The sequence below is a fragment of the Flavobacterium aquariorum genome, assembly GCF_003254745.1.
In the GTDB taxonomy this organism is placed as follows: Bacteria; Bacteroidota; Bacteroidia; order Flavobacteriales; family Flavobacteriaceae; genus Flavobacterium; species Flavobacterium aquariorum.
On record NZ_QKXH01000004.1, the window covers coordinates 230687 to 288357 of the forward strand.

Here is a 57671-nt window from a genome sequence, read left to right on the forward strand (position 1 = left end):
AAAAACGGTTTGGAGGTTAATCTTGGGAACTATAAAACATTGGTAAAAAGATATATCAATGCAGAGTTTGCGAGACAGTTATTTGGTGATACTTACTACTATGAAATGGTTTTGAAAGACGACGCCATGATAAAAGCCGTGTTGAAGGAAAAACAATAATGCTAAATCTTTGCTTTAAATGTAAAAATGGTAGCTATGTAGTGCTATTAAATAGAAATTAAAAAATGATATGAAAAATACAATTCGATTTTCGGCAGTTTTGATGCTTTTGTTTTTTGTGATTTCCTGTGCCTGTATGAAAGGTAAAAATGAAATTTCTGGTAAAGTTGTAGCTGTTGAGTTTGGAAAAGACGGATACACAGCTAAAATTAGCACTGATAAAAATGAAATTTATTTTGCTGTAATTAGTATCGTAAATGTTGGTGGGCCACAAAATTACAAACTGCTTAAAGAGGGAGAAGAAGTTTCGTTAAAAGGAGAAATTTGGAAAACCGAAACTGAAAAGCACATGAAAGTAAAAGAGATTATTTCTGTTAAGTAAATGGAATTTAATGATTTTCTTAGATTACTCTAATTTGTGAGATTTAAGAAATTGTTTTTAATTAAAGTAAAATATCATTTGAAAGCATTCGATATATTTTCTGTTGTGATTATATTGGAATAACTGCTTTTTTTAGTGTTTTTATTTAGGAAGCCATTAACAGCATAAGCAATTAATTAATCAGCTTCCTTTTTCGTTTATTAGTCGTGTAATTGGAGTGTCGACAATAGGTTTAATAGGATTGAGTGTTTTAATTGCGGTTAATTTTATTTTTGATAAAATTTTTCTCGAGAAAGTAGATTTTGAGGTCTTAAAACAATTAGCTTATACAGGACTTCTTTAGATATTTTCGATTACTTTTCTTGGATGTATTTTGTTTTTCTTTGGTTAAAAGTTACCTAATACTATCGTGGGAATGAGTCTGAATGCCTTCGTTCCATAAAGTAAGTAAATCTGTAGCGACAGCGGCACCACTTCCTGCGGCAATAGCCAATTGACTTCTCCAGCCTGCAAGTGTTCCTATAACATAAATACCATCGGCCACTTTATGGTCAATATTCTTAAGCTGAATCCTTTGTTTTTCGGGTAGTGCTTTTTTGTGAGGTTCCACAAACTGCATTAAACCTTCGATAGCAAATGTGTTTGCTGAGCCAATGCCAATTACAATGTTAACAGTTTTGTAAGTATTTTTGTTTGTAATAACCGTAAATTCGGGATAGTAGCCCTCGATTTTCAATACTTTTTCTTCAGGGATTTGAATAATATGGGGATAAATATTGGATAAATGATCGATGCTCTCAATTAGTAATTCCGAACCTAATTTTCCAGGAGGAATTCCGTAAGCATTGTTGAAAAGGGCCTCTTGAAGAGATGAAGTCTTTTGATGCGTGAGAATTCCGATCTTCTTAGACGAAACAAAAGCTTTCTTTTTAGCAGAACCCAATACCATTGCGCATGATATTCCGGAAACGCCACCGCCTATAATTAATACGTCAAACACAGTTATGCGTTGTCGTTCATTTTTTCAACTATTTTTTTAGACATTCTAAAAATAAGAAGAATTAATACTGCACAAAATGAAGCGACTACACCAACGAACGCCACTACGCTATCTCCTTTGAATGGATTTTGAAAATCAATTAAAGTAATGTTGAAAATAAGAAGCGCAACTGCCAAAAGCACTAAGATGTTAGTGAAAATTTTCATAGGTTTAATTTTTTTTAGAAAAAAATGCCAAAGTATTTTTGAGTCTAATTTTGAAATAAAAATTGCTTAAAATGGGCTGTAATCTTTGGCGAATAAAATATTTAGGGGGTAAATTTATAATTTTTTTTTTTAGACAAACAAACCTTTAACATTAGCGGCGAATAATTTAACAGCTATTGCTAAAAGTACTACACCAAAAGTCTTACGAATTACGCCAAGTCCATTTTGTCCTAGCATTTTTTCAATTTTTCCGGATGATTTCAGGACTATATAAACCAATATAATGTTTAATATAATTGCCAGGACAATATTCAGGGTATGAAATTGGGAACGCAAAGAAAGTAAAGTGGTCATTGTTCCTGCACCTGCAATCAATGGAAATGCCAATGGTACAATTGATGCAGAACTAGCTTCTTCATCTCGATAAATACGAATACCTAAAATCATTTCTAAGGCCAAAAAGAATAATACAAAAGAACCTGCCACTGCAAATGAATGGACATCAATTCCTATTAGACTTAAAAATTCCTCTCCAATAAATAGAAATAATATCATAATCAATCCAGCTACCAAAGCTGCTTTTTCTGATTCGATGTGGCCGTGTTTGGCTCTCAATCCTACTATTATTGGAATAGATCCTACTATATCAATTACGGCGAAAAGTACCATTCCTACAGTTATTATTTCCTTTAAATCAAAATCCATCATAAGTATTACTTTTTATGAAAAGTTAGGGTAAAGTTTTTTGTGTTTCAAAAATACGGTTATTTTTTTCATTTTGGGAATTCTATTATTAAATGATTTAGGCGTCAGTTTTTTTGCTTTTTATTGAATTATAAAAATAGGATAAATCAAACGTTAAAATATTTAACTTACTGAAAATCAATTAGTAAATTTGTTTGTAATTTTAAATATTGTAACTATGAAAAAGATGTGGTTTGTTATAGTATTCTTGGTTCTGTTGTTCTCATTTGATAGTTCACAGGCGCAGATTTGGAAACAAGTTCAAAAAGCGGCAGAGCAGCATGCGATGAATAAAGCTTCGCAAAAGGTAAATAAGGAAATGGACAAAGCGGTAGATTCAAGTGTAGATCAAAATGTAGATTCAAGTGCAAATCAAAATGTAAATATGAATGATGCCATTTTGGGTTACGGAAAAAACCGGGTGGATGCTTCTGTAGTTCCAAATTCGTATGTTTTTAGTTGGAAATACGTTATGGAAATTAAAAGTGATGAAAGCAAAGCTATGAATGCGGATTATTTACTTGAACCTAATGCGTCTTATTTTGGATTCAATGTTGGGCAAGATGAAGGGCAAAGTATGTTGATGATAATGGATACCAAAAACAGGATTACGGTAAGCTGTTTTGGCAGTGGCAAAGATAAGATGGCTTCGGCTTCTAAAATGGCGGATTATTCTGAAATGGCAAAAAGGGAGGGAGAGAAGTCGAAATTTACATATAAAGCATTGCCCAATAAAATATTTTTAGGGTACAATTGTAAAGGAATTCAGGCTACAAATGATGAATATGATATCGTTTTTTATTACACAAATGAGGCCAAAGTGAGTTTTGGGGATATGTTTAAAAATCAAAAAAAATGGAAAATGCCCGATGCTTTAGCAGGATATTTCAAACCAGATGAAAAAACCTTGTTGATGGATATGAGTATGAAAGATTTGAAAAACAAAGGAAAAGTGACGACTATGAAATGTGTTAGTTTGGAGAAAAACGCTTACGTGTTCAATAAAGCAGATTATAAATTTATGTAGGTAAAATAGTTGCAATGTGTTAATTTGTCTGATTTGGGAATATATGTTTGTGAGTGGGTTTTTTATTTCTTGAATCTTTGGTTACCTTTGCAAAATGTTTCAACTAGGAAAAACCATCGTCTCGGAGGATATACTCGAAAAAGAATTTGTTTGTAATTTGTCAGCGTGCAAAGGAGCTTGTTGTGTCGATGGCGATGCAGGGGCGCCATTGAGTTTGGCAGAAACAAAAATATTAGAAGAAATATATCCAAAAGTGAAACCATTTTTGAGAAAACAAGGAATTGAGGCTATAGAAGCCCAAGGAACTTGGGTAAATGGAGCTGATGGGGATCTTGAAACTCCGCTAATTGACAATAAAGATTGTGCCTACGTTATTTTTGACGGAAGAACTGCTCTTTGTGGAATTGAGCAAGCCTACAATCAAGGTATAATAGACTGGAAAAAACCTGTTTCCTGTCATTTGTATCCAATACGGGTTAAAGATTTTACTGAGTTTGCAGCTGTTAATTATGACAAATGGGACATTTGTGATGCAGCTTGTTCTTTAGGACAAGAACTCGAAGTTCCTGTGTATAAATTTGTCAAAGAAGCTCTTATTCGCCGCTTTGGTGAAGATTGGTATTTGGAACTTGAAAAAGTGGCCGAAGACTTAAAAAAAGGTTTGTAAAAATTAATGTTAAACTTCTATTCTTTTATTTTAAAATTCCTATATTTTACAGGTGTTTAAGGCTTTGTACTGCGCTTAATTCATTGGTATTCAATTAAATGCATTTTGTATGAAAAATATTCCCATTTTTATTTTTTGTTAAAAACTATGAGCTATTGTGAATAAGTTTGACTTTTAATAACGGCATTATTTCACAATCTTTGTAATTCGCTTTTCGCATCTATTTTCAGTATAAAAATCAAAATAAACAAACAAAATCTAATGTCTCAAATAGAACCAATTTTACAAGAAAACAAAAATCGTTTCGTGATTTTTCCAATTAAGCATCATGATATTTGGGAAAGATATAAAATGATGGAAGCCAGTTTCTGGACTGCTGAAGAAATTGATTTGTCACAAGATTTAAACGACTGGAATAATAAGTTGAGTGATGATGAGCGTTACTTTATAAAACACATTCTTGCTTTTTTTGCAGCTTCGGATGGAATTGTAAATGAAAATTTGGCTGAGAATTTTGTGAATGAAGTGCAATATGCAGAAGCTAAATTTTTCTATGGTTTCCAAATCATGATGGAAAATATTCATAGTGAAACCTATTCACTTTTGATAGATACTTATGTAAAGGACGAAGGCGAAAAATCTGATTTGTTTAATGCTTTAGATGTTTTTCCAGCTATTAAAAAGAAAGCAGACTGGGCTTTGAAATGGATTGAGTCTGATTCTTTTGCCGAAAGATTAATTGCTTTTGCAGCGGTAGAAGGGATTTTCTTTTCAGGAGCGTTTTGTTCTATTTATTGGTTGAAAAAACGTGGATTGATGCCAGGATTGACTTTCTCTAATGAGCTGATTTCTCGTGATGAAGGAGTTCACTGTGATTTTGCAGTGCATTTACACAATCACCATTTGATTAATAAAGTACCAAAAGAAAGAATAAGAAGCATTATCGTTGATGCTTTGAATATCGAAAGAGAATTTATTACCGAATCGCTTCCAGTAAGTTTGATCGGGATGAATGCGGGCTTAATGACTCAATACTTAGAATTTGTTGCCGATAGATTATTGGTAGAATTGGGTTGTGACAGAGAATACAATGTTGCCAATCCATTTGATTTCATGGATATGATTTCACTTCAAGGAAAAACTAATTTCTTTGAGAAAAAAGTTGCTGAATATCAAAAATCGGGAGTTAAAGTTACTGAAGGTGATTCCCAAAAAATTAGCTTTGACGCTGATTTTTAGATTGAAGTTTTGAATTTCAAATATTTCCTATAGTGCTTGATAGCGCTAAAAAAATAAAAAATAATTATAATTAAATAGTTTTTGTAAGATCCCCAAATCTAAAAACTAAGTTAATTCAGCCTGATTAATTTTGGGTCAAATGACGACGTTTTGTTTCATCTCATTTATGCGATGAAACAGAATATCTAATTGGTTTATGGATTGACTGTGAGTAAAAAATGATTTATGAATTCCTGCTATTTGTAAATCACAATTCATTAATTAAAAAATTGATAAAAGTATGTTTGTAGTAAAAAGAGACGGCCACAAGGAACCTGTAATGTTTGATAAAATTACAGAGAGAATCAAAAAGTTATGTTACGGCTTGAACGAATTGGTAGATCCAGTTAAAGTTGCTATGCGAGTTATTGAAGGTTTGTATGATGGAGTTTCCACATCAGAACTTGACAATCTTGCTGCTGAAACTGCTGCATCAATGACTATTGCTCATCCGGATTATGCACAATTGGCAGCTCGTATTGCGATATCAAACTTACATTCGAATACCAAAAAATCATTCTCGGAAACAATGAATGAGATGTTTCATTACATCAATCCAAGAACCAACCAAGAATCACCTTTATTGGCCGAAGAGGTTCATAGAGTGATTATGGAAAATGCGGAGTTTTTGGATTCGCATATCATTTATAACAGAGATTTTAACTACGATTATTTTGGTTTTAAAACACTGGAACGTTCGTATTTATTGAAAATAAACGGAAAAATAGTAGAGCGTCCGCAGCACATGTTGATGCGTGTTTCTGTTGGGATTCACTTAGACGATTTAAAATCGGTAATGGAGACGTATGACTTAATGTCTAAAAAATTCTTTACCCATGCAACACCAACATTATTCAACGCAGGTACACCAAAACCTCAAATGTCTTCTTGCTTTCTTTTGGCAATGCAGGATGATAGTATTGATGGTATTTACGATACTTTAAAACAAACTGCCAAAATCTCACAATCAGCGGGAGGAGTTGGGCTTTCTATCCATAATGTTCGTGCGACTGGTTCTTACATTCGCGGTACAAACGGTACTTCAAACGGAATTGTACCAATGTTGAGAGTGTTTAATGATACTGCTCGTTATGTGGATCAAGGTGGAGGAAAACGAAAAGGTAGTTTTGCTATTTATATTGAAACTTGGCATGCTGATATCTTTGATTTCTTGGATCTGAAAAAGAATACAGGAAAAGAAGAAATGCGCGCAAGAGATTTGTTCTTTGCGATGTGGACTTCGGATTTATTCATGAAGCGTGTACAGGAAGATTCTACTTGGACTTTGATGTGTCCTAATGAATGTCCAGGTTTGTATGATGTGTATGGGGAAGAATTCGAAGCTTTATATACTGATTACGAATTTAGAGGAAAAGGTAGAAAAACCATCAAAGCACGTGAATTGTGGGAGAAAATCCTTGAGTCACAAATCGAGACTGGAACTCCTTATATGTTGTATAAAGACGCTGCTAACAGAAAATCAAATCAAAAAAATCTAGGTACGATTCGTTCTTCGAATTTGTGTACCGAGATTATGGAATATACGTCAAGTGATGAGGTGGCGGTTTGTAATTTAGCTTCTATTTCTTTGCCAATGTTTGTAGAGAATGGAGCTTTCAATCACCAATTATTGTATGATGTAACCAAGCGTGTGACTCGTAACTTGAACAGAGTAATCGACAGAAATTACTATCCAGTAAAAGAAGCCGAAAATTCCAATATGCGTCACAGACCAATTGGGCTTGGAGTACAAGGTCTTGCCGATGCTTTTATTATGTTGCGTTTGCCTTTTACAAGTGATGAAGCTAAAATATTAAACCAAGAAATATTTGAAACCCTTTACTTTGCAGCTTGTACCGCCTCTATGGAAATGGCAATCGAAGAAGGTCCTTATTCTACTTTCAAAGGTTCTCCAATGTCAAATGGAGAATTCCAACACAATTTGTGGGGAATGAAAGACGAAGAATTATCAGGAAGATGGGACTGGGATTCACTTAGAAAAGAAGTGGTGAAAAACGGTGTTCGTAACTCATTGTTAGTTGCACCAATGCCAACGGCTTCGACTTCTCAAATTTTGGGTAACAACGAAGCATTTGAACCGTATACTTCTAATATTTATACAAGACGTGTATTGTCTGGTGAATTTATTGTGGTGAACAAGCATTTATTACACGATTTAGTAAAATTAGGATTGTGGAATGACAATTTGAAACAAGAAATCATGCGTCATAACGGATCGGTTCAAAACATCGACATCATTCCGCAAGACTTGAAAGAATTGTACAAAACCGTTTGGGAAATGTCTATGAAAGATATCATTGATATGTCTCGTCAAAGAGGGTATTTCGTAGATCAATCACAATCATTGAACTTGTTTATGCAAGATGCCAATTATTCAAAACTGACTTCAATGCACTTCTACGCTTGGCAATCTGGTTTGAAAACAGGTATGTATTATTTGAGAACCAAAGCGGCAGTTGACGCTATCAAGTTTACTTTGAACAATGATAAAAAACAAGAAGATCTTCCGGTAACAGAAGCAATCGATGTTGAAGATTTCAAAGCAATGTTGCTTAAAGCACAAGCTGCTGATCCTGAAGATTGCGAAATGTGTGGGTCGTAATCAGAAAATAGATTAAAGAACAAAGAATAAAGAAAAGCAGCCGTCGTAATGATGGCTGTTTTTTTTAGGAGCTAATCCCGCTTTCCGTTTCAAACGAAGTTCACTGAATTCCTATGAAAATAAATATTAAGTGAAGTAATCTTTTTATATCGTCCCAAAAGACGATATAAAAAGGATTTCCGCTATAATCGGGGCTAAAAGACATGCGTTTTCATAATTTAATTTATCTAAATTTGTGGAATTGATTTAAAGATATTATTTTAAAATCCAATTCCCTTGAGTTTATTATATTTTACAGACCGAAGCATTGTTCATCTCGAAGATGTAGTGTTTAACGAAGCCGTTTCCGAGCAAATTAATCAGTTCTTGAAGGAATATCAGTTTCGTTCCGTTTTGGAGCAATACGAGTTGCCTGTGGTTAATAAAATACTGTTGCACGGAAAAACAGGCTGTGGCAAAACCATGACGGCGAAAGCCATTGCCAGAAAACTGGATAAAAAACTAATCATTGTCAATCTCTCCCGAATTGTTTCTTCCAAATTGGGAGAAACCTCCAAGAATATTGAAGGACTGTTCAAGGAAGTGCAATACGAAAGTTCGGTTTTGTTTTTCGATGAATTTGATTCTTTGGGTCAAATCCGGGATTATGACAACAAAGACAGTACCGAGATGAAACGGGTAGTCAACTCGATTATTCAACTAATTGATAATTTTCCCAATCGTTCAGTGTTATTGGCTGCGACCAATCAAATCCAAATGATAGACGAGGCCTTGGTGCGTCGTTTCGAAATGCAATTGGAATTTACCGCTCCTTCCAAGGAGGTTCTGGATAATTATTACTCTAAATTACTCGCAAAATATCCTGTAGAGTTTCAAAAAGTAACCCGTATTTATGATATTACTTTTGCGGAAGCGAAAAATCATTTACTCAAAGAAGTGAAAAATAACATTATTCAGGCGGAAATTAATAAGCAAAAGTAAATGGGTTTAATTTAATAAACCTTAGTTTCTTGATGTACAAACCGCATTGTAATTGGTAGTTTTATAGTCGATATTTATGAAAATAATTCCTTATATTTGAGGTAGTTATTGTTTTTGATGTATTTTTTTAGACCATTAAAAAATAAAAAATATGGAACATAAAAAATTTACAATTACGGATGATTTATTGGCTTCACAGGGACAGCGTTTGGCGAATTTGATCATTGATTTAGTGGTGCAATATATTATTTGGATCAGTATTGGCGAAACTATATTCATATTAGCGGATGTTGCTAGTGGTTCTTTCCTTAAGACTTGGATTAGTACTATGGGAATATTAGAAAAAGGGATTACTTTTGCTATTATTTCCGGTTTCTACTATTATTTGACTGAGTTGTATTTCTCTCGTTCAATGGCAAAATTTTTGACAAAAACCTATATAATCATGAAAGATGGTTCCAAACCAAATTATAAAAGCATCTTGAAACGTACACTCTGTAGATTTATTCCGTTTGAAATTTTTTCTTTTTTAGGCGGTACGGCGGTAGGATGGCACGATTCTATGTCTGAGACCTATGTGGTTAAAAAACAAGAATTTGAAAAACAAAAGAAAATTATTATTTTGCCTTAAACGGATAATATATAATGATTTGTATAAAATGAAACCCTAGTAAATTGTAAAATCTACTAGGGTTTTTAGTTTAAACAGAAGCAATATTCTCAACAGCAGCCCGCATTTCTTTTGCAGAAGCAACCATTTCAATCAAGGCTTTTTTTGTTTCTTCCCAATGTCTTGTTTTTAAACCACAATCAGGATTTACCCAAAGTTGGTCAACCGGAATAACTGCCGAAGCTTTTTCTAATAATTTTATCATTTCGTTACGTGATGGCACGCGTGGTGAGTGAATGTCATAAACTCCTGGACCTATTTCGTTGGGGTATTTAAAATCAGCAAAAGCATCCAATAATTCCATTTGCGAACGCGAACATTCTATGGTAATCACATCGGCATCCATATCGGCAATGTTTTGAATAATATCATTGAACTCACTGTAGCACATATGGGTGTGAATTTGTGTATCGTCCTTTACGCCACTGGACGAAATTCTAAAGGCTTTTATTGCCCAGTCCAGATAAGTATCCCATTCTTCTTTGCGCAATGGTAACCCTTCTCGAATTGCAGGTTCGTCAATTTGAATGATTTTGATTCCTGCTTTTTCTAAATCGACTGCTTCATCACGAATCGCCAAAGCAATTTGGGTACAGGTTTCAGAACGCGGTTGATCGTTACGTACAAATGACCATTGCAAAATAGTAACAGGACCGGTTAGCATTCCTTTTACCCATTTTGGCGTAAGTGATTGCGCAAATTCAGCCCATTTTACAGTCATCGGATTTGGTCTGGAAACATCACCGTAAATCACGGGCGGTTTCACATAACGGCTACCGTAACTTTGTACCCAACCATTTTTGGTAAAAGTAAATCCGTCTAACTGCTCACCAAAGTATTCCACCATATCGTTGCGTTCGAATTCTCCGTGAACCAAAACATCAATACCTGTTTCTTCTTGAAAGCGAATCGTTTCTTCGGTTTCTTTTTGAAGTAAATCATTGTATTGTTCTTGATTCAGTTCACCTTTTTTGAACTTGGCTCTCCAGCTTCTTACTTCGGTTGTCTGTGGAAAAGAACCAATTGTTGTTGTTGGAAACAAAGGAAGATTCAATACGTTTATTTGTTTTTTTCTTCGAATGGCGAAGGTGTTTTCTCTTTTTGAATCCTTTGCTGTAATTGAAGATACACGGTTTTTTACGGAAGGGTTGTGTATTAGTTTGGATGTTTTGCGGTTTTCATTAGCAAGGGTGTTTTCAATGAATCGCAATGAAGTTTCAGCTTCTTGTTCATTTGAAGCAAAAGATTTTAAAAGTGTCACTTCCTCAATTTTTTGTTTGGCGAAAGCCAACCATTGCTTGATTTCGGGAGTTAATGTGTCGTCATTGGTTTCCAAATCCAAATCACACGGACTGTGAATAAGGGAGCAAGAAGGAGCAATCATCACTCGATTTTGGCCAATGGCATTTGTCGCTTTTTGAATTAAAGCTAAAGACCTTTTGAAATCATTTTTCCAAATATTTCTTCCGTCAACAACTCCAAGTGAAAGTGTCGTGTCTTTGGAGAAAAGATTTGACTCTAAAATATCATCCAACTGAGACGAGCAACGCACCAAATCCAAATGCAAAGTGTGAACAGGCAAAGCCAAAACAGTATCTAGGTTTTCGCCAAAACAGTCGAAATAATTGGCCAAAATGATTTTTAGGGATGGAAATTTTTTGTTGATTTCGTTGTAAACGTGTGTAATGGCATTACACTCTTTGTCGCTTAAGTTCAATGCTAAAAAAGGTTCGTCTATTTGAATCCATTCTGCCCCTTCTTTTTCTAAAGCACTAAGAATTTCGAAATAAACAGGCAATAATTTATCGATAAGCTCAATTCTATGAAAACCTTCTTCTTTTTCTTTTCCGAGCAATAAATAGGAAACAGGGCCAATAAGTACGGGTTTTGTTGTAATTCCTAGTTTTTTGGCCTCAATGAATTCGGCGATTATTTTGGTCGAAAACAATTCAAATTTTTGGTTTTCTGTAAACTCAGGAACAATATAATGGTAGTTGGTGTCAAACCATTTGGTCATTTCCATAGCTACGACATCTTGACCTTCTTTTTGAGCCCCTCTTGCCATAGCAAAATACAAATCCAGGGAATTGTTTGTCTTTGAAAAATCTTGATAGCGCTCCGGAATCGCGCCCAACATCAGAGTCAAATCCAATACGTGGTCATAAAGGGAGAAATCATTGGAAGGAATTAAATCAATGCCTTTGTCTGCTTGCAATTGCCAATTTTGCTTTCTGATTGTAGCGGCAGTCGCCAATAAATCTTCTGCCGAAATTTTGTTGGCCCAATACAGTTCATTCGCTTTTTTTAATTCTCTGTTGCTGCCAATTCGTGGGTAACCTAAATTGTTTGTTTTCATTTTGTTTTAGTATTTATTACTGAACAAAATTATATCCTTTGGTAATTAATATTAAATTATCTGTTTGTTTCAGTAAAATGATGTTTATTTTGTAATTTTTACAGTAATTTGTTCTAAATAAAATTTTGTAACTGAATTCTAACAGTAATAAAAGCTATGGAAAATATTGATTCTATCGATTTACAAATCTTAAAACAGCTGCAGGAAAACTCCAATATCAACATAAAAGAGCTTGCAAGTAAACTATTCCTGACGGCAACTCCCGTTTATGAGCGTATAAAGCGACTGGAACGCGATGGTTACATAATGAAATATGTGGCTTTATTGGACAAGAAAAAAATGAATCTTGGAATGACCGTTTTTTGCAATGTTCGGCTAAAGGAGCATGCCAAAAACGTGGGAAGTAATTTTGTAAAAGACATCGTTGCACTTCCCGAAATTATCGAATGCTATAATATTGCGGGCGATTATGATTTTATGCTGAAAATCCTCGTCGAAGACATGTCCAGTTATCAGGATTTTGTGATGAACAAACTCTCCACTATCGAAAACATCGGGAATACCCAAAGTGTTTTTGTTATGGGCGAAATCAAGCATAGTACAGCATTGGCTATTTAATACACTAAAAAGTATATTAAATAAGGGCTTTGTGAGACTATTAATTCCTGCAGAAAGTCTTAAAATAAAATGTATTTTTGGTTCTTTTAAATCTAAAATCATAATTCGTTAATCTACAATCAGAAATCACAATGAACTGGGAACAATTATTATCACTAAAAAGGCAAGGAGACACAGGCAAAAGATTGAGAATCGAGCAGGACGAGACCCGCTTGGGATTTGAAGTCGATTATGACCGAATCATATTCTCGTCTGCTTTTAGAAGTTTGCAGGACAAAACACAGGTGATTCCGCTCTCTAAAACCGATTTTGTACACACCCGATTGACACATAGTCTCGAGGTTTCAGTAGTGGGACGTTCTTTGGGACGATTGGTTGGAAAAAAAATCTTAGAAAAATATCCATATTTACAGGAAGTTCACGGTTATCAGATGAATGATTTTGGAGCTATTGTTGCTGCAGCGTCTTTGGCACACGATATCGGGAATCCACCTTTTGGACATTCGGGTGAAAAAGCCATTGGTGAATATTTTTCGATAGGAAATGGGCTTAAATACAAAGAACAATTGTCAGCCAAAGAATGGCAAGATTTGATTGATTTTGAAGGAAATGCCAATGGATTTTCAGTTTTGAACAGTTCGCGCCCGGGTGTTGAGGGCGGAATTAGACTTTCATATGCCACACTTGGTGCTTTCATGAAATACCCAAAAGAGAGTTTGCCCAAAAAACCTACACAAAATATCGCCGATAAAAAATATGGTTTTTTTCAAACGGACAAGGCTTTCTTTCAGGAAGTCGCTTCAGATATGGGGATGATTGCCAATAAAACAGGAAATGATATTGGTTTTGAAAGACATCCACTTGCTTATCTTGTGGAAGCAGCCGATGATATTTGTTATACGATAATTGATTTTGAAGACGGGATCAATTTAGGTTTGGTTTCTGAAGATTTTGCTTTGGAATATTTAATCAAATTGGTGAAGGACAGTATCGATACTTCAAAATACAAGACATTAGAAACCAAAGAAGACAGAATCAGTTACTTGCGGGCATTGGCTATCGGAAGTTTGATTAATGATGCCGTGAAAGTTTTTATTGAAAATGAAGAAGCCATTATGAAAGGGGAATTTCCTTTTTCCTTAACCGATAAAAGCAAGTACAAAGCCCAAATGGATGATATTATCAAGATTAGTGTGAAGAACATCTATCAAAGCCGCGAAGTGGTGGAAAAGGAGATTGTCGGCTACCAAATCATACAGACACTATTGGATAAATTCGTAACGGCTTTTAATAATAAATTCGAAGGAAAAATGTCCAATTATGACAATCTTATCCTAAAAATGTTACCCGAAAAGCATCATTTGGAAAAAGAAAATCTATACGAAAGATTGCTTCATATTTGCCACTTTGTTTCAATGCTGACCGACGGAAATGCATTATTGTTTTACAAAACAATAACCGCTGCAAAGAGTTAGTTGAAAAACGAATATAACGAAAAACGCCCTCAAAAAGTTGACTATTTGAGGGCGTTTTTATTTAAGTATTGTTTTAAAAAACATATTCTAGACCAATTCCCAATACTTGTTTTAGCTGGACTTTTGCGCCTTCATTGATTTTTACGCCATTTTCTTCTTTAATGACATCAATATCTTCGTCATAGACTAAATTGAAACCTACGTTTGCTTTTACGTATTCATTTACTTTTAAATCTGCATAAGATTGCCAATCAACATCGATATTGCCAAAATTATGAAGATAATCTGTATACAAAGACAGGCGGTTTTTTATGGTAATATTAGTAAAAACTTCTTTTTCAATATAAGAAGTTGCTAAGATACCAAGCTCTGTTTTGGAACGTTCTCCCTTTAAAACTAAATTTCCATCTACATCATAAACTGCTTTCTTGACACCATAGGCACCTGCATCGGCTAAAGCTTGGTCAAGGACAAGTGTGCTTTTTAATGTTAGGGGAGATAAATAGACATTTAATTTTTCGGGTTTATTGATATACTCCGAGCCAATACCTAAAAAGGTATATGCTGGAGCAAACGGTTTTGAAATAGGATCTTTGGTGTTTGGATAATTGTATCCGTCGGTAAATTGGGTGTTGAAGTTGAATTTGGCTGAATGATACCAATTCGATAATGTGTCTGTTCTATATCCATATGTGGAGTTGATTTTAAAAACATCATCTGTTTTTCTGAGTTCAATTCCCTCTTGTTTATTCATGCCATATCTAAAAATAAGCTCACTTGACCAAACTTGATTGTCGTCTTTATAATCTCGTTTAAGATGTCCTCTTACCAATCCTGTTATGGCACTGGTACCCCCGGCACTCCAGTTCACAAAGGCAATTTCTGAAATGTCGATTCCCAGAATGTTCTTGTTTGTCCAGTACGAAATGGTGTCAGGTTTTGAAGTTATGATGGTTGTAAGCGCCTGGTCAATCTTGTTTGCGTTTATAGTGTCCGCTTTGCTGGTAATTATTTTAATTTGTGAGAAACTACATATTGAAAGTAGTAAAAACAGAAGTAGGATGGGTTTGGTTAAAAAAGTCATAGTAAGGCTGAGGTATTATTAAGCTTGCAAAGTAATTAATTTCAATAACTTGAGAAAATTATTTCTAAACTATCAACGGAGATTTTACAATATTGTTGTAATTCAGCAATAGAACCTTGTTCAATAAATACATCTGGTATTCCTAAAAGCTGTACTTTAGAGGTATAATTATGGGTTGCTGCAAATTCCAAAATTGCACTTCCAAATCCTCCTTTGATGACTCCGTCTTCGACAGTTATGATCGTTTTGAATTGATTAAAAATAGTATGGAGTTCCTTTTCATCGAGTGGTTTGACAAAAGCAAAATCATAATGCGCAAAATTTTCTGAATGTTGTATTTTGGCTAGAGCCAATGTCACATTGTTACCAATTGTACCCGTGGATAATATGGCTGTTTTTGATCCGTTTTTGAGAAATTTTGCTTTTCCGATTTCGATTTTTTCGTATTTTCCTAAATGTAATTTTCCCCAATTGTTGGTTACACCTCTTCCTCGTGGATAACGTATTGCAATTGGATGGTTTAAGCCCAATTGTGCGGTATATAAAATATTTTGTAAGTCAATTTCATTCAAAGGAGCATAAATAATCATGTTTGGAATACAGCGCAAGTAAGCTAAATCAAAAACACCATGATGTGTGGCGCCATCTTCCCCAACTAAACCAGCTCGGTCGAGACAAAAAATCACCGGCAAATTTTGTAAAGCCACGTCATGTATAACTTGGTCATAAGCTCTTTGTAGAAATGTGGAGTAAATATTGCAATACACAATCATTCCCTGTGTAGCCATTCCAGCCGATAACGTAACAGCATGCTGTTCTGCAATGCCCACGTCAAAGGCGCGTTTTGGAAAGGCATCCATCATGAATTTCAAGGAACTTCCCGAAGGCATTGCCGGAGTGATTCCAACAATTTTTTCGTTCTTTTTGGCTAAATCCAAAATGGTCAGTCCAAAAACGTCTTGGTATTTTGGAGGTAAATTTTCTTCAGATTTCGGTATAATTTCTCCTGTGGTAGCGTCAAATTTACCAGGAGCATGATATATTACTTGATTTTCTTCCGCCTGTTGGAGACCTTTGCCTTTGGTTGTAATTAGGTGTAAAAATTTTGGTCCTTTTATTTTTTGCAAACGCTTCAATTCTTTGATTATCGCAAAAATATCATTACCATCAATAGGTCCCGAATAATCGAAATTCAGTGACCGAATCATATTGTTCTGTCTCGGATTTTTTCCTTCTTTTACGGAAGTCAGGTATTTTTTGAGTGCACCTACACTTGGGTCAATTCCGATAGCATTGTCATTCAGAATAACCAATAAGTTGGCATCGGTAACTCCGGCGTGATTAAGTCCTTCAAAAGCCATTCCGGAAGCTATAGAAGCATCGCCGATTACGGCAATATGCTGTTTTTCGAAATCTCCTTTTAAATTAGAAGCAATTGCCATTCCAAGCGCTGCCGAAATAGAAGTGGAGGAGTGGCCTACGCCAAAAGTATCGTAAATGCTTTCGCTTCTTTTAGGAAAACCTGAAATGCCTCCCAATTGACGATTGGTATGAAAAATGGTTCTTCTTTCGGTCAGGATTTTATGTCCGTAGGCTTGATGACCCACATCCCAGACCAATAAATCTTCGGGTGTGTTAAAAACATAATGCAAAGCAATCGTAAGTTCCACTACTCCAAGACTGGCACCAAGATGGCCTTCTTTGGTCGCTACAATATTGATGATAAAATCGCGTAATTCTTGTGCCACTTGAGGAAGTTCTGCTTCATCAAGCTGGCGCAAATCGATTGGGGAATGGATATGTTCGAGTAAGTTGCTTTTCATTATAGTCTAAAAAGCGAATTTACGGTTTTGTTTTCTATTTTTGTACGGCAACTTAATAATTCCCTTCGCGGGATTCGGGGATTTATGGAAAACATTTTTACAGACGAGTACTTTATGAAAAAAGCTTTTCAGGAAGCTGAAATGGCTTTTGGCAAAGGTGAAATTCCTGTAGGAGCAGTTATTGTGGTCAATGACACCGTCATTGCTCGATCCCATAATTTAACAGAATTACTTAATGATGTTACCGCCCACGCCGAAATGCAAGCGATAACAGCAGCTGCAAATTTCCTTGGCGGGAAATATTTAATGGGTTGTACGCTTTATGTTACGCTCGAGCCTTGTCAGATGTGTGCCGGAGCTTTGTATTGGAGTCAGATTACTAAAGTTGTGTATGGCGCCAGCGATGAACACCGTGGTTTTATGAAAATGGGAACCCAATTGCATCCCAAAACTATTGTTGTCCGTGGGGTTATGGCTGATGAAGCTTCAGAACTGATGAAACGATTTTTTGCTGAAAGAAGGAAATAGTCTTGATAACCTGAAAAGTCCTAGCCCGGATAGAAGTGGAAATCCTTATGTGCCGGTGTTCGGCATATAAGATTGTAACGGATAGCGGGATTAGCTCCTAAAATAACCTCCTAAAAAATATTTCACCTCCAAAGAATTTTCTTCTTAAAAAATTAATTAAAATACTATACTTTTACTACAATATAATGAGTGCTTTTGCAGTTATCGTTTTAATTGTAAAATGTTGCTATAATTTTAATTTGTAACCCATTAACTCCAGATAAAAGTGAAAACAAAAGGATTAATTTACGTGTTTTGTGTGTTTTTTTTGTTTCAAGCGTGTGGTAAAAAATCAGCCGCCGATTTTAATTCCGATTTTTCATTGTTCAAAGAGTACATAGTCAGTTTTACTGGGGGAATAGTCTCGGCACAATCTGATATTCGTGTGGTTTTGGCTTTTGATAATAATAATTGGAAAGTCAATCAGGTTTTAGACGATGATTTATTCGATATTTCTCCAAGTGTCAACGGAAAAGTGATTGCACTTTCGAATAATACGATTGCTTTTATTCCCGAAAAAAAACTAGAATCGGGCACCGAATATCAGGTGACTTTGCATTTGGATAAATTAAATCCAAAGGTTGCCGAAAAGGATAAAACACTTTCCAATTTCAATTTTACGGTAAAGACCATCAAGCAGGACTTTATTGTCAATACGCTTGATTTGCAATCGTACAGTAAAGAATACCAATATTTGAATTGTGTACTGAAAACAGCAGACAATATCGATTTTGAAACCGCCAAAAAATTGGTGGAAGCCAATCATGGTGGAAACGATTTGAAAATTGTGTTTGAAAAATCGAATGCGGTTGGCAAAGAATTTAAATTTAGAATTGATAGTATTCAGCGATTAAATTCTAAAAGTAATCTCGAAATTAAATACGACGGAACGGATTATGAAGTGGACCAAAACGGAACCATTGATTTCCCGATTACGGCGCTAAATGAGTTTAAAGTTATAAAAACCGAAATAAGCGAAGAAAACAATCAATCCTTGACCATCAATTTTTCGGAACCATTGGAAAAAGGACAAGATTTTAAAGGTTTAGTTGCGATTCAAAACACCAATAACTTAAAGTTTTCGACCCAAGGCAATGTGTTGAAGGTTTATTTCAATAATGAGAAAGCAGTTGAAAAACCAGTTGAAGCAATTCCTGTAACTGTAGTTTCGGATTCTACGATAGTTGTCTCTGATAGTGCTTCGGTTGAGGAACCAGAAGAAGTTGTCGAGCCTGAGCCAGTTGTGGATTCACAAAAACTGATGGGAGAATTAGTATTGGAGGTTTTTCAAGGAATTGAAAGCGAATATGGTAAAAAGCTTAATGAAAATTACTCGGAGAAAATTTCATTTGATGAAATAAAACCTAATGTTCGTTTTATCAAAAATGGTACAATTTTGCCAAGTTCGAGCAATCTAAAACTCAATTTTGAAGCTGTAAATCTAAGTGCGGTTGATGTAAAAGTGTATAAAATTTATAAAAATAATATTCTCCAATTTTTACAGGATAATGAGTTGAATGGTACGAGAAATCTAAAAAAAGTAGCCCAACCAATTGCTAAATCAACTCTAAATCTAAAGGAAAGCAACTTGGTTAATCTGAGCAAATGGAACACTTTTGCATTGGATTTGTCTAAAATAATAACTCCAGAACCGGGTGCTATTTACAGAGTGGAGTTCTCGTATAAAAAAGCGTACTCCTTATACAAATGTGAGAGCTCAGAAGCTGGTGACACTGATAATGAGGAAACCGAAGAGGTGGATGAAAAAGATGTGAATTATAGTGAAAACTCTTATGATGAGTACTACTATGACGATTATGAATGGAGAGAAAGCCAAGATCCTTGTACGAGTTCCTATTATTACAATGCTAAGATTGGAACTAATATTTTAGCCTCGGATGTTGGAGTAATTGCTAAAAGAGGAGATAATAAATCGTATTTGTTTGCTGTAAATAATATTATAACTACCGAACCAATTGCGAATGCAAGAGTGGATTTGTACAGTTTTCAACAGCAAAAATTGGCCACAGCAGCGACAAGCAGTGAAGGAATTGCGAGTTTTCAGTTAGATACATTTGCTTATTTTGCGATTGTGACTTACGGAACACAATCCACTTATGTAAAACTCGATGACGGTCATTCTTTATCGGTGAGTAATTTTAATGTGTCTGGAGAAACTTTGCAAAAAGGACTTAAAGGATTCATATACGGGGAACGAGGAGTTTGGCGACCTGGGGATAATTTGTATTTGTCTTTCATTTTGAATGATGCTTCGAATAAAATACCGTTGGGGCATCCCATAAAATTTAGATTAGCCGATCCAAATGGGAAAATCACTTATCAAACCATTCAAAAATCGAATGAATGGAATCATTATGCGTTTACTATTCCAACAGAAAATGATGCGCCTACCGGAAATTGGGAAGCAATGGTTAGCGTGGGTGGTGCTAAGTTTTATAAAAGCATTAAAATTGAAACCATCAAACCCAATCGTTTAAAAATCAAAAACACTTTCAAGAGAGCAGTACTTTCTTCTTCGTATCCAAATACGAGTAATCTCGAAGTGACTTGGCTTCACGGGGCTGTGGCCAAAAATTTGAATGTCGAAATGCAAGCCAAATTTTCGCAACAAACAACAACTTTCAAAAACTATGAAAAATATACTTTTGATGATTTGGTTCGAAAATTCAGCACTGAAGAAGTTACGGTTTTCTCTGGTAAATTAGATGTCAATGGAAAAGCGAATGCAACGATAGATCCTAAAATACAAGGAGAAGCACCAGGAATGTTAAAAGCTTCGTTCATTACAAAAGTATATGAAGAAGGAGGTGATTTCAGCACCGATGTTATTGCCACTACCTATTCTCCATATAACACTTATGTGGGTATAAAATCACCCGAACCCAATAAATACGGAATGCTGGAAACCCGTAAAGTGAACCAATTTGATGTGGTAACGGTTGATGAAAATGGTAGACCCAAACCGGTCAAAAACTTAGAAGTAAAAGTATATAAAGTAGAATGGCGTTGGTGGTGGGATGCTTCAAGCGATAATTTGTCCAATTATAATTCGGATAATGCAACGACTTCGTACAAGACTTTTACCATTAATACAGATGCCAGCGGAAAAGGGAATGTACGATTTGCCTTGACCGATGAAGAATGGGGACGTTATTTGATTCGGGTTTCGGATGTCGTTGGCGGTCATGCAACAGCTTTAACGGTAAATATCGATTGGCCAATGTGGTCTGGAAAAACCAGAAATACCGATGCATCAACGGCTAATATGCTAGTTTTTTCTACCGATAAACAAAATTATGCCGTGGGTGAAAATGCTCAAATTTCATTCCCATCAAGTGAAGGAGGCCGTGCTTTTATTTCTGTCGAAAATGGCTCGAAAGTAGTGCAAACGCTTTGGGTGAAGACTCAAAAAGGAGAAACAAAAGTAAGTATTCCTATTACTGCTGCTATGGCGCCGAATGTGTATTTCAATATTACGCTTTTGCAGCCACACGCTTCAAGCAAGAACGATTTGCCAATTCGAATGTATGGAATTGTCCCAATCGAAGTAGTTGACAAAAATACGATTCTGATACCCAAATTAGTAATGCCAGATGTTTTGCGCCCTGAACAATCATTTGCCATAAAAGTGAGTGAACAATCCGGAAAAGGAATGACCTACACAATTGCAATTGTAGATGAAGGATTATTGGATTTAACCCGTTTTAAAGCACCAAATGCATGGGATAGTTTTTATGTTCGTGAAGCTTTGGGTGTAAAAACCTGGGATATTTATGATGATGTGATTGGAGCGTATGGCGGAAAAGTGAATCAGATTTTCAGTATTGGTGGTGACCAGGATTTGGGTGGTGGAAAGGCCAAAAAAGCAAATCGTTTCAAACCAGTTGTAATTTATATGGGGCCTTTTAAATTGGAAAAAGGAGAAACCAAAACGCATCAGGTGAAATTGCCGAAATACATTGGCTCCGTAAAAACAATGATAGTGGCTGGTGATGCAACTACAAGTGCGTATGGTAGTGTCGAAAAAGCTACTCCTGTTCGTAGTCCTCTAATGGTCTTGGCTTCTTTACCAAGAAAAATTTCTCCGTCCGAGAAAGTGACGATTCCTGTTACCATTTTTGCAATGGAAAAAAACATCAAAAACGTTACGGTTCAGATTAAGACGAATAATGGATTAAAAGTTATTGGTAGTGCTACTCAAAAAGTGTCATTCGCGCAGCCTGACGAGAAAATGGCCTATTTCAATTTGGCAGTCGGCTCTGTTACCGGAATTGGAAAAGTACAAATTGTGGCGACTTCCGGCAATGAGAAATCAGTGTATGATGTAGAGATCGATATGACCAATCCCAATCCAGTGACCAGTACGTTTACTGATGTGATTTTGGAACCTAATAGTACTAAAACTATTTCGTGGAAAACATTTGGTGTTTCGGGAAGTAATAAAGCAAAATTGGAGGTTTCCTCAATGCCAACAATCAATTTGAATGGAAGATTGCAGTATTTGATTCAATATCCTCATGGTTGCGTGGAGCAAACTACTTCGTCTGTTTTTCCGCAATTGTATCTAAATGATATTGCCGATTTTGACGTTACGCGTAAGCAATTAATTCAAAAAAATATAACTGCTGGTATTACTCGATTAGGAAGTTTTCAATTATCGAATGGTGGAATAACGTATTGGCAAGGCGGAACCATTGCAGATGACTGGGGTACTTCCTACGCTGGACATTTTATGATTGAAGCGGAGAAAAAAGGATACTTTTTGCCTGTCAATTTCAAATCAAAATGGATTTCATACCAACAAAAAGAAGCCAAGCAATGGCGCTTTATGCCGAGTTATGGAAATGATTTTGCACAGTCCTATCGCTTATATACTTTGGCTTTGGCAGGAGTTCCCGATTTGTCTTCAATGAACCGATTGCGTGAGACCAAAGGTATTTCGAACGAAAGTAAATTGCGTTTGGCAACAGCTTATGTATTGGCTGGACAGAAATCGGCAGGTTTGACTTTGTTTCTGAGCAGTAAAGTTGATGAAGATTCGAATTATAATTATTACTATTATGGCTCCAGCGATAGAAATCGTGCAATGGCTTTGGAAACAATGTTATTGCTTGGGCAAAAGCAAAAAGCATTTGCAATGGCAACAAAATTGGCCAAAGATATGTCAAGTGACCAATGGATGAGCACGCAAACTACTGCTTATTGTTTGTATGCAATGACTAAGTTTTCTGCAAGCAATGGTGGCAAAGGAATTGATGTTCAGTTTAGTAAAGATGGAAAAGCGCAAAGTATCAAAACGATGAAAACAATCGCCGACAGAAGTTTGGTTGTCAAAATGGGTTCAAATAGTTTGACTCTAAAAAATAATAGAAAGAACAGATTGTTTGTCCGTGTACTGAATACAGGTATTCTTCCTATTGGCCAGGAAAAAGCGATTCAGAGCAATGTCTCGGCTTCCATTGTTTTCAAAAACAGAAAAGGAGGCGTTATCAATGTGTCTAAAATTAATCAAGGAACGGAATTTGTCGCTGAGGTTACGGTCAAAAACCAGAAAAATGAACACGTAGAAAATGTGGCGTTATCTCAAATTCTACCATCCGGTTTCGAAATTGTAAATACCCGTTTTACGGATTACGGTGACGCAACCAATAATGTAGCCGATTATATTGACATTCGTGATGATAGAACGAACTTCTATTTTGGATTGAAATCCGGAGAAACAAAAACGTTTAGAATATTATTGAACGCTTCTTATTTAGGAACTTATTATTTACCGGGATTGCAATGCGAAGCGATGTATGATAATACGTTTTTGGCCAGAACCAAAGGTTTTTGGGTTCAGGTAGTGAAATAGCAAGTATCCTAACAGGTTTCCAAAACCTGTTAGGATAAAACAAACAAAATTCATTTTGAAAAACAAACTAATAGCGTTCCTGCAACGCATCATCAATTGGATAAAACGTAATAAAATTAAATCATCAATAGCTTTTTTGCTATTGGTGGTTTATTGTTTTTCGTTGCCACGAACTTTGTTCCAAGAACCCTATTCGACAGTGATAGAAAGTAAAGAAGGAGAATTGCTTGGTGCCAAAATTGCGCTTGACGGGCAATGGCGATTTCCAGCACAAGACAGCGTCCCTTATAAATTTAAGGAGTGTATTGTTTATTTTGAAGATGAATATTTCTATAAGCACCCTGGATTCAACCCTATGGCGATGGTCAATGCTTTTCAGCAAAACAGGAAAGCAGGTAAAGTAGTTCGTGGAGGAAGTACATTGACACAACAAGTCATTCGGTTGTCCAGAAATGGAAAAGACCGAACGTATTTCGAAAAAATAATCGAACTCGTTCTCGCTACCCGATTAGAATTGGGCTATTCCAAAAACGAAATTTTAGAATTGTACGCCGCTCACGCTCCTTTTGGAGGAAATGTTGTGGGGCTCGAAATGGCTTCTTGGCGGTATTTTGGCGTGCAATCGCATCAATTGTCATGGGCGGAGAGTGCTACTTTAGCTGTTTTGCCAAACGCACCTAGTTTGATTTATCCCGGAAAAAACCAAATTAAATTATTGAGCAAGCGCAACCGACTTTTATTAAAGTTGAACCAAGAAGGAATTATTGATAAACAGACTTATGAACTTTCTATAGACGAACCCTTGCCTCAAAAACCATTTGATTTGCCACAAATTGCACCTCATTTACTGCAACGAGTTGCCAAGAATCAACAAGGAACTCGGGTGAAAACTACAATAGAAATCGGATTACAAAACAGGGTGAATCAAATCGTAAAGTATTATTATAACCAGTACAAGCAAAATGAAGTTCATAATTTGGCTATTTTGGTTATCGATGTGTCTAATAGAAAAGTGATGAGTTATGTGGGTAATTCACCAACAGATGGCAATCACCAAAAAGATGTGGATATTATTGACGCACCAAGAAGCACGGGAAGTATCCTTAAGCCATTGTTGTATGCTGCTATGCTCGACGATGGCGAGTTATTGCCCAATACTTTAGTCGCAGATATCCCTACCCAGATTTCGGGCTACACTCCACAAAATTTCAACTTGACATTTGACGGAGCTGTTCCGGCTCATCGGGCTTTGTCTCGCTCTTTGAATATTCCGGCCGTATTGATGTTGCAGGATTTTGGAGTCAATAAATTTTATGAAGAATTGCAACGATTCAAATTGCGGGATATTTCAAAACCGCCTGACCATTACGGTCTATCGCTTATTTTGGGTGGTGCCGAAAGCAATTTGTGGGATTTGTGCAGAACCTACGCCGGTTTATCCTCAACTTTGAATTATTTCAATAATAATCAGGGGCAATACAGAACCAATGAATTTGCTGAATTGAATTATGATGATAATTTTCAAGTCCATTTTGGGGACGAAACCAAGCAAAAGAACATCTTGGGAGCGGGTTCGATTTGGCAAACATATATTGCAATGGAGCAAGTTAATCGTCCCGAGGGAGACGAAGCGTGGAAGTTCTATGACAGCTCACTCAAGATAGCTTGGAAGACCGGAACAAGTTTTGGGAATCGTGATGCTTGGGCGATAGGAACCAATGCGAGATACGTTGTAGGCGTGTGGGTGGGGAATGCGACAGGTGAGGGCAGACCTACATTGACGGGAGTTACAAGCGCAGCACCCATTTTATTTGATGTTTTTAATTTATTGCCCAGACAGCGATGGTTTGATACACCATATAAAGATCTAGAAGAAGTGGAGGTGTGCAGTTTGAGCGGTCATCTGGCCAAAGAAGGCTGTCCGACAATAAAGCAGCTCGTTTCAAAGAAAGGAAAAAACACTTCAATTTGTCCGTATCATAAAATAGTGCATTTAGATAAAACACTTCAATTTCAAGTCAACAGCAGTTGTGAGAATATAGAAAATATTATGACCAGAAATTGGTTTGTTTTGCCGCCTGTAATGGCTTGGTATTATAAAAGTCAGCATATAGAATATTTGCCTTTGCCGCCGTTTCGGGATGATTGTATGAGAACACAAACGGCGACGATGGATTTTATTTATCCCAAAACGAATAGCAAAATCTATCTTACCAAAAATTTCAACAGCGAAATACAGCCTGTGATTCTAAAAGTGGCTCATTCGCAACGCGAAAGCAAACTGTTTTGGTATGTCGATAATATTTACAAAGGCGCAACCAAAACTTTCCATGAAATGCCTATTTCGGCTACGACGGGATTTCACTACATTACTGTTGTTGATGAATTTGGAAACGAAATCCGAAGAAAAATTGAGATTGTAAAAGAATAATCATGATGTTTTGGGCATGCCCCCATTGAGCAAAGGGGCCTACCTATAGGGTTACTTATGCAGCCCCTTTGCTCAACGGGGTCGGGCTATTCGCGCTACTTCGGTAGCTTGCTACTATCCCTCATGCGGTCGTAGCAAGACCATTTATTGGAATCTGAATTCTGCTTTCTGCTATCTCGACACTACTTTTTAGCCGATAAATAAACCCCGACCAAAATGATAAAGGCACCAATGCACTGAACAAATGTCAATACCTCATGGTCGAGCAATCCCCAAAAGAAAGCAACGATAGGAATTAAATAAGTAACCGAGGTTGCAAAAACAGGTGACGAAACCTGAATTAATTTAAAGAAGATAACGTTGGCAATTCCTGTTCCAACCACACCCAAAATTAATATAAACCAAAGGGAATGCTGAACTTTTTCGACATGAACCACATCAAAAAAATTAGAGAAAAACAAAATCCCCAAAGCAGGAAAAAGCAAGATTAAAAAATTTCCGGTCGTAATGCTCAAAGGCGTCAAATCCGATAAATATCTTTTGATTAAATTGACGTTCACAGCATAACATATCGAAGCAATCAAAACAAGAATGGCATAATAGTAATTTTGTTCGGGATGGTTGACAGCTCCGTTAAAAACCAAAAGCATACTTCCTAAAAGTCCAATGATCACTCCCCAAATTTGGCTTCTCCTGAAAGTAATTCCAAAAAAAGAGGCTCCCAAAATCAAGGTGTTCAGCGGTGTCAATGAATTTAAAATGGCTGTAATTGAACTGTCAATTTGGGTCTCGGCTATGGCAAAAAGATAGGCAGGCACAAATGTCCCGAACAGTGACGTCAATGCAATATATTTCCATTGATGATGCGGAATTTTCAACAAACTCTTAAACCCAATTAAAAGCAGAAAAAGTGATGCGAAAATAATGCGCAATGACCCTAATTGAAAAGCGGTTAATCCAATCAACCCTTTTTTTATCAATATAAAAGAACTTCCCCAAATTAAGGATAGAACCGATAAATAAACCCACTTCAACTGCTTTGTCATGATAAACATTGTTTTGATGCAAAATTGTGAAAATTTTAAAAACTTCCACCTCTTTTTTCATTAATTTTGCAACCAATCAGAAGAAACTTAAATCAATTAAAATAATATCATAATGAATTTTACAAAATCAATCGCAATTATAGCGCTTTCGGGATTGCTTTTTGCAAGCTGTAAAGACAATAAAGTTGAAGTAAAAACGGTAACTGTATCAACTGAAGTAGCGGCTCCAAAAGTTAAAAAAGAAATTGCTGCAGCAAATTTGCAAACGGCTAATTTTACCGTTGAAGGAATGACTTGTGCTATAGGTTGTGCCAAAACAATCCAAGAAGAATTAACAGCATTAGACGGTGTGCAAACAGCCAAAGTAGATTTTGACAAAAAACTGGCTACCGTAACTTTTGATAAAACTGTTCAAACTCCAGAAAGCTTAACCAAAGTGGTTCAAGCAACTGGTGACGGAAAAACATACAAGGTTTCGAATATGAAGTCTTAAACGGACTGATTTTCTATAAAAAAAAGCATTCGCCAATGACGAATGCTTTTTTTGTTTAAAAAATTTTAATTTGCTGCGATTACAGGAATCTGCAACTCGTGTTTTACCTTAATGCCATTGCGCTCTGCTGGAATCCATTTTGGACATTTTTTCATAGTCTTCATTAATCGTTTTTCTGACCCCTCCCTTATATCTCCTAAAATCCTTATATCTATTATTCTTCCATCAATATCAATAACAAAGTTGACGCATAATCGATTATGTGATCCTTCAATTTTAGGGACAGGTAGGTCTTTAGCAATAAGCCTATAAAAATTATAAATGCCACCTGGAAATTCGGGTAGTTTATCAACAACTTCTATAGTAGATAAAGTATCATTCGAAACAATTGCATTATCTTGACAGAAAGCAAATTCAAATAAAAAAAACATTATTATCATCAAAGGGTGTTTTTTCATAAAGACTAATTTTGGATTAATCGTTTGTACAGTATTTTACGACAAATGAACAACTAAAACTATTCAATCGCAATACCCACTTTTAATGATATTTCAATAAAAAATAAATCGCATAAAAAAAGCACTCGTCATCGAATGCTTTTTTTATGATCTAATATTAAAATCCTTGTTAATCAGTATAACCTGTGAGTCATTTCGACTTCTGTAAACTATTCCTCTCGAGTATTTTTATTACTTCCAGTTCAAAGTTTCCATCAAACGCTGCATATCGTTTTTGATATAACTGGCCGCTGGCATAATGGAATCAAAATTGGGTTTGGCATAAAAATAAACAGAACCCGTAACAAAATGCTTGATACTGTCAGTGGCATAAAACTGGGAATTGGTAGCCGCATTTCCATCGACCTGATAAAACATTCCGTACACTTTTTTATCTGGGTTTAGATAAGGTTGTTCCAAGATGTCATCCGCTTTGATGACATGCTCGTATGTTAATTTTTGTGCATCCTTAAGCAGCTTTTTTATGTTGTTATTTACAGGTTTATAGGTCAGATAAATAGTGGCTTTCATTTTTGGATATGTGATAGAATATCCACAATCCTTGTCTTCTTTGATAATTGCTTTGGAATTCATATCAAATTCAAATGGGCAATGCCCTTTAAGGGTAACATATTCTGCTTCGGGATAATCCAATCTTAAATAACTGGCTGGTTTAGGCAAAACATCATTCTTACATCCAACTACAGTATAAAAGAATGTAAAAAGTAGCGCTATAGCTGTAATTTTTTTAAGCATTTTAATTTTATTCAATCGTTACTTTAATTTGTTTGATGCGTTTTTGGTCCGCGGATTCGATGACAAACGTACAGTTTTCAAAAACTATTTTGTGCCCCTTTTTAGGGAAATTGCCTAAAATTTCAAGAATAAATCCTGCCAAGGTTTCTGCTTCCCCTTTTTTTTCTTCAAATAAATCTTCATCCACATCAATAATCCTATAGAAATCTTTCAGGTTTATTTTGCCCTCAAAAATATAATTTTTATCATCAATTTTAGAAAAATTAACGGGTGCATCATCATATTCATCACTGATTTCTCCAACTATTTCTTCAATAACGTCCTCTAACGAAACCAATCCTGATGTTCCTCCATATTCATCGACCACAATGGCCAAATGGCTTTTCAAACTTTGAAAATCTTTGAGCAAATTGTCCAATTTTTTATTTTCGGGAACAAAGAAGGGCTCTCTTAATAAAGTGGTCCAGTCAAATTCCATATTATTGATATATGGAAGTAAATCTTTGACAAACAAAACGCCTTCAATCTGATCAATATTGTCTCGATATACAGGAATCCTGGAGAATCCTTTTTCTATGATTTTTGGGTAAATTACAGCAAAAGACTCTGTGATTTCTAAAGCAAAAATATCTATTCTTGGACTCATTACCTGCTTGGTGTCTGTATTTCCAAAAGACACAATTCCTTCCAATATTTTTTGTTCTTCGGTTGAAGTTTCACCAGTATCAGTCAGTTCCAAAGCTTGAGATAATTGGTCTATCGAGAAATTTGATTTTTGTTTCCCCAATTTATTCTGTAAATACAGGGTTATAGAGCGCATTGGAATGCTCACCGGAGACAATATCTTATCCAATCCAGCAACGGGATAAGCAATTAATTGGGCGAACTTTATATTGTTTCTGCTAGCATATACTTTTGGCAAAACTTCACCAAAAAGCAATAATAGAAAAGTTACCAAAATCACTTCGGTTATGAATTTTAAAACAGGGGAGTGTATCGCAGCAAAAACGTCTTTTCCAACGAAAGAAAACAGAATAACAACAGCTATGTTAATGAAATTGTTGGCTACGAGTAATGTAGCCAAGAGTTTTTTTGGTTTTTCCAAAAGATGGGCTATTATTTTTCCTTTGGAGTTGTTTTCCTGAATGGAATCATCTAAATCTTTTTGCGATAAGGAGAATAATGCCACTTCGGCGCCTGAAACTATTGCGGAGCAAAACAGCAAAATAATAATTCCGATTAAACCGAATATTAAGGTAAGGTCAACTTGAGAGGCTATCTCAAAACTGGGCTCTGGGTCCAAATTCTTATAAATTAGTTAAACAATTAAAACGGCAAGTCATTGATAGGCAAGTCGTTATTTTGAGTGTCAAAGTTAGTGTTTTTTGTGGATTCAGAAGAATTTAATGTCTTATTGCTTTCTGCATCTTTTTTCGTATTCAAAAAAACAAACTCGGTTACCTGAATTTCCATTGTATGTTTTGTAGAGCCATCTTCAGCTTGCCATTGTCTTGACTTTATTCTACCCTCTACGTAAATCTTATCTCCTTTCGAAAGGTATTTTTCGCAAATTTCGGCTGCTTTGTTACGGACTACTAGATTGTGCCATTCGGTAGAAGTGATTTTTTCATTCGTTGTTTTGTTGACATATACTTCATTTGTAGCCAACTGAAATCTTCCGATGCAGTTTCCTCCGTCAAAATAATGCATTTTGACATCGTCGCCAAGATGGCCTATAAGCATCACTTTATTTAATGTTCCGTTCATGATTTGGTGGTATTTCTATCAAAGGTACATTATTTTTTGAAAACTATTTTTATTGGATTCTTATAAATAATTGTGTCGATTCAGCATCACGAACCCCAAATTAATTTTACTACTTTCCACTTTTTTTAATCAAAGTCCAAATGTTTTCATTAAAGTTACTTCTATTGATTCCTGTTAATTTCTCAAGTACCTTGAAATAATTGTCATTACTTTTTTCATATTTACCACAACTAAGTAGTTCAATAACGGCAGGAAAGCCTTTTTCTTTTTCGATTTTTTCAACGATTAAAGCGTTAATCAAATAGCTTACGATTAGGTGTTTTTCTTTGCTTTCGCCAAAATTATAATACCCATCATACAAACTCAGCCAATCTGATTTTGGATTATTGGCTACTTTTTCTTTGAATGTTTTTAGGATTAGTGGCCAAGTGATACCCCAACTTCCTCCGTAAAGGTAAGCACAACCCTCGTCAACTGGTTTGTTGATTGTGTTTTTTGGAATAGCATTTCTGGTTCTTTCGTGCCATAAATCGTGCGGGTCAAAACTATTGAAACTCGCATTGTAAGTTCCATTGACTAACAAAGTGGTTTTGTTTTCATTTGCATTAAAAGTGCTAACGGAACGTCCATTATATTCTAATTTGTACAGAACGCCAATATTTTTCAACAATTCCGGCATATCATTGCAACCGTACCAAACGATATTGTCCTGCTGGGAATTTAGTTTTTTGTCAAACACTGCGACATCTTTTACATACTCAGTGGCGACTTTGGTGTTCAATTCTTTTTTGAAATGAAAGGTAGTATTTCCTGTTTTTTTGGTTTGCCAGGAAAGGGTGTTGCGTTGTAAAGGTGATAAGAAATAGAATTTGCCGTCTATATATTTGGCTAGAATTTCAAAACTGGCGTTCAAAATTGGCGTGTTTTCATTTATACCTATATATGAAATCTGAATTATGAAATTGCTTTTGTCGATTTGCACGACGTTGGATAAATAACCTTTATAGAAATTATCATCTTTGGATTTGACACTTTTCTCAATTCCTTTCATTTCGTCTAGAAGGATGGAGGTTTCCAGTAAATCTTCGTTCAGGACAAAAGTATTTTCTTTGTTAGGGCTTTCTTTTTGACTCAAAAAGCCATTTAAGGATTTTAGAAGATGATTGGCTATCAAAGTATCTTTTGGCAAAATAACATTTGCAGGAACAATTAAGGGATTGATTTGTGCAAAAGATAGAGCAGTAATAAAGAGTAATCCGATTAGTAAGAATTGTTTTGATTTCATATTATTATTTGATATTGATATTGAACTTAACATTGTTTTACGACTTCCATCGTACTTGATAAGGATAGGTTTCATAAATTACATTATCCTCATTAATAGTATAACCTGATTTTCCGTCTTGTTTTGCTTCTTCTAATATCTTTTTGGCTTCTTCTTTTTTATTCAATCGAGCTAAGCAAATCGCTTTATAGTATTTAGCATCCGATAAATTGGGATACAATTTTAGCGCTTTATCAAAAACAACAATTGCTTCTTCCCATTTTTTTAGTTCATATTTTGAAACTCCATAATAAAACAAAGCGGTAGGATGTTCTAATCCTTGTCGGTTTTTAAAAATATCATCATTGTATTCTCCAAAAAGTTTCTCTGCTTTAGCATATTCATTGAGTTGCAAATAACACAAGCCAATATAAAAATTGTAGGTATGATCCATCACATAGCTATTCCCGAATTTCTTGATGCAATCCTCAAAATCTGAAATGGACTCCTTATACGTTTTAGCAAAAATACATTTGATAAAAGCCCTATATGACTGATGTTTTTCCGGATTTAATTGTACCGCTTTGTCTAAATAAACCATTCCAATTTCGTATTTCCTAGCTTTAAAATACGGCATTGCTTTTTGTTGCCATAAATAGGAGATTGTACTGTCTTTTTTTATTCCCGCGTCAAGACATTGTTGCCACTCAAACATTTGAGAATTATAACTGTATTTTTCGGCACAATTGGTAACGAATTCCTCTATTATGGCTTCTTGATTTTTCTTAATTGTTTCGGAATTTGTTTGTGCAAATGTTAGTAATCCGCAATGCAGACTTAGTAAAAGAATAATTTTTTTCAAAGTGAAGATTTTTTTCATGTTTGAAAGATAGAAATATCCTACTTAACAGTCAAAACGGTTTAATGTATATTTAACATTATTCGACTAAACATCTCGTTTTACGGCTTGGGTAAGGGATAGCAGCTAGCTACCGAAGTAGCGCGTATAGCCCGACGCTATAAAACAATGGGGCCGAATACACGTTCCTAAAAGTAGGCCCCGTTGTTTTATAGGGTTACCCCACACGAGCCTTAGCGAACTGACGAAATAAATGATTTTATAGTTTCTCCTCTATAAAATTATGAATCACTATTGGGAACGGAAATGTTTTGGCTGTTTCGAGGTCGATTCCGTTTTCGATTGTGCCTTTTAAATTTGCTTTCCAAAACTTGATATGCAAGTGTTGGTGCGAGAGTTTGTGAATAATGCTTTCTTCATTGAATTCTAATAGACTCTCGATTTTGTTTTCTTGGAAAAATTGCTGATTGATTTGCTGAGCCATGGTTTCGAAATCTTCGACTTTGTCGGTTTCGATCAAAGGGAACTCATATAGATTATGCCAAATCCCTTTGGCTGTGCGTTTCTGGATGATTGTGTTTTCCAAATCATCGACGGCTACTATATAATTAAAGTAGCGGTTTCGGACTTTGGTCTTCTTGGACTTTACTGGTAACTGGTCCACTTTCTTTTTTTGTAGAGCGGCACAGCTGTTATTAAAGACACATTCAAAACAATTTGGACTTTTTGGGATGCATTGCAGGGCGCCAAATTCCATTATCGCCTGATTGAATTGAGCCGGATTATCTTTTGGCATTAGTTCGAAAGCCAATGCAGCGAACTCTTTTTTTGCAGAAGGCTGCGCAATGTCGGTTTCCAGGTCAAAATAACGTGAAAGAACCCGGAACACATTTCCGTCAACCACTGGAACACATTCATTATAGGAGAAGGACGCAATTGCGGCAGCGGTATATTCGCCAATTCCTTTAAGTTTTAACAAGTCGGCATAATTGTCCGGAAAGATGCCGTTCATTTCAAAAGCGACAGTTTGGGCGGTCTTGTGCAGATTTCGGGCACGGGAATAATACCCTAATCCTTGCCAAAGTTTTAGGACTTGTTCTTCATTGGCATTTGCCAAATCAAATACAGTCGGAAAAGCCGCAGTAAATGATAGAAAATAAGGTGTTCCTTGAGCCACTCTTGTTTGTTGAAGCATGATTTCGGAGAGCCAAATCGGGTAAGGATTGGTTGTTTTTCGCCATGGTAAATCGCGCTTGTTTTGTAAGTACCACTTAATTAATGTGTTATGAAATTTCATTATAAAAAATTTGAAAACAAAAGTAATTGTTTATGTAATTAAAATTTAACGAATTAGGTTGATTTATTGTTTTTTAAATTCATATATTTGCAAACTCAAAAAAATTATTACAACATAATAAAAAGGAAAGAAAATGACGAAAGCAGATATCGTAGCGAAGATTTCAGAAAAATTAGGTCTTGAAAAAGGGGATGTGCAAGCAACCGTAGAGACTTTTATGAACGAAGTAAAAAACTCACTTGAAACTGGTGACAATGTTTACCTAAGAGGTTTCGGTAGTTTTATCGTTAAAACAAGAGCTGAAAAAACTGGAAGAAATATTTCCAAAAATACCACTATCAAAATTCCAGCACACAACATTCCTGCATTCAAACCTGCGAAAGTTTTTGTTGAAGGTGTAAAAGTGAACAACGAAGCAAAATAACACTATTAATTAATCATAAAATCTATTAGATATGCCAAGTGGTAAAAAAAGAAAGAGACATAAGGTAGCGACGCACAAACGTAAAAAAAGAGCGAGAGCTAACCGTCACAAAAAGAAAAAGTAGTTTTAAACTACTTTTTTCTTTTTTAAGTTCATTGAAATTTGGGAAAACAGTACGCAGAATTCAGTTATCAGGCGGCAGTTTAAAACTGCAATCTAAAATCTTAAATCTGCATTCTAAAAAATCCCTCCCGGGTACAATACCTGTTAAATTATTGTTTAATCCATCCTTACAATTCAGTTGTGAGTTATGAGTTATGAGTTATGAGTATTTTTAAACTTTAAACTTTAAACTTTTAAACTTTAACTAAAAGTTTGGATAAAAATTTACAAATGAATAAAGAATTAATCATTCGATCTAGTTCTGATTTCGTAGATTTTGCCTTATTAAAAGATGGAAAACTAATTGAATTACACAAGGAAGAAGAGAAAAGCAACTTTCAAGTAGGTGATATTTTTATTGCCAAAATAAGAAAACCAGTTGCTGGACTTAATGCTGCTTTTGTAAACGTAGGCTTCGAAAAAGATGCCTTTTTACATTATCATGATTTAGGTCCTAACTTAGCTTCCCAGCTGAAATTCATAAAACTTGTAAGCGCAGGTAAAATAAAAGATTTCTCCCTAAAAAACTTTCAGTTTGAAAAAGAGATAGACAAGAATGGTACAATTACAGATGTAATCAGTGCCAATCAATCTGTTTTGGTACAAGTTGTCAAAGAACCAATATCGACCAAAGGGCCAAGGATAAGCGCAGAGCTTTCCCTAGCCGGAAGATTTATTGTTTTGGTTCCGTTTTCTGACCGAGTTTCTATTTCACAAAAAATAGAAGACAAAAAAGAAAAGGAACGTTTGAAACGCCTTGTACAATCAGTCAAACCAAAAGGATTTGGCGTTATTGTTCGCACAGTAGCCGAAGGCAAAAGCACAGTAGAATTAGAAAAAGATTTGCAGAACCTGCTTAGCAGATGGACTGCAATGTGTAAAAAATTACCAACTGCTCATCATCCCTCCAAAGTATTAGGAGAACTCAACAGGGCTTCTTCAATATTAAGAGATGTATTTAATGATACTTTTAGTAGTATTCAGATTGATGATGAAGAGTTGTACAACCAAACAAAGGATTACCTGCAGGAAATTGCACCATCCAAACAATCAATTGTTAAGTTCTATCAGTCCAAAGACACACCGATTTTTGAGAAATACAATATAGAGAGACAAATCAAGACTTCATTTGGGAAAACTGTTTCCATGAGTAAAGGGGCTTACCTTATTATAGAACACACAGAAGCTTTACACGTTATTGACGTAAATAGTGGAAACCGTTCAAATAAAGCTACCAACCAAGAGGACACAGCTATGGAAGTCAATATGATTGCAGCCGCCGAAATAGCGAGACAATTACGTCTTCGTGATATGGGCGGAATCATAGTAGTTGATTTTATCGATATGTCTAATCCAGAAAATCGTAAAGTCTTGTTCGACTTCTTGAGAGAAGAAATGAGCGATGATAAAGCGAAACATAAGATCTTGCCACCGAGTAAATTTGGGCTAGTCCAAATTACCAGACAACGCGTAAGACCAGAAGTTAATATCAAGACTAGAGAAGAAGACCCCAATAATGAACATGGCGAAATAGAAGCGCCAATTTTAATCATTGACAGAATTGCTTCTGATCTAGAAAGAATTTTAAAAACCCATAATAAAGTTGTGCTTAATGTACATCCATTTGTGGCTGCATACCTCAGTAAAGGTTTTCCATCATTGCGTTCAAGATGGTTTTTTGAACACAAAAAATGGGTAAAAATCATACCACGTGACGCTTACACGTATTTAGAATATCATTTTTACGATAAAAAGGGAAATGTTATTAAGGAATAAAAACAAAAAACCGCCTTTCGTCAGATTGGCGGTTTTTTTGTGCCTTATTCTAAAAAAAGACTGCCGATTAAGAAAGTCTTTTGGGTTGGAAATTTTTTAAATTATTGAAAATCGATATCGTTTACATCTTCGTTGATTTTGATTTCAGATATTTTAATATCCAGTTCAATGCCTATATTTTGGATGATGTTAAAAGGGATTTTTACGTTTTTTACTTCTTTATAATTGTTGAAGTTAGTAGTGGCAATAATTGTTTCTTTATCCTGATCAATTATTTTAGATTCCGCTAGTTTTAGTCCTGTTTTGGTGTCATAAAAATAGGTGTTTTTTCCATTTTGGATGGCATATGTGTCGCTTCCATTGATGGTTTCAATTCGTTCGATTGTCGACTCAGTTTTCTTTAATAAAAGAATTTCTTCAAAAGGAGTTGCTGATGCTTGCATTTCGGCCAGCTCATCTCCTTCGAAATCTTTCCGTTGTCCTTGTTCAATAACGTAAGCTCCTTTTGGAGTGATAACCTGTTTCATCATACTTATGCCTTCCATTGAAATTTCTACTAAAGAATTTCCCTTAATGTCAATTTTTGAAGTATACGTTAAAGGTGATGGAGCTTGCGGAATAGATGCTGATCCAGTCATTGCAATTGATTTTATTGCTTCAACTGCTTTTTTGCCTCCAATTGCTTTGATGTAATGTTCAAGTACATTTTTGGCAGTGATCCCTGGTGGGATTTCTTTGTTTAAAATCGGTCCTTCTAAAGGGTTTCCATATTTGTCAAAATAGGACATCGGGATTTTTAGTTTTTCCAATCTTGGAGCAATCTCAGATCCTTTGCCTGCAATCACAATTCGCATATTATCTATTAAGAAATATTTGTTGGCTACACGCAGTACATCATCGACCGTTACAGCGTTGATAGTTTGTATGTATTTCTCGTAAAAATCGGCTGGGAGTTTTTCTGTCTCTATGTTTAAAGCGTATCGAGCAACAGCTTGGGGCTTTTCTACCTGCATTACAAATCTTCCAATGTAGCCAGCTTTAACAGTTGCAAGTGCTTCTTCGGTAACTTTGTCGGTACGAATTCGTTTTATTTCTTTGATGAATTCTACTACTGCGCTATGTGTGACGGCATTTCTTACTGCAGATTTAGCGAAAAACTTGGAAGCGTATTTGCTTGCGCCAATGCTTGATCTTGCGCCATAAGTCCAAGCGTGTTCTTCGCGTAAATTCATATTTAAATAACTGTTGAAATCTCCTCCCAGAATTTGATTGGCAATTACGGCAGGAAAAAAATCAGAATCTCCCATTTTTAAATTTACGGTGTTCACCAATGTAATTTCGGACTGGACGGCATTGGGTACATCTATTAAGTTGATTTGTAGATTTGATGCGTTTACTGGGATGTTATATGGTGTTTTTGGAATGCTTTTTTTCTCCCAATTACCAAATAATTTTTCTACAACTATTTTTACACTATCGTATTTAACATCACCAACAATTACTAAATAGGCATTTTCGGGAACGAAATAGGTTTTGTAATTTGTTTCTACATCGGCTAGAGTTATGTTATTTAAGGTTTCTTCGGTCATAAATTCACCGGAATGATGGTTTTTTCCGAAAGCCAAAACATCTACAACGCGGCTGGCAATTGCGGGAACACTTTTTTCTTCGGCTTTCATCCCTTCGATTAATTTGGCCTTTTCTTTGTCAAAATCCTCTTGTGTGAAATTTGGGTGTAAGACACCTTCTGCCATTAATTCAAGGATTCTTCCGCTGTATTTAGAAAGTGAATTTGCTGTAGCTCCATGGGAACTGAAATTGATATCAACTCCCCAAAAATCGATTTCCTCATTGAAAGCAGATTTTGATGTTTTTTTGCTACCGTTGCCAATTAAGTTGCTGGTTAATTCATCGACTCCTTTTTTATCGCCTTCAAGAAAGGGAGCGTTGTCTAAGCTTAGGTTGAAGGTTACTCTGGGTAATTTATGGTTTTCTACTACCAATACTTTCATGCCGTTGGCCAAAACAAAGGTTTGCGGTTTTTTGATATTGATTATAGGTGATTTTCCGGGTTTGGGTTGCGTGCGATCTTTTGCTTGCATAATTCCTGTTACTAATGAAAGGATGAATATTGTACTTGTTTTTTTTATGATATCGGCTCCTTTAATTAATTGGTTTTGCCGGTATGTAATCCAAAAGTAAGCGTTGATTTGGATTTAGGTATTTATTGGCAACCGCTCTAATTTCTTCTCGTGTGATAGAATGATACAGTTCGATTTCTGTGTTGATTAGGTTAATATCTTTGTAAAGTAGGTAATATGATGCTAAATTATTGGCGATTCCTTCTATGGTTGCATTAGTATTTACGAAGGTGTTGTCAAATTTGTTTTGTAATTTTTCATAATCTTTTTCAGAAATCAAATCCGTTTGGATTTTTACAATTTCTTGGTCAATTTCTTTAAGTAAGTCTGTGGTGGTGAAGTTGGTCATCGGTAATCCATATATTATGTACATGCCATAATCTTCTTGGCTAAAGCCAACAGCTCCGATTTGTAGTGCCATCTTTTTATCGTCTACCACTTTTTTGTATAATTTAGAACTTTTGCCATCACTTAAATAAGATGAAATTAGGTCCAATACTCGAGCATCTCTGCTTTTCATGGATGGAGTGCGGTAACTTGCAACCAACATCGGGATTTGAATGTTTGGATCTTCGTAAGTGGCTTTTATAGTCTGTGTGATTGGATCTTCTAAAAAAGTTTTTTTTGGAAGAACTTTTCCTTTAGGGATCGGTCCAAAATATTTTTGAATCCATTCTTTTGCTTGTTTTTTTTCAAAATCACCAGCCACTACCAAAACAGCATTATTCGGTAAATAGAATTTTTTGTTGAATGATTGGAACTCTTCTAGTGTTGCAGCATCTATATGTTCCATAGAGCCGATGGTTGTCCATCGGTAAGGATGATTTTTGAACATGTTTTCTTTTACTGCCGCAAGGATGTTTCCGTAAGGTCTGTTGTCGTAGCTGGTTCTTTTTTCTTCTTTTACGACTTCGTTTTGGGTATCAACCCCAATTTTGTTGATTATAGGATGCATTAATCTTTCGGATTCCATCCAAAGTCCCAATTCTAAATTGTTTGATGGAAATATTTCGTAATAGTAGGTTCTGTCGTCGGTAGTGTTAGCGTTATTTGTTCCTCCGTTTGAAGTTACAATTTTAAACCATTCACCTCTCTTGATATTTTTGGTTCCTTCAAATAATAAGTGTTCGAAAAAGTGTGCGAAACCGGTTCGGTCTGGATTTTCATCTTTGGCACCTACATGATACATTACGGAGGTAATCACGACAGGGGCGGAATCATCATGATGCAAAATAACATGTAAGCCGTTATCTAAATCGTATTCCTCGAAAACTACTTTTTGAGCTGAAGCAACTCCTCCTAACGTTAATACGGTACTCGACATCATTATTTATTTTTAAGGGTAATTGTTTGTGATAGCAAAAATACCTTTTTTTATCCTGTAGAAAGTAGGTAAATTCGGCATTAGGAATATATTAACGTTATTTTGCTTTACATTGGTAACTGATTCAAAAATAGGATACAATAGGTGTCGAAAATGCTATGAAATATTTTTTCAGTAAAGGATTGCAGGGTAAATATTTAATTGTATATTTGCAACCTTAAAAATTATTAAAACAATTCAGTATGTATGCAATCGTAGAGATAGCAGGGCAACAGTTTAAAGTAAGCAAAGACCTAAAGGTTTACGTTCACCGTTTGGCAAATGAAGAAGGATCAAAAGTTTCTTTTGATAAAGTTTATTTGGTAGACGATAACGGTTCAATCACAATAGGCGCCCCAGCTATAGAAGGTGCTTCAGTAGAAGCTAAAGTGTTACAACACTTAAAAGGAGATAAAGTTATCGTTTTCAAAAAGAAAAGAAGAAAAGGATACAAAAAAAGAAATGGTCACAGACAATATCTTTCTCAAATTGTAATTGAAGGTATTACTGTTGGGGGAGCTCCTAAAAAAGCAGCTTCTAAAAAAGTAGCAGTTGAAGCAACTACGGAAGAAGCAGTAGCTCCTAAAGTAAAAAAAGCTCCAAAAGCTAAAAAAGAAGATACACAAGAATAATAACAAAATAAACTAATACGTCATGGCTCACAAGAAAGGTGTCGGTAGTTCCAAGAATGGTAGAGAATCAGAATCAAAACGTTTAGGCGTTAAGATTTTTGGTGGACAAGCTGCTATCGCAGGGAACATCATCGTAAGACAAAGAGGTTCAAAACACAATCCAGGTGAAAACGTTTACATCAGTAAAGATCACACCCTACACGCAAGAGTAGATGGAGTTGTTCAGTTCCAAAAGAAAAGAGATAATAAATCTTATGTTTCTATACTTCCATTCGAAGCATAATCATAAGAATTAAATATTATTGCAAAACCCGTTTCGAAAGAAACGGGTTTTTTGTTTGAGAAACGATTGGATATCTTTCTTTAAGGGAAGATTGCTTGTTGAAATCAATATAAAAGCAGTTACGTCTAATATAAACATTTTTTAATTTGAAGGATTAAAGGAAAATCCAACACTAAAAAACACCCTCACTTTGCCTATATTATTAATCCATGAAGTATCAAAGTGAATCGGTCCCAAAATAGATTGATATGAAAGGGCTGCTCCACCAGAAAGCAAAAGACTGGTTTCTTTACCATTATCCCAATTTCCTTTTGGATTAAATACATCGCCAATATATTCGTTGAAATTGTCAAAGCCAACAGTAGCAATATTAAAATGGGGAGTTAAATAGATTTTACCCGTTGGGTTTATTTGTGCTCCGATTTTAACGCCCATAAACTGAGTGGTATTTATTTCATCCTCATGCAGGCCTGGGAATGTAAATCGATTACTTCCCGGACTTGGCAGAATGCCTCCCAAGAAATATTTCGCGGCATAGCCATAATCAGAAAAAGAGACTTGATTGTCTTTAAGTTTGTCTTGAAAAATAAAATGGGCATCAAATCCGATCATTGCTGTGATTTTCTTTTTAAGTTGTACTCTTTTCTCAAATGCGAATCCTAATTTAGTGAATCCGTTTGTGGAGCCTGAAAAATCAATTAAATTCACATCAGTAAAGTTAATATTTGTGTTGCTTAATAGTGAGCGACTAATGTTTGCTTTTAAAATTGTTCCTTCTGTGGCAAAGAAAACTTTGTCCATGTCATTGTATGAATAGTATGCACTTACTTCTGCATTTTCAAAATTATAATTGTTAAGAGATATTATATTAGGATTTAAATTGGGATCGTTTTTTGGTTTTACTTCAGTGTAAATGTATTTTAAACCAAGTCCGGCATAGCTTTTTAGGGAATTTAAATTCCGGTTCACCTCATTGTTGAATTCGAAAGCATTGTATAGCATATTATCGGCTGATTTCCCATCTATAAAAAGTTCTTGTTTTAAGAATGCCCCATATAGCTCAGATCCCCACCACCAGTTTTTGTTTTTTCCAAAATTTTTCTGAAAATCGATTCGCGCTCTCGGTTGCTCTGCAATATCGGCAGTAACTACAAGGCGAGAAGATTTAGCGAGAATATTTCGGGCAGTATAATTAAGAATCAATCCAACACCTCTATAGGTATCGTAATGCAAGGAAGCGTTCACCAGGTTTTTTGAATATTCAAAACCGTTTAATATTAGTCCTAATCTATCTTTATCATACACGAAATAGCTATAGGTAATTTGGTTAAAAAGATTCGTTCCCATTGCTCTATTGATTCCTTTAATCAAATCTTTGGTGGTATATTTTGCATGTGGCTTTATATTTGTTCGGGCACTTACCAAGGGGATATTTTCTTTGCTGATGTTTTTGTAAACAATGGAGTCAATTAAAAATTCATTGGCGACTTTCGGAAGTTCATGTGTGCGTTGTTTATATCCCTTTAATTTATTGGCTAATGCAGACAAAGCGTCTAAGTTGAGTTTTGTGGCAATTTTACCGTCTTTGTAGATTTCGTTACTTTTATTAAAATCTGCCGTGGAAAACCTTAAGTTGGGCATGTGGTCTACCAAGATGTCACAGAGTTTTCTATTCTCTGGATCTTTGATGTTACTGGGGAACATGCTGGTTTGCATTAGTACAGTTACCAAATTGTTTAATTTGTCTATAGGTTCCATTCCTCCACCAACATCGCTGCCAATTATAATATCAGCTCCCATTTGTTTGGCAATATCAGTTGGAAAATTATTCATTACGCCACCATCGACTAAGAGAGTTTCTTCATATGACATAGGTTTAAAGACTGCGGGTAATGACATGCTCGCCCTCATTGCAAAAGCCAAACTTCCTTTGCTTAAGACAATTTCTTTTCCATGTACCACATCTGTAGCCATTGCTCTAAATGGAATGGGAAGGTTGTCAAAATCTTTGACATTATAAACTGGAAAAGTCAGTTCAGAAAGGTATTCTCTTAAATTTTGATCGTTTAATAAAGAGCTGACGCTAGTTGGTTTTCCGTCTTTTATGCCTATTCCTGCCAAATATCTTTGAAATTCGCTTTTTTCTTCCACGCTTACATTTCTTAACGACAAACTTCCGCCGAGTAATTTGTCCCAATCAATGTTTTGGGTTATGCTTGCTATGCTATCACCAGAATATCCCATTGCATATAAACCTCCGATAACACTTCCCATACTGTTTCCTACAATAAGGTCTGGAACAATGTGTAGAGAATCTAGCGCTTGTAACAGTGGAATGTGTGCAATTCCTTTGGCGCCTCCGCCACTTAATACTAAAACTACCTTTGGTTTTTTTTCTTGAGAAAAAATACTTTGACTAACTATTAAAAAAATAAATAAAAGGAAGAGAGAGATTTTTTTTTTCAAAGTGTTTCGTTTTGTGTTGAAAATTGAGGACATGAAATGTTTTTTACATCCAATTATAGATACTAAGATATTGAAAATTATGTTTTTGAAATATAAAAAAGAAAAATTAAATTTAATATTTAATTTTTTTTGCCAACTTAAGTCTTTTAGAATGATATCGTTCGATTCACTTTCTTGGAGTTTTACAATTCAGATGTATCAAAAATAGAATCGGTTTTGCTGGAGTTTTTCAATAATAAATAATGAGATCTTATAGCTTTTAAGACAGGCCTACAGGTATATGGAAGTTGATTTTCTTTGGCATATTTACGTATAATTGGTGTTATTTTTGGATAGTATGTATGACCAATTGTAGGGAATAAATGATGTGCAACATGATGTGTAAATCCGCCATAGAGAAAATCAAATACTGGATCACCAGCATTAAAATCTTTGGTAACCATAAGTTGATGCTCGATCCAGGTAACTTCCATTTTGCCGTCCAAAGGAGGTAATGGAAAATGAGCTGATTCATCTGCATGGGTAGATACTAATGCTACAACTCCAAATAAACTTGAGGTCAGATGCATGACAATCCAAGCAAGAAAGATAGTTCCGAAACTTTGTTCTAGGATCCAGTAAGGAATAATCAGCATATGAAATAGATTGAAAGCTTTGGAAACAAAAAGTTTTATGTATTCCACGGGAGGAATGGTGTACACTCGCTTTAAATAGTTGTTTTTGGATCCGAAAAAATCTTTAAAATCTCTAATGTATAGCCAAATTAGAGTGTAAAATGGATATAAGAGCCATATGTAAATGTGCTGATATTTGTGGAATTTGTACAAAGGACTATTGGGAAAAATATGTATAACATCAGTTTGTTTGATATCGCAATCCCAGTTTTGAATATTGGGATAGGGATGATGTAATAGCAAATGGCGTTGAATCCAGATCTCGCTATTAGTTCCAAAAAAATCTATTACATAGCAGAAAGTTCGATTTTGTTTTTTGGTTGGAAAAAGAGCTCCGTGACTGGCGTCATGAAATGAGTTTACGAAAATGAGTATCATTGTAAATCCCATAATGATATACATTGAAAATAATAGGACGGTATTATTTCCAAATGCTAAAATGCACGAGTAGGATATAAAAAAAAGAAATAGTAATCCCAGTGCTTTTGCGATGTTTTTGTATTGTAATTTTTTATTCTTTAGTACGGTTTCATGCACTTCTTTGGCTAATTTTTTGAAAAAATCATCTTTTCCTGCACGAAGAAATTTTGGTTTTTGTCCAATATCGTCCATAGCAAAATAATTAAAAATTGCATCAAGTTTAATACGTAAAGTTATTGAAAAAAAGTGGTAGTTGTTAAAAATCAGATGGTTAGATTTTATTTGTTTTGATACAGCTATTAAACAAAAAACCCTCACATCTCTGTAAGGGTTTTGAAATAATCTAAAATCGTAAATCTAAAAATTTACAATTATTTAGTATCTGTAATATTCCGGTTTGAATGGACCTTGAACTTCAACTCCAATGTAAGCAGCTTGATCGTCACGTAATGTTTCCAATTCAACACCTAATTTAGCCAAGTGTAACATTGCAACTTTTTCATCTAAATGTTTTGGCAACATATAAACTTCATTGTTGTACGCAGCGCTGTTTTTCCACAATTCGATTTGAGCCAGAGTTTGGTTTGTAAATGAGTTACTCATTACAAAACTTGGATGACCTGTAGCACAACCAAGGTTTACTAAACGACCTTCAGCCAAAATGATGATATCTTTTCCAGCGATAGTGTATTTGTCAACTTGTGGTTTGATTTCGATTTTTGAAGCACCGTGGTTTTTGTTTAACCAAGCCATATCAATTTCGTTATCAAAGTGTCCGATGTTACAAACAATAGTCTTGTCTTTCATTTTTTCGAAATGAGAACCCAAAACGATATCTTTATTTCCAGTTGTAGTAATGATGATATCAGCATTAGCAACAACGGTATCTAATTTTTTAACTTCAAAACCGTCCATTGCAGCTTGTAAAGCACAAATTGGATCGATTTCAGTAACAGTTACGATAGAGCCAGCACCTCTAAAAGAAGCTGCAGTTCCTTTTCCTACGTCTCCGTATCCACAAACGATTACTCTTTTTCCAGCTAACATGATATCGGTTGCACGACGAACTGCATCAACAGCAGATTCTTTACATCCGTATTTGTTGTCAAATTTAGATTTAGTAACTGAGTCATTTACATTGATAGCCGGCATAGGCAATGTTCCCGCTTTTACTCTTTCGTACAATCTGTGAACACCAGTTGTTGTTTCTTCAGATAATCCTTTGATTCCAGCAACCAATTCAGGGTAACGGTCAATAACCATGTTTGTCAAATCTCCACCATCATCAAGAATCATGTTCAATGGTTTTCTGTCTTCACCAAAGAATAATGTTTGCTCGATACACCAGTCAAAAGATTCTTCGTCAAGACCTTTCCAAGCATAAACTTGAATTCCCGCAGCAGCAATGGCCGCAGCAGCTTGATCTTGAGTAGAGAAAATGTTACAAGAACTCCAAGTCACTTCAGCACCAAGAGCAATCAATGTTTCGATCAAAACAGCAGTTTGAATCGTCATGTGCAAACATCCGGCAATACGAGCACCTTTCAAAGGTTGTTCGTCTTTATATTCTGCACGAAGCGCCATTAATCCTGGCATTTCAGCTTCAGCTAGTTCAATTTCTTTTCTTCCCCAGGCTGCCAGAGAAATGTCTTTTACTTTGAAAGCCACAAAAGGCATAGTCGTTGTACTCATTTATAGTATATTTGTATTGTAAAATTTTTTGCAAATTTAGGCAATAAGTTTAGAAATAAACTAATTTATGCGAGATTTGTGATTTGTTTAATGTCTTAATCTTTTGAACATTAGATAAATAATTTTTTTTGGAGCTAATCCCGCTATTCGCTACAATCTTTTTGTCTCGAAAAAAACGAGACAAAAAGGATTTTCACTTCTATCGGGGCTAAATTATACACGGAGTTTATCAATTCACAATTCATAATTCAAGAATGCCTTTATACAAAACAATAGTCCTAAATTCATCAACTAAAATCTTAGTTTGGGAAATAACTGAATCCTACCAGGAGCTTTTTGAGGCAGTGGTTCTCAATGAAAACAGCTTGAATCGGCTAAACGGAATGAAATCCGAAATACACCAGCGCGCTTTCTTGAGTGTTCGTAAACTTTTTAAGGAAGTAGGCTACACGGATTTTGATTTGTATTATGATGAATTTGGGAAGCCACATTTGAATGACGGAAAACATATTTCGATTACGCATTCGCATCAATTTTCGGCCATTATTTTAAGTGATGAAGTCGTTGGAATCGATATCGAACTGCAACGGGAAAAAATCATCCGCATTGCCGATAAATTCGCCGAAACTGAGTTTTCTTTTTTAAACCCAGAAGAAAAAACAGAATACATCAGGAAACTGACTGTGATTTGGGGCTCCAAAGAAGCTGTTTTTAAAATCAGAAACGAAAAGGGAATTAGTTTCAAAGATCATATTAAAGTCAACGTTTTTGAAATGAGCAATAAGCATACTAAAACTGAACTTCATTTTGATGGTATAATAAGAGATTTTAATATTTGCTTTGAAGAATTTGGATCTTATGATAAAAATGGTTTGGAACAAAATTTCACGCTTGTTTACGCTTTAGAATAATAAGAAATAATTTTAAATCTTTGCGTAGCTTTGCTTCCTCTTTGTGAATCTCAGTTTAATTGCCTATGACCAATATTTATAATGCCATAATTCAGGCCAAAACTGAAAAACGAAAATTACTTGCTATTCTTTTGGATCCTGATAAAATTGTTTGGGAAAATTTGGGGTATTTAATCGAAAAAATCAATCAATCACCGGCAACACACATTTTTATTGGCGGAAGCCATGTTCAAAATAATATTCTGGATGAATTAATTATTCGTCTAAAAGAAAAAATAAGTCTGCCAATTGTTCTTTTTCCGGGAAATCCATCCCAAATTTCTGCAAATGCCGATGCTATTTTGTTTCTATCTTTAATATCAGGCCGAAATTCGGATTATTTGATAGATCATCAAGTAGATGCAGTCCCAATTTTGAAGAAGACCCAACTTGAAATTATTCCGACAGGTTATATGTTAATCGAAAGTGGCAGTGAAACAGCGGTGGCAAGAGTGAGTAATACAAAGCCGTTGGACAGGAATAATTGTGATTATGCGATGCACACCGCTCAAGCAGGCGAAATGTTGGGGCACAAACTCATTTATCTTGAAGCGGGAAGCGGTGCCAAAAAAGCCGTTCCTTTTGAAATGATAAGAAAAGTATCAAATAATATTGAAATTCCTCTAATTGTTGGTGGCGGAATAATAGATTTGCAAGGTATTCAAAAAGCCTACGAAGCAGGTGCAGATTTGGTTGTAATAGGAACAGCTTTTGAAAATGATGCCGAATTTTTTAATCAAAACAAGTAAAGACATTACAGTGTAACGTCTCTAACAAAATAATTCCAAATGTTTGACTATTTTTTTGCCCAATACAAAGGTTATCCACTTCACGAAGTGTACTTGGAATTGGTTGCAGTTTTTTTTGGGCTTTGGAGTGTTTGGTGCGCCAAAAAAGATAATATTTGGGTTTTTCCAACAGGATTAGTCAGTACGTCGATATATGCTTATTTGCTTTGGCAATGGAGTTTGTTGGGAGATTCCATGATTAATGTGTATTATTTCATAATGAGTATTTATGGATGGTATCATTGGACACGTAAAAAAGGGGATGTCGATGAATTCCCGGTATCGGTGACAACTAATAAAGAAAAAGTAATGTCGGTTGTTATTTTTATATTAACCCTCATTTTTGTGATTATAGTATATCTTTATTTTGATAAATTTACAAGTTGGTATTCGTATGTGGATACGTTGTTGACCGCAATATTCTTTGTTGGAATGTGGTTGATGGCCAAAAGGAAAATTGAAAATTGGATTTTTTGGATTGTTGGTGATTTGCTTTCGATACCGCTTTATTTTGCAAAAGGATATACTTTTACCAGTTTTCAATATATAGTATTTACAATTATTGCCGTTTATGGCTACTTAGAATGGAAGAAAATCTTGAACAGCTCTCAAAATCTGGAGCTTCGCCAATTATAAAAATTGCCATTTTTGGCCCAGAATCTACTGGGAAAACTACTTTGGCAACACAACTCGCCGAATATTATAAAACGGTTTGGGTTCCCGAATTCGCACGCGATTATCTGCAGGAAAAATTAGATAGCGGTCGCGGTATTTGTGATATTGATGATATGTTGCCTATTGCGTATGGTCAGACGAAATTGGAAAATGAAAGCGCTTTAATTGCAAATAAATATCTTTTTTGTGATACTAATTTAATGGTAACCAAAGTGTTTTCTGAATTGTATTATAATTTTTGCGATTCATTATTGGACAAAGCGGCACGTGCCCATCAATACGATTTGTTTTTCTTGACAGATATTGATGTGCCATGGGAAGACGACGGTTTGAGAGACAGTCCAGAAGGAAGGGAAACTATTTTTGAAGCATTCAAAGAGTCGTTGATTGATAATAAAAAGCCATTTATTACTATTTCCGGTGATAAAGAAATTCGCTTAAAAAAGGCGGTTGCAATAATAGAAGATTTGACGATGGCTTTAAAGATGGGCCTTACTTCTTTTGATTTTTTGCAAATTTACGAGCATGGTATTCCTTTGGATAACATAAAAACGCAATTTGATATTTTTAAGAAAGGAATTCAAAAATGCGTTTTGGTGAATCCAGCAACTTTAAATAATGGAATCCTGAAATTGTCAGATGATGATTTTGAACGAAAAGCTGATTATTTTGATGTTAATAAATCAAAATTAAAATTGAAGAAATTTGTTCCGGCTTCAGGAGCCGCAACTAGAATGTTTAAGTTTTTGAGTGCTTTTTTGAATGAATTTGATTTTGGAAACGAAAGTATTAATGCCTACATCAATAGAAAAAAGGATACTGAATTGGCTCTTTTTATTATTGGGATGGATAAATTTCCATTTTTTGAAGCTGTAGATCAAAAGTTAAAGGAAATGTATCCAGATTTTAATGCTTTGGGACGTGACTTTAAAAATTATTATTTCATAAAGACCCTTTTGTCACCGGAACATTTCGACTTTGCCAACAAACCAAAAGGAGTTCTTCCGTTTCATAAATATGAAAATCATATAGCTTCTCCTATCGAAGAACACTTGTATGAATGTGCTTTTTATGCTACTTCAGATAATCGATCCAGTTTGCATTTGACGGTTTCCGAAAATCATCAAACTGAATTTGAAGAAATTATTGAAAAAATAAAAGGGGAAATTGAGTCTAAATCAAATTCAGCCATTGAGGTTAGTTTTTCGTATCAAAAGAAAGAAACTGATACTGTTGCTGTAGATAAAGAGAATAAGCCTTTTCGTAATGAAAAAGGGGGGCTTGTTTTTAGGCCTGGAGGACACGGCGCTTTGATTGAGAATCTAAATGCAATTGATGCCGATGTCGTTTTTATCAAAAACATAGACAATGTCTGCCAAAATAATATTGTACAGATTTCTTTTTATAAGAAAGCCTTGGCGGGTGTTTTAATAGAGCTGCAGCATCAAATTTTTGGTTATTTAACAGCATTGGACAGTAATGAAATCACTTCGGAAAAAATTGGTGAAATTTTAGTATTTCTGAGGGAGCAGTTGAATATTGAGTTTAATGATGATTTTCATAAATTCAAATTAAAGAACCAAATCAGTAAATTAAAAGAAACGCTAGACAAACCTATCAGGGTTTGTGGAATGGTGAAAAATGAGGGAGAGCCTGGTGGAGGCCCATTTTGGGTAAGGGGAACAGATGGGAAGTTAGCATTGCAAATTGTAGAAACTTCACAGATTGATTTGAATAACGCTTCACAATTGAAAATTCTGGCAAATGCAACTCATTTTAATCCAGTGGATTTGGTTTGCGGATTGAAGAATTATCAAAACGAGAAATTTAATTTAAAAGAATTTATCGATCCAAACAGTGGTTTTATAGTGCATAAAAATAATGCTGGAACGGATTTAAAAGCCTACGAACTACCTGGTTTGTGGAATGGAGCAATGGCCAATTGGCTTACCGTTTTTGTAGAAGTTCCTTTATTTACTTTCAGTCCTGTAAAAACGGTGAATGATTTATTAAAACCAGCTCATCAAGCGATATAAAGTGGAAATTCAAACTATCCTTTCAGAGATAAAATATAAGGCTGTAAGAAGCAGTGGTGCCGGTGGACAAAATGTGAATAAAGTTTCGTCCAAAGTGGTACTGACTTTTGATTTGTCTAATTCTCAAGGGCTCTCTGAAGAAGAGAAGCTTTTGTTAGAAACCAACTTGCAAAACAGACTAACTGGAGATTTATTGTTAATCTTGAATTGCGATGAAGATAGGAGTCAGATAAAAAATAAAGAAATTGTCACCAAACGGTTTTTGGATATCATAAAAAAAGGATTGTATGTTCCCAAAGAACGTAAGCCCACCAAAATACCAAAATCGGCAATCCGTAAAAGAATTAAGGATAAAAAGAATTTATCTCAAACGAAACAAAATAGAAGGAAACCTGATTTTTAAATTTCTTCTCATTCATAATTCATAATTCACAATTTATAATTAATTTTGCGCTGTCTCAAAGGGGTGCTCCAAATAACGAGCTGAGATCATACCCAAAGAACCTGGGCGGGTAATGCTGCCAAGGGAAAAAACGACAAAAAATAGTGTTTACACTATCTATTTGTCGTAGAACAATCATTTATTAATTTAAACAAAAGAATAATTCCCCCTTTTATTCGTAATTTTTTTACGGATGAAAAATTTATTTAGGCTTAAAGTAGCCAATCTGAAAACGACTCAATTTTCAAAACGTTTTCTATTTTCTGTTTTCTTTTCTCTATTTTCTATTGTTTCTTTTTCTCAGATAAAAGATACTACAAAGGTTAATCAACTTGATGAAGTATTGGTTTCGGCTATTCGTGTTACTACGAAAACGCCCGTTACATTCAGTGATTTGGACAAAAAAGACATCAAGACGAGAAATTTAGGCCAGGACATTCCTATTTTGATGAATTACCTGCCTTCTGTTGTGACTACTTCAGATGCTGGGAATGGCTTGGGCTATACCGGAATTCGTGTGCGAGGAAGTGATGCTACCCGTGTAAATGTAACAATCAACGGAATTCCCTACAATGACTCTGAAAGTCAAGGGACGTTTTGGGTAAATATGCCTGATTTTGCTTCGTCGGTTCAGAGTTTGCAATTGCAACGTGGAGTAGGAACTTCTACAAATGGAGCTGCCGCTTTTGGTGCGAGTTTGAATATGTTGACGGATTCCTATTCGGATAAGGCCTCTGGTGAAATTTCTAGTTCTTATGGAAGTTTTAATACGTTTAAAAATACCGTAAAATTCAGCACAGGTTTGATGAATGACCATTTTGAAATTGCAGGACGTTTGTCAGTTTTAAAATCAGATGGATATGTTGATCGAGCGAGCTCTGATTTGAAATCATATTTTCTTCAAGGGACTTATGTAGGGAAAACAACTTTAATCAAAGCGCTGGCTTTTGGCGGAACCGAAAAAACGTATCAATCTTGGTTTGGTGTGGATGCAGCTACTTTGGAAAGTGACCGAACTTTCAATGCGGCCGGAATGTTTACAGATGAGTTTGGTAACATTCGTTTTTATAACAATCAAACGGATAATTACCAACAAGATCACTATCAACTGCATTGGAATGAAAGAATTTCTGAAAATTGGAGTACCAATTTAGCATTTCATTATACTAAAGGAAAAGGATACTATGAGGAATATAAGGAAGACCAAGATTTTGCTGATTATGGTTTAGCACCAATTCCTGCCGCGCCAACTGTAAATACAACTGATCTTGTACGTCAAAAATGGTTGGACAATGATTTTTATGGAACTACTTTCTCTGCCAATTACAAAGAAGATGATTGGGATGTTATTTTAGGTGGCGGATGGAATAAATATGAAGGAGATCATTTTGGGGAAGTGATTTGGGCAAGATATGCTTCACAAACCGAGTTGGGAGATCATTACTATGATGATTTTGCATCGAAAACGGATGGCAATATTTTTGCAAAAGCCAATTATCAAATAGCTGATAAATGGAGTTTGTTCGGCGATTTGCAATTGCGAAACGTTACCTATAAAGCGAATTCACCAGAAACCGGTTTGGTGGATGATAATTTTAATTTCTTTAATCCAAAAGCTGGTATTACCTATGAATTAAGCAAAATGAATAGTTTGTATTTTTCATATGCAAGGGCCAACCGTGAGCCAAACAGAACCGATTATGAAAATGGAAGTCCAAAACCGGAAAGACTAAATGATTTTGAATTAGGATGGCGTTATCTTTCGGATAAAGTTAAACTGAATGCCAACACGTATTATATGGGATACAAAGATCAATTGGTATTGACCGGAGAGATAGACAATGTTGGTGCGCCAATAAGAGCCAATAGCGGAGATAGTTACAGACTTGGATTGGAAGTAGATGCTACTTTTCAGCTTTCAGAAAAATGGGTGTTGCAGCCGAATGTGACTTTGAGTCAAAATAAAAACAAAGATTTTTATTTTACAAGAGACGGCGTTTTGCAAAATTTAGGAAACACCAATATTGCTTATTCTCCAGATGTAGTTGCTGGAAATCGTTTAGGATTTACACCTGTTGAAGATTTTCAGATATCATTGTATTCCAAGTTTGTTGGGGAACAGTATATGGCTAACATCGATTCGGAAGGGTCAAAATTGGACAGTTATTTTGTCAATGACTTGAATGTGTCTTATGAATTTAGACCAAAAAGTATTTTCAAGTCTATTTTGGTTTCAGCTTTGGTCAACAATATTTTTGATTTGAAGTATGTGAGCAATGGGTATTTCTATACTTATGATGATGACTACAGTAATCCACCAGCAATAACAACAATTGAGGGCGCAGGCTATTATCCTCAAGCGGGAATTAATTTCTTGGTAGGACTGAGTTTGAAGTTTTAGGAAATAATATCTTGGTCATGCGTGAAGGATGGAAGCAAGTTACCAAAGTAACGCGGACAGCCTGACACCATAACGAAAAGGGAGCGACTCACCAGTACGATGAGTAGCTCCCTTTTCTTTATGGTGACACGCCCGAAAGGACTTAATTGTAAATACGAATAAGCGTTTCATTTATTACTTGTACGCGGTATTGTTTCATTGGGTAAGTCGCTGCTGTAGTTGCTTGACCGGTGAAAAGATTGTATTCTTTTTTATCACAAGAACAAACGGCATTGATCCCATTGATAGTCATTGTTGAGCAAGAACTTAATTCTTGATTAGGGCAAGCAGCATCAAAAGCATTGTAGCCACTTCCTGTATAGATGACAATTATACCTCTAGCACCCGCATCAGCATAATAAATGGGATTACTAACGTACTTTAAGTTTGAATAAAGAGGAAAGTTCAGATTCAAGTCTACTGAGAAAGAATAATTGGGTATATATGGGTTTTTGTTGGAGTTTTCGTTATTGCTGCATCCCAAGAAAAAAAGCGAGATAATAATTATAAGGAAGTATTTTTTCATGTCAAAAATTAAGTGTAAACTATTAGCGAAACAAATTTAAATTATTTAACTTTGAATTTGTTATGATTAACATATAATTGTAAACTAAAAACAAAAATATACTATCTTTGTGGAAAGAAATCCCGTCCTGATGGGATTTTTTCTATTTTATATAAATGACGAAATTATGAGCGCAATATCTTATTACACAGCGGAAGGATTAAAAAAATTAAGAGAAGAATTAGATTATTTAAAAAGCGTGATGCGCCCAAAGGCATCTCAGGATATAGCAGAAGCAAGGGATAAAGGCGATTTATCTGAGAATGCAGAATATGATGCAGCCAAAGAGGCCCAAGGAATGCTGGAAATGAGAATTGCCAAGTTGGAAGAGGTGCATTCTAACGCAAGATTAATTGATGAAACGCATTTGGATCTTTCTAAAGTGTTGGTTTTATCGATTGTGAAAATCAAAAACCAAACCAATGGAATGGAAATGAAATACACATTGGTTGCCGAAAGTGAAGCCGATTTAAAAACTGGTAAAATATCGGTTACTTCTCCTATCGGGAAAGGTTTATTAGGTAAAAAAGTAGGTGAAGTAGCCGAAATTACGGTACCTAATGGTGTTTTGAAATTTGAAATTCTTGAAATTTCAAGAGAGTAATTTTTTAACTGTTGAATCGTTTATTTGGTTAATCAAATAAAAAATAAACCAATCGATAATGAGTACTATTTTTAAAAGAATAATTGACGGAGAAATACCTTGTTACAAAGTAGCAGAGGATGAAAATTTCTTGGCTTTTCTGGATGTAAATCCAAATGCAAAAGGACATACACTTTGTATTCCTAAGAAAGAAGTAGACAAGTTTTTTGATATTGAAGACGATTTATATCTTGGATTAATGGCTTTCTCCAAAAAAGTGGCCATTGCTTTAGAGAAAACAGTTCCTTGCAAAAGAATAGGCGTGGCTGTTGTGGGACTTGAAGTGCCTCATGCGCATGTTCATTTAATTCCTTTGAATGAAATGGGCGAAATGACATTTAGACACAAAGTAAGCTTAACAAAGGAAGAGTTTGAATCTTTGGCAAAAAGTATTCAAGCAAATTTGTAAAACAATATAGGCTAGTAACACGAATCTTTTAAGGAGTAATTTTAAAAGGTTCGTGTTTTTTTATGCCTAAAAAAGGGATAGTTATGAAATACATATTTTTATTTTTGATGTTTACTGTTGTCAGTTTAGGCCAAACCAAAGGGATTTATGATGTGGTTGATGCTAAAATGGACAAGATCCCTTATAATTTGAGTAACACAACTGTTGGAATTGCAGAATATATCAATGCAAATTTCAAATCTGAAAATGATAAAGTAAGAGCTGCTTTCTATTGGACGGCCTCAAACATAAGGTATGATATTGAGAACATAGAATCCATTGATTACAAAGAGATTTCACAAGATAAAATAAAAAACGCAGTACTTACCAAAAAAGGAGTTTGTATCCATTATGCTGAGGTCTTTAATGATATTGCCAAAAAAGTGGGAGTCAAATCCTATCTTGTTTTCGGATATACCAAGCAAAATGGGAAAGTAGATATACTGGCACATGCTTGGTGTGCCGCTAGAATTGACAATGTTTGGTGGCTTTTTGATCCCACTTGGGGAGCGGGTTATGTTGATAAAAAGAAGTTTTTTAAGAAAATAAACAATCTCAATTATAAGGTTGCTCCAAGTCAATTTATCGCATCACATATGCCTTTTGATTATTTATGGCAGTTTTTAAATTACCCAGTGACAAATCAAGAATTTATTGAGGGGAAAACCCTGTTGAATAAAGCCAAACCGAATTTTGATTTCGTTGCTCAAATAGGGGAGTTTGATAATATGTCGGATTTGGATAAAGCAAAAACTTCTTTAATCCGAATGGAGAAAAATGGAGTCAAAAACAAATTGATTCAAGAGTTTGTTTTTTCAAAAAAGAGTGAGGTAGATGCTATTCAGAATAATGAAGCAATGGATAAGATGCAGGCAATTAGTGACGATTATAATCAAGCAATCACAATGTTTAATGATTTTATTTATTATCGTAATAATAGATTCAAACCAGTTTTGCCAGATGAAGCAATTAAGGCTATGATTGAATCTCCAAAACAAAAAATAATAGATTGTCAAAGCCGTATTTATAAGATTGGTGCTTATAATGACAGCAATACGGCAAGTGTAAAATCATTAAAGAATTCTATAATTGATGTTCTTAAGCAAATCGAAGTGCAAGAAAAATTCGGGAACGATTATTTAAGCAAAAGCAAATCGGGCAGAAAAGGAATGTTTACCAAAGTGACTTTTTTCGGAATTCCGGTTAAATAAAATTTACGTTTTTCTTAAGACAATTTGCATCGTTGTTCCTTTTCCAATCTCAGAGTTTAATACTTTGATCGTGCCCTTGTGGTATTCCTCGACAATTCTTTTGGTTAAAGAAAGTCCAAGTCCCCATCCTCTTTTTTTGGTGGTAAAACCGGTTTCGAATATGCGGTGAAACTCTTTTTTTGGAATGCCGCTGCCGGTATCGGTTACGTTTATTTTTACATGATGATTGTCTTCTTCTATTTCCATTGCCAATTTCCCCCTTCCTTTCATGGCGTCAATGGAATTTTTGACTAGATTTTCTATAGTCCAACTGTGTAAAGTAGGATTTAATAAAATGTTTATGGGCTTGGAAGGTGCCTTGAAGGAGAATTCAATTTGGTCAGAAAAGCGAGAAATTAAATAATTATAAGATTGTTTGGTTTCTTCGACTACATCTTTTAATTCTAATTTGGGCTCTGAACCAATTTTAGAAAAGCGATCGGTAATAGTCAGTAAACGTTCGATATCTTTTTCGATTTCAAGAGTTATGGATTCATCAATATTCTCCATTTTTAAAATTTCCAACCAACCGATTAATGAAGAAAGAGGTGTTCCTATTTGGTGAGCTGTTTCTTTGGCCATTCCAGCCCACAATTTGTTTTGGGTAGACATTTTGTGGCTGAGGTAAAAATTGTAAATAAGAATGCCGCACAAAACGATAATTAGTGACAAAGCGATTGGGTAATATTTTAGTTTACCTATCAAGGAAGAATTACCATAATATAATTCCTGTGATTTTCCAGGCGCATAGATGATTTTGATAGGCTCATTTTCGCTTTTTAGTTCGTCCAAATATTCAATAGCTCTTTTTTTGTTTTTTATGATTTCCTCATCAATATTTACGGAGTTAATAATACTGTCATTCTCAGTCAATATGAGTGGAATTGTGGTATTGTTGTTGAAAATCTGTAGCGGTAAATCCACTTCGGTATTTTCTTGGGCATTAATTAATGTTTTCTCGGCTGTAGCCCAAAGATTCATTTTTATTCGCTCTTCATTTTTGAATATTTGAAAAAAAGTATATGTATTCCAAAGAATAATCGTAATTATCAAAAGTGAAATAAAAATAATGATCCAACGTATGGGATTGCTGTTTTCAGAAAAATTCATAAAAGTAAATTTGTGGTATAAATATAACGAAATAATAGCCGTCGGATTGTGTTGGTACAAAAAATCATTGTTTCAAATATCCAAATTGTAATTGCTTTTGGAGCTACTTAACTTCGTTGAATCTCCGATTTCCCGCTGTCCATTATATTCCGGATTAACAAAAACTATGGCAAAAAAACTTGTTTTTCTAAATCGGGAGATGCCACTTCTATAAGGTTTAGGGTATTTGTTTTTATATGGAGATATTCATTGTTTTCTTATCGGTCATACATAATTCGCATATCTTCATTGGTGTTTGTTACCAATTTAAGGACATGCTCATTTCATAATATAATTGTTGAATTAT

48 protein-coding genes (1 of these 48 cut by a window edge) are annotated in these 57671 nt (G+C 35.2%); 27 read left to right on the forward strand and 21 right to left on the reverse strand.

What is annotated here, in order from left to right:
• Positions 1-159, forward strand: partial view of a S41 family peptidase gene (locus tag DOS84_RS08270; protein WP_111409649.1) — the 3' end only. It extends 1419 nt beyond the left edge of the window; the window shows 159 of its 1578 coding nt (coding positions 1420-1578); its start codon lies beyond the left edge, outside the window; the stop codon is at positions 157-159.
• A 70-nt stretch (positions 160-229) separates the two neighbouring features.
• The gene (locus DOS84_RS08275) at positions 230-541 is read left to right on the forward strand and encodes a hypothetical protein (RefSeq protein WP_111409650.1); all 312 of its coding nucleotides are present in this window, start codon (positions 230-232) and stop codon (positions 539-541) included.
• Between the two features lie 394 nt (positions 542-935).
• On the opposite strand, the gene DOS84_RS08280 is transcribed toward DOS84_RS08275, so the two are convergent.
• From DOS84_RS08280 to DOS84_RS08290, 3 genes are all read right to left on the reverse strand, one after another.
• Positions 936-1541, reverse strand: a complete 606-nt coding sequence (locus tag DOS84_RS08280) for an FAD-dependent oxidoreductase (protein ID WP_111409651.1) — start codon at positions 1539-1541, stop codon at positions 936-938.
• Positions 1542-1543: 2 nt separating this feature from the next.
• Positions 1544-1747, reverse strand: a complete 204-nt coding sequence (locus DOS84_RS08285) for a hypothetical protein (RefSeq protein ID WP_077378243.1) — start codon at positions 1745-1747, stop codon at positions 1544-1546.
• Between the two features lie 129 nt (positions 1748-1876).
• Positions 1877-2455, reverse strand: coding sequence for a MarC family protein (locus DOS84_RS08290; protein WP_111409652.1), 579 nt, complete (start codon positions 2453-2455; stop codon positions 1877-1879).
• Positions 2456-2669: 214 nt separating this feature from the next.
• Here DOS84_RS08290 and DOS84_RS08295 point away from each other — a divergent pair, with 214 nt between their 5' ends.
• The 6 genes from DOS84_RS08295 to DOS84_RS08320 all read left to right on the forward strand — a co-directional run bounded on the left by DOS84_RS08295 (position 2670) and on the right by DOS84_RS08320 (position 9698).
• Positions 2670-3518: a hypothetical protein gene (locus tag DOS84_RS08295; RefSeq protein WP_124020624.1), complete on the forward strand. Its 849-nt coding sequence runs from the start codon at positions 2670-2672 to the stop codon at positions 3516-3518.
• 94 nt (positions 3519-3612) lie between these two features.
• Positions 3613-4185 carry a DUF3109 family protein gene (locus tag DOS84_RS08300; protein WP_111409654.1) on the forward strand — a complete coding sequence of 191 codons (573 nt, stop codon included), beginning with the start codon at positions 3613-3615 and terminating at the stop codon, positions 4183-4185.
• A 261-nt stretch (positions 4186-4446) separates the two neighbouring features.
• On the forward strand, positions 4447-5424 hold the full coding sequence (locus DOS84_RS08305; RefSeq protein ID WP_111409655.1) for a ribonucleotide-diphosphate reductase subunit beta: 978 nt from the start codon (positions 4447-4449) through the stop codon (positions 5422-5424).
• Between the two features lie 280 nt (positions 5425-5704).
• Positions 5705-8086: a ribonucleoside-diphosphate reductase subunit alpha gene (locus tag DOS84_RS08310; protein WP_111409656.1), complete on the forward strand. Its 2382-nt coding sequence runs from the start codon at positions 5705-5707 to the stop codon at positions 8084-8086.
• Between the two features lie 276 nt (positions 8087-8362).
• A complete protein-coding gene (locus DOS84_RS08315) occupies positions 8363-9067 on the forward strand; it encodes an AAA family ATPase (protein WP_111409657.1) in 705 nt (234 codons plus the stop codon).
• A 151-nt stretch (positions 9068-9218) separates the two neighbouring features.
• Positions 9219-9698 carry an RDD family protein gene (locus DOS84_RS08320; RefSeq protein WP_111409658.1) on the forward strand — a complete coding sequence of 160 codons (480 nt, stop codon included), beginning with the start codon at positions 9219-9221 and terminating at the stop codon, positions 9696-9698.
• Between the two features lie 70 nt (positions 9699-9768).
• Here DOS84_RS08320 and metE read toward each other — a convergent pair whose 3' ends face one another.
• The gene (metE, locus tag DOS84_RS08325; RefSeq protein ID WP_111409659.1) at positions 9769-12093 is read right to left on the reverse strand and encodes a 5-methyltetrahydropteroyltriglutamate--homocysteine S-methyltransferase; all 2325 of its coding nucleotides are present in this window, start codon (positions 12091-12093) and stop codon (positions 9769-9771) included.
• A 156-nt stretch (positions 12094-12249) separates the two neighbouring features.
• On the opposite strand from metE, the gene DOS84_RS08330 reads away from it, so the two are divergent.
• A complete protein-coding gene (locus DOS84_RS08330) occupies positions 12250-12711 on the forward strand; it encodes an Lrp/AsnC family transcriptional regulator (RefSeq protein ID WP_111409660.1) in 462 nt (153 codons plus the stop codon).
• Between the two features lie 131 nt (positions 12712-12842).
• A complete protein-coding gene (locus DOS84_RS08335) occupies positions 12843-14186 on the forward strand; it encodes a deoxyguanosinetriphosphate triphosphohydrolase (protein ID WP_111409661.1) in 1344 nt (447 codons plus the stop codon).
• Positions 14187-14259: 73 nt separating this feature from the next.
• Here the strand turns inward: DOS84_RS08335 and DOS84_RS08340 are convergent, their stop codons facing one another.
• Both DOS84_RS08340 and DOS84_RS08345 read right to left on the reverse strand, forming a co-directional pair.
• Complete coding sequence (locus DOS84_RS08340) at positions 14260-15270, reverse strand: DUF3078 domain-containing protein (RefSeq protein WP_111409662.1); 1011 nt, start codon at positions 15268-15270, stop codon at positions 14260-14262.
• A gap of 41 nt (positions 15271-15311) precedes the next feature.
• Complete coding sequence (locus tag DOS84_RS08345; protein WP_111409663.1) at positions 15312-17093, reverse strand: 1-deoxy-D-xylulose-5-phosphate synthase; 1782 nt, start codon at positions 17091-17093, stop codon at positions 15312-15314.
• 84 nt (positions 17094-17177) lie between these two features.
• On the opposite strand from DOS84_RS08345, the gene DOS84_RS08350 reads away from it, so the two are divergent.
• The 3 genes from DOS84_RS08350 (at position 17178) to pbpC (ending at position 25966) form a co-directional block, all read left to right on the forward strand.
• On the forward strand, positions 17178-17621 hold the full coding sequence (locus tag DOS84_RS08350; protein ID WP_111409664.1) for a nucleoside deaminase: 444 nt from the start codon (positions 17178-17180) through the stop codon (positions 17619-17621).
• A gap of 265 nt (positions 17622-17886) precedes the next feature.
• A complete protein-coding gene (locus DOS84_RS08355) occupies positions 17887-23535 on the forward strand; it encodes an alpha-2-macroglobulin family protein (protein WP_111409665.1) in 5649 nt (1882 codons plus the stop codon).
• Between the two features lie 55 nt (positions 23536-23590).
• On the forward strand, positions 23591-25966 hold the full coding sequence (gene pbpC, locus DOS84_RS08360; RefSeq protein ID WP_111409666.1) for a penicillin-binding protein 1C: 2376 nt from the start codon (positions 23591-23593) through the stop codon (positions 25964-25966).
• A gap of 182 nt (positions 25967-26148) precedes the next feature.
• On the opposite strand, the gene DOS84_RS08365 is transcribed toward pbpC, so the two are convergent.
• Positions 26149-27015 carry a DMT family transporter gene (locus tag DOS84_RS08365; protein ID WP_111409754.1) on the reverse strand — a complete coding sequence of 289 codons (867 nt, stop codon included), beginning with the start codon at positions 27013-27015 and terminating at the stop codon, positions 26149-26151.
• A gap of 109 nt (positions 27016-27124) precedes the next feature.
• On the opposite strand from DOS84_RS08365, the gene DOS84_RS08370 reads away from it, so the two are divergent.
• Positions 27125-27505: a heavy-metal-associated domain-containing protein gene (locus tag DOS84_RS08370; RefSeq protein ID WP_111409667.1), complete on the forward strand. Its 381-nt coding sequence runs from the start codon at positions 27125-27127 to the stop codon at positions 27503-27505.
• Positions 27506-27570: 65 nt separating this feature from the next.
• On the opposite strand, the gene DOS84_RS08375 is transcribed toward DOS84_RS08370, so the two are convergent.
• The 7 genes from DOS84_RS08375 to mutY all read right to left on the reverse strand — a co-directional run bounded on the left by DOS84_RS08375 (position 27571) and on the right by mutY (position 33945).
• Entirely contained in the window at positions 27571-27963 is a 393-nt protein-coding gene (locus tag DOS84_RS08375) for a hypothetical protein (protein WP_124020625.1), read from the reverse strand.
• A gap of 231 nt (positions 27964-28194) precedes the next feature.
• On the reverse strand, positions 28195-28758 hold the full coding sequence (gldD, locus tag DOS84_RS08380) for a gliding motility lipoprotein GldD (RefSeq protein WP_111409669.1): 564 nt from the start codon (positions 28756-28758) through the stop codon (positions 28195-28197).
• A gap of 7 nt (positions 28759-28765) precedes the next feature.
• Positions 28766-30061, reverse strand: a complete 1296-nt coding sequence (locus DOS84_RS08385; protein WP_111409670.1) for a gliding motility-associated protein GldE — start codon at positions 30059-30061, stop codon at positions 28766-28768.
• 23 nt (positions 30062-30084) lie between these two features.
• Positions 30085-30525: a single-stranded DNA-binding protein gene (locus tag DOS84_RS08390; RefSeq protein ID WP_111409671.1), complete on the reverse strand. Its 441-nt coding sequence runs from the start codon at positions 30523-30525 to the stop codon at positions 30085-30087.
• A 109-nt stretch (positions 30526-30634) separates the two neighbouring features.
• On the reverse strand, positions 30635-31810 hold the full coding sequence (locus DOS84_RS08395; protein ID WP_111409672.1) for a hypothetical protein: 1176 nt from the start codon (positions 31808-31810) through the stop codon (positions 30635-30637).
• 37 nt (positions 31811-31847) lie between these two features.
• Positions 31848-32669 carry a tetratricopeptide repeat protein gene (locus DOS84_RS08400; protein ID WP_111409673.1) on the reverse strand — a complete coding sequence of 274 codons (822 nt, stop codon included), beginning with the start codon at positions 32667-32669 and terminating at the stop codon, positions 31848-31850.
• Between the two features lie 238 nt (positions 32670-32907).
• Positions 32908-33945 (reverse strand): A/G-specific adenine glycosylase, encoded by a 1038-nt coding sequence (mutY, locus tag DOS84_RS08405; RefSeq protein ID WP_111409674.1) that lies wholly within the window; start codon positions 33943-33945, stop codon positions 32908-32910.
• 133 nt (positions 33946-34078) lie between these two features.
• Here mutY and DOS84_RS08410 point away from each other — a divergent pair, with 133 nt between their 5' ends.
• Complete coding sequence (locus tag DOS84_RS08410; RefSeq protein WP_035634379.1) at positions 34079-34369, forward strand: HU family DNA-binding protein; 291 nt, start codon at positions 34079-34081, stop codon at positions 34367-34369.
• Between the two features lie 393 nt (positions 34370-34762).
• Positions 34763-36307: an Rne/Rng family ribonuclease gene (locus DOS84_RS08415; RefSeq protein ID WP_111409675.1), complete on the forward strand. Its 1545-nt coding sequence runs from the start codon at positions 34763-34765 to the stop codon at positions 36305-36307.
• 101 nt (positions 36308-36408) lie between these two features.
• Here the strand turns inward: DOS84_RS08415 and DOS84_RS08420 are convergent, their stop codons facing one another.
• Complete coding sequence (locus DOS84_RS08420) at positions 36409-38409, reverse strand: insulinase family protein (protein ID WP_111409676.1); 2001 nt, start codon at positions 38407-38409, stop codon at positions 36409-36411.
• A gap of 61 nt (positions 38410-38470) precedes the next feature.
• The gene (locus DOS84_RS08425; RefSeq protein ID WP_111409677.1) at positions 38471-39772 is read right to left on the reverse strand and encodes a M16 family metallopeptidase; all 1302 of its coding nucleotides are present in this window, start codon (positions 39770-39772) and stop codon (positions 38471-38473) included.
• A gap of 242 nt (positions 39773-40014) precedes the next feature.
• Here DOS84_RS08425 and rplU point away from each other — a divergent pair, with 242 nt between their 5' ends.
• Together rplU and rpmA are read left to right on the forward strand one after the other, a co-directional pair.
• Positions 40015-40443: a 50S ribosomal protein L21 gene (gene rplU, locus DOS84_RS08430; protein ID WP_111409678.1), complete on the forward strand. Its 429-nt coding sequence runs from the start codon at positions 40015-40017 to the stop codon at positions 40441-40443.
• Positions 40444-40465: 22 nt separating this feature from the next.
• Positions 40466-40726: a 50S ribosomal protein L27 gene (gene rpmA / locus DOS84_RS08435; protein ID WP_111409679.1), complete on the forward strand. Its 261-nt coding sequence runs from the start codon at positions 40466-40468 to the stop codon at positions 40724-40726.
• 141 nt (positions 40727-40867) lie between these two features.
• Here rpmA and DOS84_RS08440 read toward each other — a convergent pair whose 3' ends face one another.
• From DOS84_RS08440 to ahcY, 3 genes are all read right to left on the reverse strand, one after another.
• Positions 40868-43192, reverse strand: a complete 2325-nt coding sequence (locus DOS84_RS08440) for a patatin-like phospholipase family protein (RefSeq protein ID WP_243636337.1) — start codon at positions 43190-43192, stop codon at positions 40868-40870.
• Positions 43193-43374: 182 nt separating this feature from the next.
• A complete protein-coding gene (locus DOS84_RS08445; protein ID WP_111409681.1) occupies positions 43375-44478 on the reverse strand; it encodes a fatty acid desaturase family protein in 1104 nt (367 codons plus the stop codon).
• A 183-nt stretch (positions 44479-44661) separates the two neighbouring features.
• Entirely contained in the window at positions 44662-45978 is a 1317-nt protein-coding gene (gene ahcY / locus DOS84_RS08450; protein ID WP_111409682.1) for an adenosylhomocysteinase, read from the reverse strand.
• A gap of 254 nt (positions 45979-46232) precedes the next feature.
• On the opposite strand from ahcY, the gene DOS84_RS08455 reads away from it, so the two are divergent.
• The 6 genes from DOS84_RS08455 (at position 46233) to DOS84_RS08480 (ending at position 53270) form a co-directional block, all read left to right on the forward strand.
• A complete protein-coding gene (locus tag DOS84_RS08455; protein ID WP_111409683.1) occupies positions 46233-46889 on the forward strand; it encodes a 4'-phosphopantetheinyl transferase family protein in 657 nt (218 codons plus the stop codon).
• 65 nt (positions 46890-46954) lie between these two features.
• Positions 46955-47677: a phosphoglycerol geranylgeranyltransferase gene (locus tag DOS84_RS08460; RefSeq protein ID WP_111409684.1), complete on the forward strand. Its 723-nt coding sequence runs from the start codon at positions 46955-46957 to the stop codon at positions 47675-47677.
• A 39-nt stretch (positions 47678-47716) separates the two neighbouring features.
• Positions 47717-48352 (forward strand): nicotinamide riboside transporter PnuC, encoded by a 636-nt coding sequence (pnuC, locus tag DOS84_RS08465; protein WP_111409685.1) that lies wholly within the window; start codon positions 47717-47719, stop codon positions 48350-48352.
• Positions 48301-50427, forward strand: a complete 2127-nt coding sequence (locus DOS84_RS08470; RefSeq protein ID WP_111409686.1) for a DUF4301 family protein — start codon at positions 48301-48303, stop codon at positions 50425-50427. The genes pnuC and DOS84_RS08470 overlap by 52 nt, the downstream gene beginning before the upstream one ends.
• Before the next feature lies 1 nt (position 50428).
• Positions 50429-50830, forward strand: a complete 402-nt coding sequence (arfB, locus tag DOS84_RS08475; RefSeq protein ID WP_111409687.1) for an alternative ribosome rescue aminoacyl-tRNA hydrolase ArfB — start codon at positions 50429-50431, stop codon at positions 50828-50830.
• Positions 50831-51062: 232 nt separating this feature from the next.
• Positions 51063-53270, forward strand: coding sequence for a TonB-dependent receptor (locus DOS84_RS08480; protein WP_111409688.1), 2208 nt, complete (start codon positions 51063-51065; stop codon positions 53268-53270).
• A 142-nt stretch (positions 53271-53412) separates the two neighbouring features.
• Here the strand turns inward: DOS84_RS08480 and DOS84_RS08485 are convergent, their stop codons facing one another.
• Positions 53413-53835 (reverse strand): Rieske (2Fe-2S) protein, encoded by a 423-nt coding sequence (locus tag DOS84_RS08485; protein ID WP_111409689.1) that lies wholly within the window; start codon positions 53833-53835, stop codon positions 53413-53415.
• A 166-nt stretch (positions 53836-54001) separates the two neighbouring features.
• Between DOS84_RS08485 and greA the strand changes: the two genes are divergently transcribed.
• The 3 genes from greA (at position 54002) to DOS84_RS08500 (ending at position 56176) form a co-directional block, all read left to right on the forward strand.
• Positions 54002-54478 (forward strand): transcription elongation factor GreA, encoded by a 477-nt coding sequence (gene greA, locus DOS84_RS08490; protein WP_077371536.1) that lies wholly within the window; start codon positions 54002-54004, stop codon positions 54476-54478.
• Between the two features lie 58 nt (positions 54479-54536).
• Complete coding sequence (locus DOS84_RS08495) at positions 54537-54926, forward strand: HIT family protein (protein WP_111409690.1); 390 nt, start codon at positions 54537-54539, stop codon at positions 54924-54926.
• 83 nt (positions 54927-55009) lie between these two features.
• Positions 55010-56176 (forward strand): transglutaminase domain-containing protein, encoded by a 1167-nt coding sequence (locus DOS84_RS08500; RefSeq protein ID WP_165830413.1) that lies wholly within the window; start codon positions 55010-55012, stop codon positions 56174-56176.
• 3 nt (positions 56177-56179) lie between these two features.
• Here DOS84_RS08500 and DOS84_RS08505 read toward each other — a convergent pair whose 3' ends face one another.
• Entirely contained in the window at positions 56180-57325 is a 1146-nt protein-coding gene (locus DOS84_RS08505) for a sensor histidine kinase (RefSeq protein ID WP_111409692.1), read from the reverse strand.
• Between the last annotated feature and the right edge of the window lie 346 nt (positions 57326-57671).

Bases quoted from the DNA above. Each gene is read 5' to 3' on its own strand.
- DOS84_RS08275 (WP_111409650.1), top strand. From the start codon at position 230: ATGAAAAATACAATTCGATTTTCGGCAGTTTTGATGCTTTTGTTTTTT.
- DOS84_RS08285 (WP_077378243.1), bottom strand. From the start codon at position 1,747: ATGAAAATTTTCACTAACATCTTAGTGCTTTTGGCAGTTGCGCTTCTT.
- DOS84_RS08290 (WP_111409652.1), bottom strand. From the start codon at position 2,455: ATGATGGATTTTGATTTAAAGGAAATAATAACTGTAGGAATGGTACTT.
- DOS84_RS08295 (WP_124020624.1), top strand. From the start codon at position 2,670: ATGAAAAAGATGTGGTTTGTTATAGTATTCTTGGTTCTGTTGTTCTCA.
- DOS84_RS08300 (WP_111409654.1), top strand. From the start codon at position 3,613: ATGTTTCAACTAGGAAAAACCATCGTCTCGGAGGATATACTCGAAAAA.
- DOS84_RS08305 (WP_111409655.1), top strand. From the start codon at position 4,447: ATGTCTCAAATAGAACCAATTTTACAAGAAAACAAAAATCGTTTCGTG.
- DOS84_RS08310 (WP_111409656.1), top strand. From the start codon at position 5,705: ATGTTTGTAGTAAAAAGAGACGGCCACAAGGAACCTGTAATGTTTGAT.
- DOS84_RS08320 (WP_111409658.1), top strand. From the start codon at position 9,219: ATGGAACATAAAAAATTTACAATTACGGATGATTTATTGGCTTCACAG.
- metE (WP_111409659.1), bottom strand. From the start codon at position 12,093: ATGAAAACAAACAATTTAGGTTACCCACGAATTGGCAGCAACAGAGAA.
- DOS84_RS08330 (WP_111409660.1), top strand. From the start codon at position 12,250: ATGGAAAATATTGATTCTATCGATTTACAAATCTTAAAACAGCTGCAG.
- DOS84_RS08335 (WP_111409661.1), top strand. From the start codon at position 12,843: ATGAACTGGGAACAATTATTATCACTAAAAAGGCAAGGAGACACAGGC.
- DOS84_RS08340 (WP_111409662.1), bottom strand. From the start codon at position 15,270: ATGACTTTTTTAACCAAACCCATCCTACTTCTGTTTTTACTACTTTCA.
- DOS84_RS08345 (WP_111409663.1), bottom strand. From the start codon at position 17,093: ATGAAAAGCAACTTACTCGAACATATCCATTCCCCAATCGATTTGCGC.
- DOS84_RS08350 (WP_111409664.1), top strand. From the start codon at position 17,178: ATGGAAAACATTTTTACAGACGAGTACTTTATGAAAAAAGCTTTTCAG.
- DOS84_RS08370 (WP_111409667.1), top strand. From the start codon at position 27,125: ATGAATTTTACAAAATCAATCGCAATTATAGCGCTTTCGGGATTGCTT.
- DOS84_RS08375 (WP_124020625.1), bottom strand. From the start codon at position 27,963: ATGAAAAAACACCCTTTGATGATAATAATGTTTTTTTTATTTGAATTT.
- gldD (WP_111409669.1), bottom strand. From the start codon at position 28,758: ATGCTTAAAAAAATTACAGCTATAGCGCTACTTTTTACATTCTTTTAT.
- DOS84_RS08390 (WP_111409671.1), bottom strand. From the start codon at position 30,525: ATGAACGGAACATTAAATAAAGTGATGCTTATAGGCCATCTTGGCGAC.
- DOS84_RS08395 (WP_111409672.1), bottom strand. From the start codon at position 31,810: ATGAAATCAAAACAATTCTTACTAATCGGATTACTCTTTATTACTGCT.
- DOS84_RS08400 (WP_111409673.1), bottom strand. From the start codon at position 32,669: ATGAAAAAAATCTTCACTTTGAAAAAAATTATTCTTTTACTAAGTCTG.
- mutY (WP_111409674.1), bottom strand. From the start codon at position 33,945: ATGAAATTTCATAACACATTAATTAAGTGGTACTTACAAAACAAGCGC.
- DOS84_RS08410 (WP_035634379.1), top strand. From the start codon at position 34,079: ATGACGAAAGCAGATATCGTAGCGAAGATTTCAGAAAAATTAGGTCTT.
- DOS84_RS08415 (WP_111409675.1), top strand. From the start codon at position 34,763: ATGAATAAAGAATTAATCATTCGATCTAGTTCTGATTTCGTAGATTTT.
- DOS84_RS08420 (WP_111409676.1), bottom strand. From the start codon at position 38,409: ATGCAAGCAAAAGATCGCACGCAACCCAAACCCGGAAAATCACCTATA.
- DOS84_RS08425 (WP_111409677.1), bottom strand. From the start codon at position 39,772: ATGTCGAGTACCGTATTAACGTTAGGAGGAGTTGCTTCAGCTCAAAAA.
- rplU (WP_111409678.1), top strand. From the start codon at position 40,015: ATGTATGCAATCGTAGAGATAGCAGGGCAACAGTTTAAAGTAAGCAAA.
- rpmA (WP_111409679.1), top strand. From the start codon at position 40,466: ATGGCTCACAAGAAAGGTGTCGGTAGTTCCAAGAATGGTAGAGAATCA.
- DOS84_RS08445 (WP_111409681.1), bottom strand. From the start codon at position 44,478: ATGGACGATATTGGACAAAAACCAAAATTTCTTCGTGCAGGAAAAGAT.
- ahcY (WP_111409682.1), bottom strand. From the start codon at position 45,978: ATGAGTACAACGACTATGCCTTTTGTGGCTTTCAAAGTAAAAGACATT.
- DOS84_RS08455 (WP_111409683.1), top strand. From the start codon at position 46,233: ATGCCTTTATACAAAACAATAGTCCTAAATTCATCAACTAAAATCTTA.
- DOS84_RS08460 (WP_111409684.1), top strand. From the start codon at position 46,955: ATGACCAATATTTATAATGCCATAATTCAGGCCAAAACTGAAAAACGA.
- pnuC (WP_111409685.1), top strand. From the start codon at position 47,717: ATGTTTGACTATTTTTTTGCCCAATACAAAGGTTATCCACTTCACGAA.
- DOS84_RS08470 (WP_111409686.1), top strand. From the start codon at position 48,301: ATGGAAGAAAATCTTGAACAGCTCTCAAAATCTGGAGCTTCGCCAATT.
- DOS84_RS08480 (WP_111409688.1), top strand. From the start codon at position 51,063: ATGAAAAATTTATTTAGGCTTAAAGTAGCCAATCTGAAAACGACTCAA.
- DOS84_RS08485 (WP_111409689.1), bottom strand. From the start codon at position 53,835: ATGAAAAAATACTTCCTTATAATTATTATCTCGCTTTTTTTCTTGGGA.
- greA (WP_077371536.1), top strand. From the start codon at position 54,002: ATGAGCGCAATATCTTATTACACAGCGGAAGGATTAAAAAAATTAAGA.
- DOS84_RS08495 (WP_111409690.1), top strand. From the start codon at position 54,537: ATGAGTACTATTTTTAAAAGAATAATTGACGGAGAAATACCTTGTTAC.
- DOS84_RS08500 (WP_165830413.1), top strand. From the start codon at position 55,010: ATGAAATACATATTTTTATTTTTGATGTTTACTGTTGTCAGTTTAGGC.
- DOS84_RS08505 (WP_111409692.1), bottom strand. From the start codon at position 57,325: ATGAATTTTTCTGAAAACAGCAATCCCATACGTTGGATCATTATTTTT.